This window comes from Bacillus sp. BB081 (assembly GCF_008368895.1).
Classification (GTDB): domain Bacteria; phylum Bacillota; class Bacilli; order Bacillales; family Bacillaceae_G; genus Bacillus_A; species Bacillus_A wiedmannii.
Map to the genome: position 1 here is coordinate 1 of NZ_QOZX01000007.1, position 57,671 is coordinate 57,671.

62 protein-coding genes, 7 pseudogenes and 1 other annotated feature (1 of these 70 running past the window's edge) are annotated in these 57,671 nt (G+C 36.2%); of the genes and pseudogenes, 39 read left to right on the forward strand and 30 right to left on the reverse strand.

The features are described 5' to 3' along the window. The 3 genes and pseudogenes from DN394_RS04760 to murC all read left to right on the forward strand — a co-directional run. Positions 1-2,412: pseudogene (locus tag DN394_RS04760) on the forward strand (DNA translocase FtsK); the annotation flags it as partial. A 61-nt stretch (positions 2,413-2,473) separates the two neighbouring features. Next, entirely contained in the window at positions 2,474-3,592 is a 1,119-nt protein-coding gene (locus DN394_RS04765; protein WP_000658380.1) for a nicotinate phosphoribosyltransferase, read from the forward strand. A 253-nt stretch (positions 3,593-3,845) separates the two neighbouring features. Then, entirely contained in the window at positions 3,846-5,156 is a 1,311-nt protein-coding gene (murC, locus tag DN394_RS04770) for a UDP-N-acetylmuramate--L-alanine ligase (protein WP_046956163.1), read from the forward strand. A 54-nt stretch (positions 5,157-5,210) separates the two neighbouring features. Here the strand turns inward: murC and DN394_RS04775 are convergent, their stop codons facing one another. Beyond that, positions 5,211-5,873 (reverse strand): HAAS signaling domain-containing protein, encoded by a 663-nt coding sequence (locus DN394_RS04775; protein WP_149293654.1) that lies wholly within the window; start codon positions 5,871-5,873, stop codon positions 5,211-5,213. Beyond that, entirely contained in the window at positions 5,870-6,214 is a 345-nt protein-coding gene (locus DN394_RS04780) for a PadR family transcriptional regulator (RefSeq protein WP_046958704.1), read from the reverse strand. Before DN394_RS04780 ends, DN394_RS04775 begins: the two co-directional genes overlap by 4 nt. Positions 6,215-6,355: 141 nt before the next feature. Between DN394_RS04780 and DN394_RS04785 the strand changes: the two genes are divergently transcribed. The 3 genes from DN394_RS04785 (at position 6,356) to DN394_RS04795 (ending at position 7,872) form a co-directional block, all read left to right on the forward strand. Then, positions 6,356-6,904: a GNAT family N-acetyltransferase gene (locus tag DN394_RS04785; protein WP_060486601.1), complete on the forward strand. Its 549-nt coding sequence runs from the start codon at positions 6,356-6,358 to the stop codon at positions 6,902-6,904. After that, a complete protein-coding gene (locus DN394_RS04790) occupies positions 6,901-7,392 on the forward strand; it encodes a GNAT family N-acetyltransferase (RefSeq protein WP_097916472.1) in 492 nt (163 codons plus the stop codon). Before DN394_RS04785 ends, DN394_RS04790 begins: the two co-directional genes overlap by 4 nt. A gap of 75 nt (positions 7,393-7,467) precedes the next feature. Then, complete coding sequence (locus DN394_RS04795; RefSeq protein WP_149293655.1) at positions 7,468-7,872, forward strand: PH domain-containing protein; 405 nt, start codon at positions 7,468-7,470, stop codon at positions 7,870-7,872. 36 nt (positions 7,873-7,908) lie between these two features. Here the strand turns inward: DN394_RS04795 and DN394_RS04800 are convergent, their stop codons facing one another. Then, on the reverse strand, positions 7,909-9,024 hold the full coding sequence (locus DN394_RS04800; protein ID WP_000654737.1) for an aminopeptidase: 1,116 nt from the start codon (positions 9,022-9,024) through the stop codon (positions 7,909-7,911). A gap of 187 nt (positions 9,025-9,211) precedes the next feature. Here DN394_RS04800 and DN394_RS04805 point away from each other — a divergent pair, with 187 nt between their 5' ends. The 5 genes and pseudogenes from DN394_RS04805 (at position 9,212) to ccpA (ending at position 12,801) form a co-directional block, all read left to right on the forward strand. Then, complete coding sequence (locus tag DN394_RS04805; protein WP_075311343.1) at positions 9,212-9,724, forward strand: DUF948 domain-containing protein; 513 nt, start codon at positions 9,212-9,214, stop codon at positions 9,722-9,724. Then, a complete protein-coding gene (ytxJ, locus tag DN394_RS04810) occupies positions 9,724-10,050 on the forward strand; it encodes a bacillithiol system redox-active protein YtxJ (RefSeq protein ID WP_046956174.1) in 327 nt (108 codons plus the stop codon). The genes DN394_RS04805 and ytxJ overlap by 1 nt, the downstream gene beginning before the upstream one ends. A gap of 117 nt (positions 10,051-10,167) precedes the next feature. Further along, positions 10,168-11,184: a CamS family sex pheromone protein gene (locus DN394_RS04815; RefSeq protein WP_046958706.1), complete on the forward strand. Its 1,017-nt coding sequence runs from the start codon at positions 10,168-10,170 to the stop codon at positions 11,182-11,184. Between the two features lie 51 nt (positions 11,185-11,235). Then, positions 11,236-11,343, forward strand: a pseudogene (locus tag DN394_RS04820) (bifunctional 3-deoxy-7-phosphoheptulonate synthase/chorismate mutase); the annotation flags it as partial. 459 nt (positions 11,344-11,802) lie between these two features. Continuing rightward, positions 11,803-12,801 carry a catabolite control protein A gene (gene ccpA, locus DN394_RS04835; RefSeq protein WP_001103309.1) on the forward strand — a complete coding sequence of 333 codons (999 nt, stop codon included), beginning with the start codon at positions 11,803-11,805 and terminating at the stop codon, positions 12,799-12,801. A 34-nt stretch (positions 12,802-12,835) separates the two neighbouring features. Here the strand turns inward: ccpA and DN394_RS04840 are convergent, their stop codons facing one another. The 3 genes from DN394_RS04840 to dhp61 all read right to left on the reverse strand — a co-directional run bounded on the left by DN394_RS04840 (position 12,836) and on the right by dhp61 (position 13,814). After that, on the reverse strand, positions 12,836-13,198 hold the full coding sequence (locus DN394_RS04840; RefSeq protein ID WP_141498642.1) for a DUF4288 domain-containing protein: 363 nt from the start codon (positions 13,196-13,198) through the stop codon (positions 12,836-12,838). A 1-nt stretch (position 13,199) separates the two neighbouring features. Continuing rightward, entirely contained in the window at positions 13,200-13,436 is a 237-nt protein-coding gene (locus DN394_RS04845; protein WP_098092726.1) for a DUF3949 domain-containing protein, read from the reverse strand. An 81-nt stretch (positions 13,437-13,517) separates the two neighbouring features. Further along, a complete protein-coding gene (gene dhp61 / locus DN394_RS04850) occupies positions 13,518-13,814 on the reverse strand; it encodes a protein Dhp61 (protein WP_097916479.1) in 297 nt (98 codons plus the stop codon). A 149-nt stretch (positions 13,815-13,963) separates the two neighbouring features. Between dhp61 and DN394_RS04855 the strand changes: the two genes are divergently transcribed. Continuing rightward, positions 13,964-14,236: a DUF3917 domain-containing protein gene (locus DN394_RS04855; RefSeq protein ID WP_000636592.1), complete on the forward strand. Its 273-nt coding sequence runs from the start codon at positions 13,964-13,966 to the stop codon at positions 14,234-14,236. 48 nt (positions 14,237-14,284) lie between these two features. Here DN394_RS04855 and mscL read toward each other — a convergent pair whose 3' ends face one another. From mscL to DN394_RS04870, 3 genes are all read right to left on the reverse strand, one after another. Beyond that, entirely contained in the window at positions 14,285-14,683 is a 399-nt protein-coding gene (gene mscL, locus DN394_RS04860; RefSeq protein ID WP_000267021.1) for a large conductance mechanosensitive channel protein MscL, read from the reverse strand. Positions 14,684-14,811: 128 nt separating this feature from the next. Continuing rightward, on the reverse strand, positions 14,812-15,738 hold the full coding sequence (locus DN394_RS04865; RefSeq protein ID WP_097916481.1) for a Gfo/Idh/MocA family protein: 927 nt from the start codon (positions 15,736-15,738) through the stop codon (positions 14,812-14,814). 79 nt (positions 15,739-15,817) lie between these two features. Further along, positions 15,818-16,498, reverse strand: a complete 681-nt coding sequence (locus tag DN394_RS04870; protein WP_149293656.1) for an ankyrin repeat domain-containing protein — start codon at positions 16,496-16,498, stop codon at positions 15,818-15,820. A gap of 149 nt (positions 16,499-16,647) precedes the next feature. On the opposite strand from DN394_RS04870, the gene DN394_RS04875 reads away from it, so the two are divergent. From DN394_RS04875 to DN394_RS04885, 3 genes are all read left to right on the forward strand, one after another. Continuing rightward, entirely contained in the window at positions 16,648-18,102 is a 1,455-nt protein-coding gene (locus tag DN394_RS04875; protein WP_098084280.1) for a sensor histidine kinase, read from the forward strand. 1 nt (position 18,103) lies between these two features. Continuing rightward, positions 18,104-18,793 (forward strand): response regulator transcription factor, encoded by a 690-nt coding sequence (locus tag DN394_RS04880; RefSeq protein ID WP_046958837.1) that lies wholly within the window; start codon positions 18,104-18,106, stop codon positions 18,791-18,793. Between the two features lie 113 nt (positions 18,794-18,906). Next, positions 18,907-19,173 (forward strand): hypothetical protein, encoded by a 267-nt coding sequence (locus DN394_RS04885; protein ID WP_149293657.1) that lies wholly within the window; start codon positions 18,907-18,909, stop codon positions 19,171-19,173. Positions 19,174-19,265: 92 nt separating this feature from the next. Here the strand turns inward: DN394_RS04885 and DN394_RS04890 are convergent, their stop codons facing one another. From DN394_RS04890 to acuA, 5 genes are all read right to left on the reverse strand, one after another. Then, positions 19,266-19,679, reverse strand: a complete 414-nt coding sequence (locus DN394_RS04890; protein ID WP_000660174.1) for a VOC family protein — start codon at positions 19,677-19,679, stop codon at positions 19,266-19,268. A 56-nt stretch (positions 19,680-19,735) separates the two neighbouring features. Beyond that, the gene (locus tag DN394_RS04895) at positions 19,736-20,599 is read right to left on the reverse strand and encodes an alpha/beta fold hydrolase (protein ID WP_098092719.1); all 864 of its coding nucleotides are present in this window, start codon (positions 20,597-20,599) and stop codon (positions 19,736-19,738) included. A gap of 122 nt (positions 20,600-20,721) precedes the next feature. Continuing rightward, positions 20,722-21,888, reverse strand: a complete 1,167-nt coding sequence (acuC, locus tag DN394_RS04900) for an acetoin utilization protein AcuC (RefSeq protein ID WP_000092828.1) — start codon at positions 21,886-21,888, stop codon at positions 20,722-20,724. After that, complete coding sequence (locus DN394_RS04905) at positions 21,885-22,529, reverse strand: acetoin utilization AcuB family protein (protein WP_000634566.1); 645 nt, start codon at positions 22,527-22,529, stop codon at positions 21,885-21,887. The genes acuC and DN394_RS04905 overlap by 4 nt, the downstream gene beginning before the upstream one ends. Before the next feature lie 17 nt (positions 22,530-22,546). Continuing rightward, on the reverse strand, positions 22,547-23,179 hold the full coding sequence (gene acuA / locus DN394_RS04910; RefSeq protein WP_149293658.1) for an acetoin utilization protein acetyltransferase AcuA: 633 nt from the start codon (positions 23,177-23,179) through the stop codon (positions 22,547-22,549). 176 nt (positions 23,180-23,355) lie between these two features. Here acuA and acsA point away from each other — a divergent pair, with 176 nt between their 5' ends. The 6 genes from acsA to tyrS all read left to right on the forward strand — a co-directional run bounded on the left by acsA (position 23,356) and on the right by tyrS (position 28,624). Then, on the forward strand, positions 23,356-25,074 hold the full coding sequence (acsA, locus tag DN394_RS04915) for an acetate--CoA ligase (protein WP_016130337.1): 1,719 nt from the start codon (positions 23,356-23,358) through the stop codon (positions 25,072-25,074). An 85-nt stretch (positions 25,075-25,159) separates the two neighbouring features. Continuing rightward, positions 25,160-25,717 (forward strand): maltose acetyltransferase domain-containing protein, encoded by a 558-nt coding sequence (locus DN394_RS04920; protein WP_000845597.1) that lies wholly within the window; start codon positions 25,160-25,162, stop codon positions 25,715-25,717. Between the two features lie 66 nt (positions 25,718-25,783). Further along, positions 25,784-26,239, forward strand: coding sequence for a hypothetical protein (locus DN394_RS04925; RefSeq protein ID WP_098830081.1), 456 nt, complete (start codon positions 25,784-25,786; stop codon positions 26,237-26,239). Next, entirely contained in the window at positions 26,220-26,765 is a 546-nt protein-coding gene (locus DN394_RS04930) for an RNA polymerase sigma factor (RefSeq protein ID WP_000057187.1), read from the forward strand. Before DN394_RS04925 ends, DN394_RS04930 begins: the two co-directional genes overlap by 20 nt. Then, positions 26,746-26,991, forward strand: a complete 246-nt coding sequence (locus DN394_RS04935; RefSeq protein WP_097916493.1) for a hypothetical protein — start codon at positions 26,746-26,748, stop codon at positions 26,989-26,991. Before DN394_RS04930 ends, DN394_RS04935 begins: the two co-directional genes overlap by 20 nt. A gap of 77 nt (positions 26,992-27,068) precedes the next feature. Next, positions 27,069-27,297: a binding site (T-box leader), on the forward strand. Positions 27,298-27,367: 70 nt separating this feature from the next. After that, on the forward strand, positions 27,368-28,624 hold the full coding sequence (tyrS, locus tag DN394_RS04940) for a tyrosine--tRNA ligase (RefSeq protein ID WP_000512075.1): 1,257 nt from the start codon (positions 27,368-27,370) through the stop codon (positions 28,622-28,624). A gap of 77 nt (positions 28,625-28,701) precedes the next feature. Here tyrS and DN394_RS04945 read toward each other — a convergent pair whose 3' ends face one another. Then, positions 28,702-29,004, reverse strand: coding sequence for a YjdJ family protein (locus DN394_RS04945; protein ID WP_098092712.1), 303 nt, complete (start codon positions 29,002-29,004; stop codon positions 28,702-28,704). 150 nt (positions 29,005-29,154) lie between these two features. Here DN394_RS04945 and DN394_RS04950 point away from each other — a divergent pair, with 150 nt between their 5' ends. Then, a complete protein-coding gene (locus DN394_RS04950) occupies positions 29,155-29,283 on the forward strand; it encodes a transporter (protein ID WP_098092708.1) in 129 nt (42 codons plus the stop codon). 66 nt (positions 29,284-29,349) lie between these two features. Here the strand turns inward: DN394_RS04950 and DN394_RS04955 are convergent, their stop codons facing one another. The 9 genes and pseudogenes from DN394_RS04955 to DN394_RS05000 form a co-directional block, all read right to left on the reverse strand. After that, positions 29,350-29,823, reverse strand: coding sequence for a hypothetical protein (locus tag DN394_RS04955; protein ID WP_149293659.1), 474 nt, complete (start codon positions 29,821-29,823; stop codon positions 29,350-29,352). Positions 29,824-29,894: 71 nt separating this feature from the next. Further along, positions 29,895-30,359 (reverse strand): hypothetical protein, encoded by a 465-nt coding sequence (locus tag DN394_RS04960; protein WP_149293660.1) that lies wholly within the window; start codon positions 30,357-30,359, stop codon positions 29,895-29,897. 71 nt (positions 30,360-30,430) lie between these two features. Next, positions 30,431-30,895: a hypothetical protein gene (locus DN394_RS04965; protein ID WP_149293661.1), complete on the reverse strand. Its 465-nt coding sequence runs from the start codon at positions 30,893-30,895 to the stop codon at positions 30,431-30,433. Between the two features lie 72 nt (positions 30,896-30,967). Further along, positions 30,968-31,432, reverse strand: a complete 465-nt coding sequence (locus tag DN394_RS04970) for a hypothetical protein (protein WP_098705124.1) — start codon at positions 31,430-31,432, stop codon at positions 30,968-30,970. Positions 31,433-31,687: 255 nt separating this feature from the next. After that, a complete protein-coding gene (locus DN394_RS04980; protein ID WP_149293662.1) occupies positions 31,688-32,233 on the reverse strand; it encodes a hypothetical protein in 546 nt (181 codons plus the stop codon). Then, positions 32,223-33,614: pseudogene (locus tag DN394_RS04985) on the reverse strand (T7SS effector LXG polymorphic toxin). Before DN394_RS04985 ends, DN394_RS04980 begins: the two are co-directional and overlap by 11 nt. A 286-nt stretch (positions 33,615-33,900) precedes the next feature. After that, positions 33,901-34,155 (reverse strand): annotated as a pseudogene (locus tag DN394_RS04990) (hypothetical protein); the annotation flags it as partial. 249 nt (positions 34,156-34,404) lie between these two features. Further along, on the reverse strand, positions 34,405-34,746 hold the full coding sequence (locus DN394_RS04995; RefSeq protein WP_098705125.1) for a DUF6572 domain-containing protein: 342 nt from the start codon (positions 34,744-34,746) through the stop codon (positions 34,405-34,407). A gap of 215 nt (positions 34,747-34,961) precedes the next feature. After that, positions 34,962-35,286: pseudogene (locus DN394_RS05000) on the reverse strand (T7SS effector LXG polymorphic toxin); the annotation flags it as partial. Positions 35,287-35,422: 136 nt separating this feature from the next. Here DN394_RS05000 and DN394_RS05005 point away from each other — a divergent pair. Continuing rightward, positions 35,423-35,666: pseudogene (locus tag DN394_RS05005) on the forward strand (hypothetical protein). Next, positions 35,663-35,863: pseudogene (locus DN394_RS05010) on the forward strand (hypothetical protein). Before DN394_RS05005 ends, DN394_RS05010 begins: the two co-directional pseudogenes overlap by 4 nt. 295 nt (positions 35,864-36,158) lie before the next feature. Here DN394_RS05010 and DN394_RS05020 read toward each other — a convergent pair. From DN394_RS05020 to rpsD, 3 genes are all read right to left on the reverse strand, one after another. Further along, a complete protein-coding gene (locus tag DN394_RS05020) occupies positions 36,159-36,977 on the reverse strand; it encodes a hypothetical protein (protein ID WP_098705126.1) in 819 nt (272 codons plus the stop codon). A gap of 291 nt (positions 36,978-37,268) precedes the next feature. Further along, positions 37,269-37,697, reverse strand: coding sequence for a GNAT family protein (locus DN394_RS05025; protein ID WP_149293663.1), 429 nt, complete (start codon positions 37,695-37,697; stop codon positions 37,269-37,271). A 221-nt stretch (positions 37,698-37,918) separates the two neighbouring features. Continuing rightward, positions 37,919-38,521 (reverse strand): 30S ribosomal protein S4, encoded by a 603-nt coding sequence (gene rpsD, locus DN394_RS05030; RefSeq protein WP_000135322.1) that lies wholly within the window; start codon positions 38,519-38,521, stop codon positions 37,919-37,921. Between the two features lie 399 nt (positions 38,522-38,920). Between rpsD and megL the strand changes: the two genes are divergently transcribed. Next, positions 38,921-40,099 (forward strand): methionine gamma-lyase, encoded by a 1,179-nt coding sequence (gene megL, locus DN394_RS05035; protein WP_000726592.1) that lies wholly within the window; start codon positions 38,921-38,923, stop codon positions 40,097-40,099. A 62-nt stretch (positions 40,100-40,161) separates the two neighbouring features. On the opposite strand, the gene DN394_RS05040 is transcribed toward megL, so the two are convergent. Further along, positions 40,162-40,641, reverse strand: a complete 480-nt coding sequence (locus tag DN394_RS05040) for a GAF domain-containing protein (protein ID WP_061673030.1) — start codon at positions 40,639-40,641, stop codon at positions 40,162-40,164. A gap of 147 nt (positions 40,642-40,788) precedes the next feature. Here DN394_RS05040 and refZ point away from each other — a divergent pair, with 147 nt between their 5' ends. Beyond that, positions 40,789-41,427 (forward strand): forespore capture DNA-binding protein RefZ, encoded by a 639-nt coding sequence (refZ, locus tag DN394_RS05045; protein ID WP_000814937.1) that lies wholly within the window; start codon positions 40,789-40,791, stop codon positions 41,425-41,427. 11 nt (positions 41,428-41,438) lie between these two features. On the opposite strand, the gene DN394_RS05050 is transcribed toward refZ, so the two are convergent. Then, the gene (locus DN394_RS05050; RefSeq protein WP_000358806.1) at positions 41,439-42,383 is read right to left on the reverse strand and encodes a DMT family transporter; all 945 of its coding nucleotides are present in this window, start codon (positions 42,381-42,383) and stop codon (positions 41,439-41,441) included. Between the two features lie 124 nt (positions 42,384-42,507). Between DN394_RS05050 and DN394_RS05055 the strand changes: the two genes are divergently transcribed. The 8 genes from DN394_RS05055 (at position 42,508) to DN394_RS05090 (ending at position 52,092) form a co-directional block, all read left to right on the forward strand. Beyond that, complete coding sequence (locus DN394_RS05055) at positions 42,508-43,350, forward strand: LysR family transcriptional regulator (RefSeq protein ID WP_098092700.1); 843 nt, start codon at positions 42,508-42,510, stop codon at positions 43,348-43,350. Positions 43,351-43,557: 207 nt separating this feature from the next. Further along, positions 43,558-45,270, forward strand: coding sequence for a septation ring formation regulator EzrA (gene ezrA / locus DN394_RS05060; RefSeq protein ID WP_000377306.1), 1,713 nt, complete (start codon positions 43,558-43,560; stop codon positions 45,268-45,270). 228 nt (positions 45,271-45,498) lie between these two features. After that, positions 45,499-46,641 carry a cysteine desulfurase family protein gene (locus DN394_RS05065; RefSeq protein ID WP_000638957.1) on the forward strand — a complete coding sequence of 381 codons (1,143 nt, stop codon included), beginning with the start codon at positions 45,499-45,501 and terminating at the stop codon, positions 46,639-46,641. 6 nt (positions 46,642-46,647) lie between these two features. Next, positions 46,648-47,862, forward strand: a complete 1,215-nt coding sequence (gene thiI, locus DN394_RS05070) for a tRNA uracil 4-sulfurtransferase ThiI (protein ID WP_000989273.1) — start codon at positions 46,648-46,650, stop codon at positions 47,860-47,862. 80 nt (positions 47,863-47,942) lie between these two features. After that, positions 47,943-48,140 carry an alpha/beta-type small acid-soluble spore protein gene (locus DN394_RS05075; RefSeq protein WP_000091640.1) on the forward strand — a complete coding sequence of 66 codons (198 nt, stop codon included), beginning with the start codon at positions 47,943-47,945 and terminating at the stop codon, positions 48,138-48,140. A 176-nt stretch (positions 48,141-48,316) separates the two neighbouring features. Further along, positions 48,317-49,903, forward strand: coding sequence for an acyl-CoA synthetase MbcS (gene mbcS / locus DN394_RS05080; protein ID WP_098092697.1), 1,587 nt, complete (start codon positions 48,317-48,319; stop codon positions 49,901-49,903). 102 nt (positions 49,904-50,005) lie between these two features. Then, the gene (locus DN394_RS05085) at positions 50,006-50,437 is read left to right on the forward strand and encodes a VOC family protein (RefSeq protein ID WP_088048009.1); all 432 of its coding nucleotides are present in this window, start codon (positions 50,006-50,008) and stop codon (positions 50,435-50,437) included. Between the two features lie 86 nt (positions 50,438-50,523). Beyond that, entirely contained in the window at positions 50,524-52,092 is a 1,569-nt protein-coding gene (locus DN394_RS05090) for an amidohydrolase (RefSeq protein ID WP_098092693.1), read from the forward strand. A 315-nt stretch (positions 52,093-52,407) separates the two neighbouring features. Here the strand turns inward: DN394_RS05090 and DN394_RS05095 are convergent, their stop codons facing one another. Then, complete coding sequence (locus DN394_RS05095) at positions 52,408-53,211, reverse strand: NAD kinase (RefSeq protein WP_000785181.1); 804 nt, start codon at positions 53,209-53,211, stop codon at positions 52,408-52,410. A 204-nt stretch (positions 53,212-53,415) separates the two neighbouring features. Between DN394_RS05095 and DN394_RS05100 the strand changes: the two genes are divergently transcribed. The 5 genes from DN394_RS05100 to ackA all read left to right on the forward strand — a co-directional run. After that, positions 53,416-54,054 (forward strand): DUF2953 domain-containing protein, encoded by a 639-nt coding sequence (locus DN394_RS05100; RefSeq protein ID WP_060486562.1) that lies wholly within the window; start codon positions 53,416-53,418, stop codon positions 54,052-54,054. 12 nt (positions 54,055-54,066) lie between these two features. Next, the gene (ytfJ, locus tag DN394_RS05105) at positions 54,067-54,462 is read left to right on the forward strand and encodes a GerW family sporulation protein (protein WP_000350005.1); all 396 of its coding nucleotides are present in this window, start codon (positions 54,067-54,069) and stop codon (positions 54,460-54,462) included. Between the two features lie 133 nt (positions 54,463-54,595). After that, positions 54,596-55,096, forward strand: a complete 501-nt coding sequence (tpx, locus tag DN394_RS05110) for a thiol peroxidase (RefSeq protein ID WP_000024522.1) — start codon at positions 54,596-54,598, stop codon at positions 55,094-55,096. A 199-nt stretch (positions 55,097-55,295) separates the two neighbouring features. After that, positions 55,296-56,282 carry a class I SAM-dependent methyltransferase gene (locus tag DN394_RS05115; RefSeq protein WP_000084362.1) on the forward strand — a complete coding sequence of 329 codons (987 nt, stop codon included), beginning with the start codon at positions 55,296-55,298 and terminating at the stop codon, positions 56,280-56,282. A gap of 299 nt (positions 56,283-56,581) precedes the next feature. Continuing rightward, positions 56,582-57,671, forward strand: the 5' portion of a protein-coding gene (gene ackA / locus DN394_RS05120; protein WP_000034572.1) for an acetate kinase. Its footprint extends 104 nt past the window's final position; 1,090 of the gene's 1,194 nt are visible here — the first part of the coding sequence; the start codon lies at positions 56,582-56,584; the stop codon falls past the right edge of the window.

Sequence of the window (57,671 nt, forward strand, 5' to 3'; positions counted from 1 at the left end):
AATTGCAGAAACAGAAGAGTCAGAAGAAGTGGAAGTAATTGCAGAAACAGAAGAGCTAGAAGAAGTGGAAGTAATTGCGGAAGCAGAAGAGTTAGAAAAAGTGGAAGTAATTACGGAAACGGAAGCACCAGAAGAAGCAGAACCTGTAGACTTGAGGAAACACAGCAAGAAATGGTTGTAAATGAAGCAATTGAACAAACGAATGAATTCATACATGTTGCAGAGGCTGAAGAACAAGCGAAGAAAGATGTTCAAAGCTTTGCGGATGTTTTAATTGCAGAAGAACAACGAGTTGTAGAAGAAGCACCGATTGCGGAAGAGCAACGAGTTGTAGAGGAAGCACGGATTGCAGAAGAACGACAAGTTGTAGAGGAAACACGGGTCTCAGAAGAGCAACCAATTGTACAAAAAGAAGAACCAAAACGTCAGAAAAAGCGCCATGTCCCATTTAATGTTGTTATGTTGAAACAAGACAGAACGCGATTAATGGAAAGACATGCGGCTAGAGTAAATGCAATGCAACCTTCTATGAGTGAACGAGTAGAGAATAAGCCTGTCCAACAAGCAGAAGAAACACCAGTGCCACAAGTGGAAGAAAAGCCAATGCAGCAAGTAGTAGTGGAACCACAAGTGGAAGAGAAACCAATGCAGCAAGTAGTGGTAGAATCACGAGTGGAAGAGAAACCAATGCAACAAGTGGCAGTAGAACCACAAGTGGAAGAGAAACTAATGCAACAAGTGGCAGTAGAACCACAAGTGGAAGAGAAACCAATACAGCAAGTAGTGGTAGAATCACGAGTGAAAGAGAAACCAATGCAGCAAGTAGTGGTAGAATCACGAGTGGAAGAACAACCAGTGCAACAAGAGGTAGTAGAACCACAAGTGGAAGAGCAAGTACAAAAGCCAACTTCAAATACGGAAGTACAAGAGAAAGCATATGTTGTAAATCAAAGAGAGAACGATATGCGAAATGTATTGCAAACACCACCGACATATGCAATTCCGCCATTAACATTGTTGTCAATTCCGCAGCAGGCAGCGTTAGATAATACGGAATGGTTGGATGAACAGAAAGAATTATTAGATACAACATTTAATAATTTCCACGTTGGTGCACATGTTATTAACGTATCACAAGGTCCAGCGGTAACTCGTTTTGAAGTACAGCCAGACCCAGGTGTGAAAGTAAATAAAATTACAAACTTAAGTGATGATATTAAACTGAGTTTAGCAGCGAAAGATATTCGTATTGAAGCACCGATTCCAGGGAAGAGTGCAATTGGAATCGAAGTTCCAAATAAAGAAAGTAAGCCAGTATTTCTTCGTGAAATTTTAAGAAGTCCTGTGTTTACAAAGAGCGAATCACCGCTTACAGTTGCGCTAGGACTTGATATTTCAGGCGATCCAATTGTAACGGATATTCGAAAAATGCCACATGGACTTATTGCGGGTGCCACGGGTTCTGGTAAAAGTGTGTGCATTAACGCAATTTTAACGAGCATTTTATATAAAGCGAAACCGCATGAAGTGAAGTTAATGTTAATCGATCCGAAGATGGTTGAGCTTGCACCATACAATTCTGTTCCACATCTTGTAGCACCTGTTATTACGGATGTAAAAGCAGCGACAGCTGCATTAAAGTGGGCGGTTGAAGAAATGGAGCGTCGTTATGAATTGTTTGCGCACGCTGGTGCTCGTGATTTAACTCGTTATAATACGATTGTAAGTGGGCGAGAAATTCCAGGAGAGACATTACCTTATATCGTTATTGTCATTGACGAGTTAGCCGATTTAATGATGGTAGCACCTGGTGATGTTGAGGAAGCGATTTGTCGTATTGCGCAAAAAGCACGTGCTTGTGGTATTCATTTATTAGTAGCAACGCAGCGTCCGTCTGTAGATGTTATTACAGGTTTAATTAAGTCAAACATTCCAACGCGTATTGCGTTTACTGTATCATCTCAAGTTGATTCGCGTACGATTATTGATATTGGAGGCGCGGAGAAATTACTTGGCCGTGGTGATATGCTATTTTTAGGAAACGGTACGTCTAAACCAGTTCGTGTACAAGGTGTATATGTATCGGATGATGAGATTGAGAAAACAGTTGATCATGTGAGAAAGCAAATGAAGCCGAATTACTTATTTAAGCAAGAGGATTTATTAGCGAAAACAGAACAAGCTGAGTCGGAAGACGAATTGTTTTTTGATGCATGTCAATTTGTTGTAGAACAAGGGGGAGCGTCCACATCTTCTGTACAGCGAAAATTCCGCATCGGTTATAATCGCGCGGCACGTCTCATTGAAGAGATGGAATCGCAAGGGATTATTTCTGAAGGAAGAGGAACGAAACCGAGAGATGTCCTTATTTCTGAGGATGAATTCGCTGCTATGCAGGAAACAAATGTATAGTAAACGGTTTTGCTGTATACTAATAGAAAATGTTGGATAGTAAAGTAGGGAGTAAAGCGACATGAAAGAAATTGAATTAAAATTAAAAGGTGAAATAAATAGACTAACAAATAGAACATTTAAATTTGACGAACGTGTTGGAGAAGGTTGGTTCTCTGCCGTTTACTTTTTAAAGACTAGAGAAATCATTGAAGAATTTCGCCCGAAAAGTGTTGTGACGATGCAATTTTTCCAAAAGGAAAATGCAGTTCTTTGCGGAACAGATGAAGTGATTGCGTTGCTACAAACATTCGCCAAAAATCCTGAGGAACTTGAGATTAACTCTTTAAAAGATGGCGATAATATTAGTCCGTTTGAAACAGTGTTAACAATTCATGGTCCTTATGAAAATTTCGGATTTTTAGAAGGTGTCATTGATGGGATTTTAGCCCGTCGTACATCAGTTGCGACAAACGTATATAACGTTGTCCAAGCTGCGCGTAGCGTAGATAAAGAAAAACCAGTTATTTTCATGGGAGATCGTGACGATCATTATACGCAACAAGCTGGTGACGGTTATGCAGCATACATCGGAGGTATGAGCGCACAAGCGACGCATGCGATGAATGAATGGTGGGGCAGAAGTGGTATGGGGACAATGCCTCACGCATTAATTCAAATGTTTAATGGTGATGTTGTGGAAGCGGCAAAAGCATATCATAAGAAATTCCCAGAAGATGAATTAGTTGTATTAATTGATTACAACAATGATGTCATTACAGATGCACTTCGCGTAGCGCGTGAATTTGGATCAACATTAAAAGGTGTACGTGTAGATACATCGCGCACGATGATTGATCAATACTTCATTCGCCACCCAGAAGTACTTGGAACATTCGATCCACGTGGTGTAAACCCGTCGCTTGTATTCGCACTTCGTAAAGCACTTGATGAAGAAGGATTCCAGCATGTAGACATCGTTGTAACTGGTGGATTTGATGAGAAGCGTATTCGTGAATTTGAAGCTCAAAACGTACCTGTTGATATATACGGAGTAGGAAGTAGCTTATTAAAAATGAATATTGGCTTTACTGGTGATAACGTAGAATTAAATGGAAAACCAGAAGCGAAAGCTGGTCGTAAATATCGTCCAAACCCACGTCTAGAGCGTGTTCAATTAGAAAAAAGAGAAGATATGTAAAAGAGAGAAAAACTGATAGGTGATTGACCCTATCAGTTTTTCTGTTATCATAGTATAGCGGCTTCTTTTTTGCTATAATGGATTTGTTATGGACATAAAAAAGAAGTACGTACGAGTTTATCCTGATAAGTGAAGGGAAAGAATAACTTCACTACATCAAAAATGTATGATGATTACCAAAATAAGAAAAGATTCATATACTGTCTTATAGATAGGCCGTTGTATTAGTTCGAAATGTTGGAGGTTCTTTAAGATGACAGTTTACCATTTTGTAGGAATTAAAGGAACAGGAATGAGTTCATTAGCTCAAATTCTTCATGACATGAAGCATACTGTTCAAGGGTCTGATTATGAAAAGCGTTTCTTTACACAAACAGCGTTGGAAAAGCGTAATATCTCGATCCTTCCTTTTGATAAAAATAATGTAAAAGAAGGACAAGTGATTATTGCAGGAAATGCATTTCCTGATACGCATGAAGAAATCGTAGTAGCAAAAGAATTAAACATCCCAGTACATCGTTACCATCACTTCTTAGGTGACCTTATGAACCAATACACAAGTGTTGCTGTAACTGGAGCACATGGAAAAACATCAACAACTGGTTTGTTAGCCCATGTAATGCAAGGTGCACATCCTACATCTTACCTCATTGGAGATGGAACAGGGCATGGGGTAGAAAATAGTAAGTATTTTGTATTTGAAGCTTGTGAGTATCGTCGTCATTTCTTGTCTTACAATCCAGACTATGCAATTATGACAAACATTGATTTTGATCATCCAGATTATTTCTCAGATATCAACGATGTATTCAATGCATTCCAAGAGATGGCATTGCAAGTGAAAAAAGGTATTATTGCATGTGGAGATGATGAAGAACTTCAAAAAATTCAAGCGAAAGTACCTGTTATTTTCTATGGATTTGGAGAAGATAATGATTTCCAAGCACGTAACATTCAAAAGAGAACAGATGGTACTATTTTCGATGTATTCGTTCGTAATACGTACTATGACACGTTCAAAATTACAGGATACGGCAACCACAGCGTATTAAATGCATTAGCAGTAATCGCGCTTTGCCATTATGAAAACGTTGATGTAGAAGCAGTGAAGCATCAATTAACAACTTTTGAAGGCGTAAAACGTCGCTTTAATGAAAAGCCAATGGGGGAGCAAGTTATCATCGATGACTACGCACACCATCCGACAGAAATTAATGCAACGATTGAAGCAGCTCGTCAAAAACATCCAGAGCGTGAAGTGGTCGCTGTATTCCAGCCACATACATTCTCACGTACAGAAAAGTTCTTAGATGAGTTCGCTGAAAGCTTAAGCAAAGCTGACCAAGTATACTTATGTGATATTTTCGGATCAGCACGCGAAAACAAAGGTGAATTAACAATCGAAGATCTGCAAAAGCGTATTGACGGTGCAGAACTAATTACAGATACAACAACGGATGTATTAAAGAAACATAAAAACGGCGTTCTAATTTTCATGGGCGCAGGAGACATCCAAAAATTCGAAGCAGCTTACGTAAAAGAAGTTCAAGTTGCAGAGAAGTAATAGAAAAGACGCATAGCCGTGGCTGTGCGTCTTTTTTGTTGTGTTCGATATATTTTAAAAAGCGTTGATATGTTGGTATTGTTTATTCTTTTTGTAGAGTTGTTTTAGTAAAACGATATATAGTGAACTAACAAGTACATATCCAATTAAATAATAGAATGAAAACATATCGAATTGTTTTGTTATTATAATTCGAATCGCGAAAAATGCAAATGGAAGTGCGATTAAAAGCCTTGAGCTAATGGAAATTATTGTTTTAAAGTATTTTAATAAGTCTGTATTCCAATGATTTTCTCTACAGATAAACCAAATGTTGCTTGCAATAAAAGCTAGTACAAATGGTAAATTAGCTGAAATATTGATGAAACCTAATACGATAGGAACTGATAGAGCGCCAAGTGGACCGATAGATAGGCCGGAATAATATTTAATAAATGTATTTGTAGATTGCTGTGTATTTTGAATAACGTCTGTATATTCTACTGTAATTTCCTGTGCTAATTCTTTTGGAGGAAGAAATTCTTCAATCACTTGTGAAGGGATGATTTCTAATGGTATCCCTTCACTTTCTTTACTTAATGCATTTTCGTATAAATCGGATTTGATTTCTAGTACATGTTGTTCTCTTGCTGATGTAGGTAAGTTCGTTAAACCTTTATGAAGATCGTGTAAGAAAGAAGCTATGAGTTCATTTGAAAAGAATTGTTCTTTGTTCATTTTTTATCCTCTCCTTTAGCTAGTAACATTAGAGCATGATACACTGCATCATAATCATGTAAGCGACTATTTAAAATTTCTCTCCCTTCGTCTGTAATTCGATAGTATTTTCTTTTTGGGCCATCACCGGACTCTTCCCAATAGGAAACAGCCAAATTGTTTTTCGTGATTCGATTTAATATAGGGTAAATCGAACCGTTCGGGATATGAAACACAGGGATATCTTGTAAGGCACTTGTAATTTCGTATCCGTACATAGGTTGTTTACTTATTAAAGACAAAATAGCGAGATCAAAGACACCTTTACGTAATTGAATTATAAAATTATCATTTTTTTCCATACTTTAACTATATATGATTCATATCTAGATATCAATCATATATAGTTGTTATTCTTATATAAAACCGAAAAAAGTGCGAATATTTAACATTTTATACCTAGAAATGTTAGAATAATAAGAAAAAAAAGGGGACGAAAAAACATGTTCACACTCCGAGTAGACGACGAAATCGAATTACAGTTATTAGAGAAGCATCATAAAGAGGAACTATATCAATTAATAGACCAAAACCGTAATCATTTACGAAGATGGCTTCCTTGGGTAGATGGGATGAAATCTGCTGGTGCGTATGATGAAATTTGTCCGATGTGGTTAAAGAAGTTTGCAGAGGGAGACGGTTTTGAAAGTGGTATACGTTACAAAGGAAAGCTCGTTGGGATGGTAGGTATTCATCCAGTAAGTTGGGGGAAGAAAGCGGCCAGTCTCGGATATTACCTGGCAGAAGATGCTGGTGGGACAGGTATTATGACGCGTAGCGTGAAAGCTGTACTTCACTATGCATTTGAAAATTTAAAATTAAATAAAATAGAAATTAGATGCGGTGTTGAAAATGTGAAAAGCCGCGCTATTCCAGAGCGTTTAGGTTTTAAGTTAGATGGTATTTTAAGAGATGATGAATGGCTATATGATCATTTTCACGATATCGCTGTATATAGTTTACTAGCTTCAGAGTGGAAGGAGATTCGATGAACGAGAAGATACGCATTATTCCGTATGAAAGTACGTTTCAAGATGAAGTAGTAGATCTTATCGTTCATATTCAGCAAAAAGAGTACAATGTCCCCATTACGAAAGAAGAGCAGCCAGACCTGCTTGAAATAGAAACATTTTATCAAAGGAATCATGGAAACTTTTGGGTAGCAACTTATGATGATAAAGTAGTTGGAACAGTAGCTTTATTAGATATTGAGAATCAGCAAGTAGCGTTAAGAAAAATGTTCGTAAAAAAAGAATTTCGCGGAAAAGAGTGGGGGGCATCATATAAGTTGCTCCAAACAGCAATTTCGTGGGCTGAGAATAAAAAGCTGAAAGATATTTACTTAGGAACGACAGTGAAATTTTTAGCGGCCCATCGCTTTTATGAAAAGAATGGTTTTGAAAGTGTGAGTATAGATGAGTTGCCGAAAAACTTTCCAGTGTTACAGGTAGATAAGAAATTTTATAGGTACATTGTGTAAAAGGTCATTCAGAAATGGCCTTTTTTTATGACTAAAATGGAAAAAGTGGTATAATTTAGGCTAGGGGGTGCGTGTATGAACATTCCGATTCAAAGAAGTAAATCGGTAGTAATTTTCGTTTGTCTCACGTTAGCTTTTATGTTTGTATATCCACTTGTCATGATTGTCACAAATAAAGAGCAGTGGATGTCAGCGTTAATTGGAATGGGTTTATGTTTCCTTGTAAATGTACCACTCGTTTGGGAAGTATTTATTAAAAAACATAAAGTAGAAAATGGTGTATTAAAGTACGGTATTTTAAATGATGATATCGTATTAAAAGATATAAGGATTATTCGTCAAGTTGGGAAATCGCTTGAAATTACGACGAATGCATATAAAGTACATATGGTTGCGATGCCGCAACATATGGAGCAGTTTTTATCGCTTGTAGAAAAAGAGAATCCACATGTGAAAATAGAAATGGTAGGTAATAAATGAAAAACGCTCGGAGAAAATTCCGAGCGTTTTTATTTATTATTTTAAGTTCTCTGGATTTAAAGCTTCTAGTTCAGATACAACGAAGCGTCCGTCTTTACGGATTAGTACGTCGTCGAAGTAAATTTCGCCGCCGCCGTATTCAGGGCGTTGGATGCATACTAGATCCCAGTGAATGTTCGAGTTGTTACCGTTCCATGCATCGTCGTAAGCTTGTCCAGGAGTGAAGTGGAAGCTGCCATCGATTTTTTCATCGAATAGAATGTCTCCCATTGGATGTAAGATGTATGGGTTTACGCCGATTGCGAACTCACCAACGAAGCGTGCGCCTTCGTCTGTATCGAAGATTTTGTTAATGCGCTCCGTATCGTTTGCAGTTGCTTCAACGATTTGGCCGTTCTCAAATTTAAGTTGTACATTTTCAAATGTATAACCGTTGTAAGGAGATGGTGTGTTGTAAGAAACTGTACCGTTAACAGAATCGCGAACTGGTGCAGAGTATACTTCACCGTCTGGAATGTTTAAATGACCTGAGCATTTAATAGCTGGAATGTCTTTAATAGAGAATGTTAAATCAGTTCCAGGACCAGTTAGGCGAACTTTATCTGTTTTATTCATTAATGTAACAAGGCTATCCATCGCCTTATCCATTTTACCGTAGTCTAAGTTACAAACTTCGAAGTAGAAGTCTTCGAAAGCTTCTGTGCTCATTTTAGCAAGCTGCGCCATAGAAGCATTTGGGTAGCGAAGAACAACCCAGCGCGTTTTCGGAACGCGGATGTCTCTATGAACTTTCTTACCAACTGTTTGACCGTGAATTTGCATTCTTTCACTTGGCACGTCAGCTTGTTCGTTAATGTTATCGCCAGAGCGAAGACCGATATAAGCGTCCATATCTTTCATTACGCTTGCTTCATATGCAGCGATTTGTTCAAAATGTTCTTCAGTAGCACCCATTAATAAAGAGCGATCTACTTGATGATCTTTTAAAGAAACGAATGGGAAACCACCAGCTGCATATGCTTCTTTTACAAGTGCAGTTACAAGTTCTTTTTGTAAGCCAAAGTTTTCAATTAATACTTTTTCGCCTTTTTGTAAGCGGATAGAGTAGTTAATTAAATTGTATGCTAACTTTTCAATGCGTGGATCTTTCATATGTAAAGCCTCCCTACTAATTATGTATCCTCTCCTATTGTAACCTACTTAGTGGAATTTGTTGAATCATTTATGTTAAAGTTAACGAATAAGTATGAAAATTCTAATGAAAAAATAGGGATTAGAACGAAACGGAAAATGATTGTATAATAGGGGAAAGTATGAAAAAGATAAAGGAAGTGATGAAATGCAAGTTCTTTTATATGTAAGTGCGGCTATTATCGCGGTTGCTTTCGCTGTATTAGTAGTATATGTATGCAGAACGTTGTTATCGGTTCAAAAGACGTTAGAAAACGTTGCAAGCACGTTAGAAGGTTTAGAAAAGCAAATGCAAGGGATTAGCGTAGAGACGGAGCAATTATTACATAAAACAAATGCGTTAGCTGATGACATTCAACAGAAGTCACAATCATTAAATAAAGTAGTATCGGGTGTAGATGGAATTGGAACGACAATCCATTCTTTAAATACGAAACTTCGTAATGTATCAGAGTCTGTTACGGACGAAATTGAAAACAATGCAGATAAAGTAGCGCAAGTTGTACAGTGGAGTAGCGCGGCAATTGAAGTATACAATCATTATCGTACGACAAGACAAGAGAAAAAGGTTGAAAAAGAAGAGCGTAAATTAGAAAGACTTGAGAAAAAAGCTGAAAAGAAAGAAAAGCGCTCTAGACTTCGCATGAGAGGTGAATCGTGATGAATATGACAAAAATTGAAGCAATTGAAGAGCTTGAAGTATTAGTAGAAAAAAACGAGCCTTATGTTCTTTTTAAACATAGTACGACATGCCCGATCAGTCATGGTGCATATACAGAATTTCAAGCGTATTGTAGTGAAGAAAGAGCAGTACCAGCGTATTACTTATACGTACAAGATGCGAGAGATGTTTCGAATCGTGTTGCAGAACAGTACAGCATTAAACATGAATCTCCGCAAGTGTTATACATAAAAGATGGGATGGTAGTATGGAATACGTCTCATTGGAACATTAAAAAAGACGCTTTAGAAGAGAATATTAAGTAAAAAGAAGCAAGCTAAAGGTGCTTGCTTCTTTTTTTTGTTTTTGTTGAAATATATTTAATGGTACACTGTTAATAGTTCAAATTAAATAACTAGATTGTTGAAAGTAGGTTTTAAGTAATGAAGAAAATGGCATTATCCTTCGCGGTCGTAAGTTTATTACTGGGAGCTTGTAGTAATAATACGATTAGTAAGAAGGATGAAGTTATACAGAAGGATACGAAAGAAAAAAGCATGATTCCGAGAACTGCTGTTTCGAAAGATTATTATAGAACTGTAATTCCTTTAAAAGAACAAAAGGTTATAAATACAGCTAATATAAAAACAAATTCTAAATTAGATTTAGCAGAGTATGAAAATGGTTTAATGAATATTGCAGCGCAGCAATTTGATACAGAAAATCATGTACTACAATTAAATCAGTATATTCCGGAGAAGTTAGTTGATGAACTAGTCGCAAAAGTAGAAGCACCAGTTCTGACAAATATTATAGAACAAGACTATTTCGGGAAACAGAATTCAAACGAACTAAGTTTATCTGGTGTTATGATCGGTTTAGCTATGTCTTCAAGTGTATCGAATGAAGAAGCTATGTCTAAGGGTACTGAAATTGCCAAGCAACTTATTGAAGCGATTAATAAAAATGACAAGTATAATAAGTCTCCAATTACGTTTGCTATCTTTAAGCAAGAGAGTACAAGTTCTTTAAAAAATGGTACGTATATTGCTAGTGCTACTGTTCAAAAGAATGATACGAACCTTGGAAATTGGAGTACGATTGATGAACAAGCGTTTTCATACCCTTCTGATGAATTTAAACAAGCACATGGAGAAGATAATACACAAATAACTGAATTTGCTAAGGCAATGAAAGATTTTTCTCCGGCAGATTTTATCCCAGTCAATGCTAAAATTTCTTATAAGAAAAACCAGATGGATACATTAAATATGAATATCGTTATTAAATATAATGGTAAAACAGAATTAATGGCACTTACCCAAATGGCTGCTCAAAGTATGTTAGACAAATTACCTAAAGATGCAAAAGTACAATTGCAGATAAAGTCCGAGAGTAAAATCGAGGCAATTATTATAAAAGAGAAAAATAGCGAAAAACCGTTTGTTTCCTTCTTATAAAAAAAGACAGTGTTTAAACTGTCTTTTTTTATTGTAAGTGAAAAGGTACGATGGGAAGGAGCGCCGCGTAATACGCTTCCTATATCCGCTGCGCCGATTTTAAAGAAAGCAACACATTTACCTGTCGTTGCCGATGTAACGCATTCTACAGGGCGCCGCACACCTCCAGATCCAGCGCATCAAATGACTACCATTGTCGTTTTCTGTCGGTAAGTCGATATATTTAAAAAATCGCTGATATAATTGGAGTTGTGGTCGATATATTTGGAAAATCGCTCATATATTTCGAGTTGTGATCGATATATTCGAAAAATCGCCGATATAAATTTCATTTACTATCGTACTGCTTAAAATAGGGTCTTTACTTATGAAATATCTATTTTTTTACAAAAAATGCCCTTTTTTTCATAAAAAATACGAAAATACGAGAAAAGAAGCGAATTTTTTCGAAACTTTTGCGGGAAAATATTGTATGAGCCTGCGTTTTTATCGTATCATTAGTAAAAGGAAGAACTCGGGACGATTGGTGGCATCTGCAAATAGAGTTGATGTCTTTTTTTCATTCAAGTAACCGATACATAAAAATAGATAACAAAAATAGAAGGAGTGTGCGATGAGATGAACGTAACAATTTATGATGTAGCGCGTGAAGCAAACGTTTCAATGGCTACCGTATCACGCGTTGTGAACGGTAATCCAAATGTAAAGCCTACAACAAGAAAGAAAGTATTAGAAGCAATTGATCGTTTAGGGTACCGCCCAAATGCGGTAGCACGTGGACTAGCAAGTAAGAAGACAACTACAGTAGGTGTTATTATTCCTGATATCTCAAATACGTTTTATGCAGAACTTGCTCGTGGAATTGAAGATATCGCAACAATGTACAAATATAACATCATTTTAAGTAACTCTGACCAAAACAAAGAGAAAGAGTTCCATTTATTAAATACGATGCTTGGAAAACAAGTGGACGGAATTGTTTTCATGGGTGAAGATATTACAGACATTCACATTGAAGAATTCAAAAAGTCGCCAGTACCAATCGTATTAGCAGCGTCATTTGATGAGCAAAATGAAACGCCATCAGTAAATATTGATTATACACAAGCAGCTTACGACGCAATGAAGCACTTTATTGAGCAAGGACATACGCGTATCGGCTTCGTCTCTGGTCCTTTCATTAATAAAGCGGGAAGCGCGAAGAAGTTACAAGGTTATAAAAAAGCTTTAGAAGAAGCAGGTATTTCATATGATGAAAATCTTATAATCGATGGAGATTACACATATGATTCAGGTATCGAAGCATTCGAAAAGCTTTGGAGCAGTGATGAAAAGCCAACAGCAATCTTCGTATCTTCTGACGAAATGGCACTAGGTGTAATCCATGCAGCACAAGACGCTGGATTAAACGTACCAACTGATGTAGAAGTACTTGGTTTCGATAATACACGCCTTGCATTAATGGTTCGTCCGCAACTTTCAACAGTTGTACAACCGATGTATGATATCGGTGCAGTAGCAATGCGTCTATTAACAAAGTATATGAACAAAGAAAAAGTGGAAGATCACACTGTTATCTTACCTCACCGCATCCAATTTAGAGATTCAACGAAGTAAGTATAAAAAAGCTCACAGCGATTGCTGTGAGCTTTTATTCGTATTCAGGATAGTATGTTTTAACTACTGTATCTACCGTTTCATTTTTTTTAACGTGTAAAAACCTTGCGTATAGTTCTTTTCCAGTTTCAAATGGTGTATCGTCTAATTCAAACACATGCAACACTTTTCGAAAAGTCCATGTCACTTGCTCATCGTACATATTATTGTATGTATCTTTAGATTGTATAGCGATTTTTTCACCTAATTCGTGAGCTCCCTCTATACTGTTTGCCTTAACAAGAATAATACTTTCTTCAAAAAGTGTATCGTGATTCTCTTCATAATGCTCATCAATTTTCGTAGGATCAGGCTCACCAGAATGAACAGATTCAAACAATAATTTTACAGCGTACATATTATGCTGCATGTTTCACCTTATAAATAATACTTGCGACAAGCGAAGCAGGTATTGTAAATACGTTACTTTGATAATGATAGTGTATTTGGGATTCTTCATAAGACATGTTGTCGTATAGTTCGGTTTGTAACCTGTTCATTTTTTTTTGTTTTGTCTTGAGCATCTTAATATAGTTATACTGTATTGGGACGAGAATGATGAAATAGGCTAATACGATTAGTGAAATCCAAATCATTATGAACACTCCCTTATAAAGAATATTTGTATATGATAATTATATCAATTAACGGAAAAAATAACCATTTTTTAGAAGGGATTAATTCTCTTTCCAAAATGAAAAAAGTTCTTCAGGACTTCGTAAAGTATGTTCCAGGCATGTTTGTGCAGTGTGTTTAAAGCTTTGTATGAAATGCCCTAACCTAGAAGAATCATAGTGCTTTGCTTTTCCATCTACAATCGTTTCATCTTTTTCTAAGTTAAGTGATATTTTTAGCAAAGTTATATTTGTTTCTAGTTGTACAACTTCCATGTAAAAAAACTTTTTGTCTAAGTCAATTGTAATATAATCATATCGCTCTACTTGTTTAAAGTATCCTACAATATCATCTTCCAATTGAAATCCTCCCTAGTATATAGCTTATCTGGAAGACTTCTCTATAGATTGTATGATTCCTTGTTATATGTCACATAAGTGCAAATTCAACTATTATAGGGCAATGTGATGTATAATAGAAAGAAAAGGCTTGTGAGGGGGGAGAAGAGATGATCGTTCTTTGGATAATTACGCTTTGTATGACTGCTATTTTTGCATATATGACGTTAAAACAAAATGGCTTAAAGCGATTTGTTCCAGGAAGTATTCTTGCAGGAATTGCCCTTATCACGTATGTAATTTCTATTTTTATTGAAAGTGTATCAGTGGACATGAGCACAAGTTTAATGTTCATGGGTATTACACTATTTGCAGGTAGTATTATGGTACTTATGGTTGCAGGTATTATTTTATTTATTCATATGAATTCGGAAACGTTATAGCATATAGAAAAGGCATGTCCCGAGGGGCATGCCTTTTTATCCGTTCAATTATGCTCTATCTTTAGAAGAATTTTGTTGTTTTAATAAGTCGCGAATTTCGCTAAGAAGAACTTCTTCTTTTGTTGGTTCTGGAATTTCTTCTGTCTTTTCAGCTTCTCTTTTTAAAGTCATTTTGTTAAAGACTTTAACGAAAATGAAGATTGCAAATGCAACGATTAGGAAGTCGAAAATGGTTTGGATAAAGTTACCATATTTAACAGAGGCCTCGCCGACTGTAAATTTTAATCCTGTGAAGTTAATTCCTCCCATTAATAAACCAATTAATGGTGTAATGATATCTTTTACTAAAGAACTAACGATTTTACCGAATGCAGCACCGATTACAACCCCGACAGCTAGATCAATTACGTTTCCCTTTAAAGCGAACTTTTTAAACTCGTTCCACATGTGTTAATCCCATCCTTTCCACGATTCAATATGAAATTTATAATTCCTATCAACATATTCTATAGAAATTTGCGAGAGAAATAAAGAGGAAATGGGAATGAAAGTAAATTCTGAAAAATGTATCCGTTTTAATTTTTGTTTACATTCTCCAGTAGAGATTGCAGCAGTTGCTGCGTTTTTAATCCTTCTAATCCATCTACAACAGGCTTTGTATCTCCGTGTACACATTCGATAAAATGATGAACAGCGTCTTCAAAACCGCGCTGTTTTAACGTCGTATCCCATGATGGAGAACCGCTTTGTGAAACAGAGTTTTCCTGCTCAACTTCAAATGTGTTCATATTTTTTACACGAATGATTTTCCCTGTCGTTACAAGTTCAATTTGTTCTAAATTTGTACCGGCATGGCGATGCATTGCGGTAGAAAGTAACAGTCCACTTGGCGTTGTATATGTGTGATGTCCGTAAAGAAGTTCATTCTTTTCATTTATTTGCATCATATTATGAACGACGTTAAGATCATCATTAGCTAACCAGCGAGCAGTATCTACAATATGTAAGTAATCATCTAACATAGTGAAGTCGTACGTATATGGCCCCACTTTATTTGTGCGGTGCTTTTCAATTCGAATCCATGAAATATTATGAGCTTGCTCTTTTGCAGCAACATACATAGGAACGAATCGGCGATTAAATCCGACCATTAACTTTCGGTTATACTTTTCGCTCAACTCGACTAGTTTCTCAGCTTGTTCCACTGTAGCTGCTAGCGGCTTATCAACATAAACGTCGATTCCTTTTTTCAGAAGTTCAGAAACGATTTCATAATGTGTAGCAGTTGAACTATGGACGAAGATTGCATCGCATTCCGAAGCTAACGTTTCAATAGAATGAAAGTCTTGAATGCGGTATTGCTGGCAAACTTGTTTTCTTTTCTCCGCGTTAGGTGTAAACGCCCCTACAAAATTCCAATCTGTTTCTTTTGTAAGTGTTGGAAGATAGGCTTTTTGTGCGATACTTCCAAGTCCAATCATCCCAATTTTAGGTTTGCTCATGTTTATTCCCACCCTATTAATATTGATGTAACGGGTTAAATGTAGCATAGGGTGGGAGAGGAAGGCAAAAAATAGCTTTTTACTTACGTCCCTCTAACAAAATCTTCTCTATCTCTTCAAAGTTATGAGCGCGAGCATGCTCTAACGGGGTAACACCATCGTTGTCTGGAATATTTACATCTGCACCGTGTTCAATAAGAACCTGAATGACTTGTTGTTGTGTTTCGTTTCCATTACTTAGTACGATGGCTTCCATTAAAGCGGTCCACCCGAGATTATTTACATGGTTAACATCAATAGTTGTTCGCGTAAGGAGTTCTTTAATAACATCAATATAGCCATGTTCTGAGGCGGGGATAAGAGCTGTTCCGCCGTAACGATTTGTAAGCGAGGGATCTGCGCCGGCATCAATTGTTAGTTTTAAAATATCCAAGTAACCTTCTGCACCGGCGTATAGAAAGGGATTGTTTTTCATATCATCTTGTATATTTACGTCAGCACCTGCTTCAATAAGCGCTTTGGCGGTTTTTACATCATTTTTGTATGTAGCAATCATAAGAGGGGTACGTCCTTTATTGTCTGTTATATTTATGTCAGCCCCTTTTTTGAGTAACGATATAACAGTATTCGTCTCTTGTTTCTCAGTAGCTGTTAGTAGCGCTGTCTCCATGTTTGTCATCTCCTTTTTAACTTCTTGTTCTTGCGAGCATCCTTGCAAAAAAATTACGCAACATATCATGCTTACTGTTTTTTTGAACATGGAATTTCAACCTCCTCATTTCAACTGTAAAAGAAGAACATTAAATTTTTATAAACTTACGCTAAAATTACTATAAAATCGCTTGAGTATTTGAACATATATTTTTATGCTTATGAATAACATGGTTTGTTAAAGTGAGGATGTAACATATGTCTATTAAAACAAGATTTTTATTCTCTTATATTGCTGTTATTCTCGTTTCCATTACGCTCATATTAGTCGCGGGATTTTTAATTGTTTTTTCCATAACAGGAGACTTGGAATCAGTGAAAAATTTCTATAAAAGTTCCTATATTCAAAAGCCGCTTACGCCAGAAGAAGAGAATACGTATATTGAATTGAAATTAGCGGCAAAGAAACATCAATCTCAACTATTAGATGAATCGTTCGTTTCATCACTTGAAAAAGAAGGGGTGAAAATAGTTGTAAGAAAGGGAGAAAACATTTCATATGCTTCAAACGTATTTGAAAGTGTATCTTTAAAAGAAGCTCTTCCAAAATTTGAATCAGCAAATATTAATAGTCGTGGTACAACGGAATTAGGCGATACATTTTATCGATATGTAAAGTTTGATTTTTATTTTCCTCAGGAAGAAGAGGGGAGTATATTTGTATTAAAGAAGCAAAGTTCATTTGTAGATCTCACACAAAAGTTATTTCCGATTTTGTTTGTATCGCTTTTACTATTAGCTATTTTACTTATTGGATTATTAAGTTACCTCGTCTCAAGAAGTGTGATAAAACCAATCTTCGTATTGAAAGATGCGACTGAGAAAATTAAAGAAGGAAATTTAGATTTTCAAATACCAGTTACATCGCACGATGAAATAGGGCAATTGAATCAAGGGTTTGAGGAAATGAGAAAGAAATTAAAAGAATCGATAGAGATGCAAACGCAGTATGAAGAAAATCGAAAAGAGCTCATTTCAAACATCTCTCACGATTTAAAAACACCGATTACATCTATTATCGGATATGTAGAAGGAATAAAAGACGGAGTAGCAAATACGCCAGAAAAAATGGATAAGTACTTAACGACTATTCATACGAAAGCAAGACATATGGATACACTCATTGATGAATTATTTTTATTCTCAAAGCTCGATTTGAATCGAGTTCCCTTTCAGTTTGAAACGGCTGAATTAAATATGTTTATGCAAGAATTAATAGAAGAGATGCAGATGGATTTAAGTAAAGAAGGTATAGAAGTTAACTTACAATTACACCCATCACCACTATATGTAACGGCTGATTGCGAAAAGATAAATAGAGTGATATCAAATTTAATTCATAATAGTGTGAAATACATGGATAAAGAAGAGAAGAAAATTACTGTAACAGTATCGATTGATGACAATAAGGTGATTGTGAAAGTAATGGACAACGGATCAGGTATCGAATCGGATACACTTCCCTACATTTTTGAACGTTTTTATCGTGCAGAGCAATCGCGAAATTCTAGCACAGGTGGAAGTGGACTTGGCTTAGCGATAGTAAAACAAATTGTTGAAGGACATGGCGGGGATATTTGGGCGGAAAGCGAGCTTGGGAAAGGCACAAGCATTTTCTTCTCATTGGAAAAAGTAGAGAAATGTGGTGAGTAAATTGAAAAGAATTTTACTAATAGAAGATGAAGTAAGCATTGCAGAATTACAGCGAGATTATTTAGAAATTAATGATTTTCAAGTTGATGTGGAACATTCAGGAGAAACAGGTTTACAAATGGCCCTGCAAGAAGACTACAATTTAATTATTTTAGATATTATGCTTCCGAAAATGAATGGTTTTGAAATTTGTAAACAAATACGTGCTATAAAAGACATTCCAATTTTACTTGTTTCAGCAAAGAAGGAAGATATAGATAAAATTCGCGGACTCGGTTTAGGAGCAGATGATTATATAACGAAACCGTTTAGCCCGAGTGAATTAGTCGCAAGGGTAAAAGCTCATATTTCTCGTTATGAAAGATTATCAGGAAATGTGAGTAAGCAACGTGATACGTTATACATTCACGGAATTTCTATTGATCAACGAGCGAGAAAAGTTTTTATAAACAATGAAGAAATCGCGTTTACAACGAAAGAATTTGATTTATTAACATTCTTTGTAACGCATCCAAACCAAGTATTAAATAAAGAACAGTTATTTGAACGTATTTGGGGATTAGACTCAGCTGGCGATTTAGCGACTGTCGTTGTTCACATTAGAAAGCTACGTGAAAAAATTGAAAGAGATCCTGCTCACCCGCAATATATTGAAACCGTGTGGGGAGCTGGTTATCGCTTTAACGTGTAATGTACCTGCCAAGTAATTGGTAGGTTTTTTATGTTATTAGAACGAAAAGGGAATAATAGGTAATTCATGTTAAAATATAAAGAGAGATAAAACATAGGAGAGCATGAGAGGGCGTGCTACATAACAAGGCTTTAAAGATTGGAACCAATATCATACTTATCTTATTAATTATCGGTGCAATAAAAATGTTTTATGATGAAGATTCTACGAATGATCATTTCGGTGGGTTATTTATGATGGTCTTTTTTGGAATTAAAATAATTTCTAGTTTTATGATAAGTTTAAAAGAAGGAGATAAAAATTCAATATTCATTTATTTAGGTTTAGTGATTTTTTCTGTTCTTCTTTTAGTTGTTTCTAGTGTGAAATATTTCTTTTGAAGGTTAATATATTCATTAACGAGGCTTTAATGGAATAAGCCTCGTATCTTTCTATGTTATTTAATACTTACGTCTGATTGTAAAAAATCACTCTATATTAGGTATTTTTCTTTGAAAATAGGACTTAATTCACTCCAAACATCAAATTTATTCCCATCTAAATCATAAAAAACAAAATTTTTCCCAGCATGCCCTCTGTTTTCAATCTCTCCAACTAGAATTTCCTTTTCAATAAATTCACTATGAATTGATTCTAGTACATGTAATCCGTTAACTTCGAATGTTATAGAAAAGCGTTCTTCACCGTGAAAATCAAAAAAATTTAAGGTTTGATTATCTTGGGATTTAACTAGAAAAAAGCTTTGATTTGCAAAGTTAATAATAGCTTTGTCTTCGTCTTTAAAGTTCAACTCTGCTCCCAATTTGTTTACATACCAGTTTAAAGAAAGCTCTACGTTGGTAACTGGAATATAAGTCGTTCCAACTCTTAATAATTTTTCTTTCACCCTATTTTCCTCCTTTAGCAAAACAGCACTAATAAACTTGTTCTCTCTTCCTAGACTTATTGCCTTTGTGAGTCCTTAATTTTCTTTTTAATCCCAAAAAATTTTTGGGTAATAGAAGTAAACCGACTGGCTTCTTCTAAAAAAGGATAATGGTTACTCTCCTCAAATATCACAAAGATAGAATTACGAATGCCCTCATGCATCTCAATAGAATATTGGATCGGGCACTGTACATCGTGTCTTCCGCAAATAATTAGCGTTTTTATGTTGATAGAAGGTAAGTACTTTCTTAAATCAAATGAAGGATATTCGTGAGAGAAAGCGTTCATACGGCTAGCAGACATTGTTTTTTGGATTGGTTTACTAAAATAAGAGTTATGGTTTTCGGGTTTATACAATGATAATTTTGTTCTCTTAGTAGATAGTTCTTTTCTTTCTTCACTTGTAAGGTGAGGGGTTTTTAAGTTTTCGATGAGCTGTTGCATATAATGAAACTGAGGATGTGCTGGGTGATAAATGCAAAATGGTGTTTCGGTATAATTACTTGCTGCAGCTCCGGCCACGACTAATGATTGTAAGGAATTTGGATATGTAATTGCATATAAAAGTCCAAGCATACCACCTGTTGAATGACCGGCGAAATGCCATGTTGGGAGTTGTAAAGCTTCTCGTATTGCTTCTAAGTCGTGAACTGTTTCAATCATACTTAATTCGTTTTCTACCTTGGCTTTTGCAGAGTTACCAGCATCTCGTAAATTAATGAGGAATACACGATGCGTAGCAGTGAAAACATTCGCAAAGTAATCACCAGTTTCATTAAATTGTGAATAGTGATGTGTAATGCAAAGCGGTTCGCCATTTCCTTTTGTAAAAAGTTCAAATGTGCCACGTTTCGTGTTGATTATTTGTTGTGTCCACATAATATCACGACCTTTTCTTATACGAGTTGGGCCAGTCCATTAGTAACTGAAATATATCGACTTACCAACAAAAACCGACAATAAATAAAAGGAGGCAATTAAAAAACGAGCCTCCTTTTCGTTTAGTATAAAGATTTTGTCATATTATTCCGAATAATTTCAAGGGATTTCGTTACAGTTAATGCGTTCTTTTCTTCAATTTCTGGTTTACGGGGGATCGGTTTATACATGTTGTCTGGATCTTCCCATGTGAGGGGAAGTTCTGTTTCAGCTTGTCCTTTCCAAGCGTCAATCCATTCTGGAGGGAGATAACCTGAGATGTTTTGGATGTTGTTCATTTCGAGCCAAATGAGTGCCCAAGCTCTTGGGACAACGCGCCAATGGTCATAGCCACCGCCGCCGACAGCAATCCAGCGACCTTCGCAATATTCATTAGCGATTTCGCGAGCGAGCTTCGGTATTTCACGATAAATATTCATCGTTGCGCAAAGGTGTGTAAGTGGATCGTAATAATGTGCGTCAGCGCCGTTTTGCGTTAAAATAATATCCGGTTTAAAGTATGCGGCAACTTCTTTTACGACAGTGCGATATGAATTTAAAAACGATTCGTCTTCTGTAAAGGCATCGAGTGGAACGTTAAAAGAATAACTATATCCATTACCTTGTCCGCGCTCATTTACAGCGCCAGTTCCAGGGAATAAATAACGCCCAGTTTCATGTAGTGAAATGGTGCATACGTTAGGATCGTCGTAAAAAGACCACTGTACACCATCACCGTGATGAGCATCTGTATCAATATATAAAACACGTAAACCGTATTTTTTCTGTATATATTTCATTGCGATGGAACTATCGTTATAAATACAAAAGCCAGATGCCTTGCCGCGGAAGCCGTGATGTAAGCCACCGCCTAAATTAAGTGCATGTTTTACTTTTCCGGAAAGAACAGCATCGACAGCAGTTAACGTACCGCCAACGAGTAATGCGCTTGCTTCGTGCATATTTGGAAACATCGGTGTATCTTCTGTTCCGAGTCCATATGTCATCGCAATTGATTTTTCTAACTTACCTTCTCCAGCACGTTTTACCGCATTTATGTACTCCTCTGTATGAACGTAGGCGATCTCTTCATCTGTAGCCATCCGTGGTGAGATGATTTGGGAGGGAGAGATAAAACCGCCCTTTTGTAATAAATCATACGTAAGTGTGACGCGCAGTTGGTTAAAAGGATGATCAGGGCTAAACGAATAGCCCCGAAAGTCATCCGAATAAATAAATGCGCTACTCATGCTTGCATCCCCATAATGTTCGGCCATAATACGCGGTAGCCTTCTGCTTCAAGTGCATCAATCACTTTTAGCGGATTCATCGTTTGAATGCGGAAAACGAGTACTTTATCATTCTCATCTTTTGCTGGGTAGACGAGAACGCTCACGATATTTATTTGTAAATCACTAAAAATAGCAACGACTTTTCCAAGAATACCAGGTTCGTTTTTTACTTGAATTTCAATTTGTGAACTTGGTTGATGTGCTCCTGTTAATTTCACTAACGTGTGCAGTACAGTAGATTCAGAAATGATTCCAACTAGCTTGCCAGCCTTTGTAACAGGGAGACAGCCAATTTTATTTTCAAAAAATAAAGTAGCAATTTCTTCAACGAAATCGAGAGGATGGCAAGTCATTACAGGATGTTTCATAATAAGTTCAAGTGGTTGCTTCAGCATATCGAGTGAAACTTGTTCATCTAAAATAGACGGACTTGCATCTCTTACATCCCGATCAGAAATAATGCCTACGACATGATTATTTTGATCGACAATTGGAATGTGCCGAATGCCTTTCGTGCGTATCGTTCGGATTGCTGTTTCGATTGTATCGTTTGGATGTAGTGTCACTACATCTTGATTCATAATTTCTTCTACAATCATTCCAGTTGCCCCCTTTATTAATACATAAAACGATTGTGAAAACGTAGACGATCAAATGTTTGAATAGAATCCGTATCAACACGTTTCCCGATGCGGACCATTAAACAGTTGGCAGGATGCGAACAAATTTCAGGGTCATCTGTAGCCATCCATTGTAACCCGCCAGCATTCATCATCTTTTCCATTACTTTTCGGTACTCCCAAACATTTAAGCCTGTTTGTTTTAAATCCCAGTGCCAATAATATTCAGTCGTCAATATAATGTAATCTTCCATATAATCGTCCATCATTGAAACTTCTAATAAGTTCTTTCCGACAGCGCAACCGCGGAAGGCGGGGACAACTTCAATTGCCCCGAGTTCAATTAAGTTTTCAATTTTTCCTTCTGACCATCGTTCGAGCGGATCAGGATATAAGTATGTAACATATCCAACAATCGTTTGGTCATGTCTTGCAATAATGAGACGAGCTTCTGGTAATTTAGAAATTTCGACAATTGCTTTATATTGCTGCTCGGCAGGACGAAACGCAACTAAATCTGGATGGAATTCATACATTTCTAAGTTATGTGTAGAGACAGGACCTTCAATAATTAAAGTGCCTTTCGCTGTTTTTAAGTTTCTAGCATTATATATCTTTTTATGAATCAATGTATTGCTCACCACCTTGAGGGTTTGTGAATCTATTCATATCGTACTTTATAATATATGCGATGTGAATCGAAATTTGTCATTAAAAATTTGTCTAAAAATCAACAAATATACTGAAAATTTTAAATAATATCATTATAATAGATAATAGAATACATAGGAGGGGGATGTAAAGTATGAAAGTAGAAACGCTTCCTGTCATTAAAGGAGAAAATAATTTGCCGAATTATGATGAGGCATACGCGAATTTTAACTGGGAAGAGGTTAATAAAAACTTTACTTGGAATGAAACAGGCCGAGTAAATATGGCGTATGAGGCAATTGATAAGCATGCGAAATCCGATCGTAAAAATAAAGTAGCCCTTTATTATCAAGATGGATCGCGAAAAGAGAAATATACATTTAAGGAAATGAAGGATTTTTCTAATAAAGCAGGAAACGTCCTGAAAAATTATGGCGATGTAGAAAAAGGCGATCGCGTTTTTATTTTTATGCCGCGTTCTCCAGAATTATATTTTGCCCTTCTTGGTGCAGTGAAATTAGGGGCAATCGTTGGTCCGCTATTTGAAGCATTTATGGAAGGCGCAGTTCGCGATCGTTTAGAAGATAGTGAAGCGAAGGTGTTAATTACAACGCCTGAATTGTTAGAGCGCGTACCATTAAATGATTTACCTGCTTTAAAAACAGTCTTCCTTGTTGGAGATAATGTAGAAGAAGGCGGTAAAACGGTAGCGTTCAATCCTTTATTTGAACAAGCTTCAAAAGAATTACATATCGAATGGTTAGGCCGTGAAGACGGTTTAATTCTACATTACACGTCTGGTTCTACCGGTAAGCCAAAAGGTGTGCTTCATGCGCAAAATGCAATGGTGCAGCACCATCAAACGGCGAAATGGGTATTAGATTTAAAAGAAGACGATGTATATTGGTGTACAGCTGACCCGGGCTGGGTAACTGGAACAGCTTACGGTATTTTCGCACCGTGGTTAGTTGGGGCATCAAATGTTGTTTTAGGTGGCCGCTTTAGTCCAGAAGCGTGGTATGAAGCACTGCAAGATTACGGTGTAACAGTTTGGTACAGTGCACCAACAGCGTTCCGTATGTTAATGGGAGCTGGACAAGACGCAATTAAAAAATATGATTTATCACAAGTTCGTCACGTATTAAGCGTTGGTGAACCGTTAAATCCAGAAGTAATTCGCTGGGGTATGAACGCATTTGGACTTCGTATTCATGATACGTGGTGGATGACAGAAACAGGTGGACAAGTTATTTGTAACTACCCTTGTATGGAAATCCGTCCAGGTTCAATGGGTAAACCAATTCCAGGTGTGAAAGCAGCGATTGTTGATAATGAAGGAAATGAAGTTCCTCCATACACAATGGGTAACTTAGCAATTGGTAAAGGTTGGCCAGCGATGATGCGTGGAATCTGGAATAACCAGCAAAAGTATGAATCTTACTTTATGCCGGGAGATTGGTACGTATCAGGTGACTCTGCTTATATGGATGAAGATGGATACTTCTGGTTCCAAGGGCGTATTGATGATGTAATTATGACGTCAGGTGAGCGAGTTGGTCCGTTTGAAGTAGAAAGCAAATTAATCGAGCATGCTGCTGTTGCAGAGGCTGGTGTAATTGGTATTCCTGATCCAGTGCGCGGAGAAATCATTAAAGCATTTATCGCGCTTCGAGCAGGATACGAACCATCTGATGAATTAAAAGAAGAGATTCGTCAATTTGTAAAGAAAGGCCTAGCAGCTCATGCAGCGCCAAGACAAATTGAATTTAGAGATAAATTACCGAAAACGAGAAGTGGTAAAATTATGCGCCGTGTATTAAAAGCGTGGGAGTTAAACTTACCGACAGGTGACTTATCAACGATGGAAGATTAAGAGAGGAAGGTCTGAACGAAATAACGTTCAGACCTTTTTTTATGTTATTGTTAACTTATATATATAAGTTAAAGGGGAGAAGGAAATGAAAACAGAAAAAGAAAAGATGATACTAGGGCAAATGTACATACCAGCTGATCCAGTTTTAGTACAAGAGAGGGAGCAAGCTCGTATATTAACGAGAAAATTAAATGATACGCCAGAAGTACAATTAAAAGAGCGTAGCGAAATCGTAAAAGAATTATTCGGAACGACTGGAGATAACATTCATCTTGAATCTTCTTTCAGATGTGATTATGGCTATAACATTCACGTTGGCGAAAATTTTTACGCGAACTTTGATTGTACAATTTTAGATGTATGTCCAGTAACAATCGGAGTGAACTGTATGTTAGCTCCAGGTGTTCACATTTATACAGCAACACACCCGCTTGACCCAGTAGAGCGCATAAGCGGATCAGAATACGGAAAACCAGTTACAATTGGCGATAACGTATGGATTGGTGGAAGAGCGATTATTAATCCAGGTGTAACGATTGGAGATAATGCGGTGATCGCATCTGGTGCTGTTGTAACGAAAGATGTACCGGACAATGTAGTAGTTGGCGGAAATCCTGCGAAGATTATTAAAAAAATAAAATAATATTTGAACGAAGTGCCTTCCTCGTCTGTATACATTTATGAAAGAATAGATGAGGGAGGCTTTTTTATGTCTAATAAATTACTTCTTACTTTTGCTTTAATTGGAATTATAGTCGTATTTTCTTGTGGGTTGCTATTACCGATGCCAATCGGATTTAAAGTATCAATGATTACAGCTGGGGTCATGATGATTGTTATGTTTTCAATCATTATTCCATTTGATAGAAAACATATAGTACGGAAAAATGGATATAAAATTGATTTTACAAAAACAAAAGTGTATTTTCGCTGGAATGTATTTGATACGATTTCGGCTTGTCTGGCAGTGTATGCATGCATATGTGTGCAAGTATTAAATATTTTAGTTTCAATCGGACAGACAATTCAAAACCCGTACGTTCAATTTTTTACGAATCAATCGCAAGTATGGATTATTGTTGCTAGTTGCTATTTAATTTCCCGCATTTCATTAACGTTAAAAGGAATAAAGGAGATCAAAAATCATGGCGCAGATTGGGATTGAGGAGGAACTCATGCTGGCGTATCAAAGTGGAGATAAGCAGGCTGGAGAAAAACTATATGTTTTAATCAAACCAGCGCTATACACATTTTTGTATCGATTTAACAGAGATGAACAATTAAGTATCGACCTTGTACAGGATACGTTTTTGACGCTAGAACGAAAGAAACATATGTATGAACTTGAAAAAGGAAAAATAAAAACATATTTATTTCAAATTGGTTATCGTCTTATGATTAATAAGTTAAATAGAAGAAAAAAGTGGCGTACGCTTTTGCCGTTTTTAGTGCCGATTCAGGAAAAAGAATTTTCTCACGAAGATCGGCTCACAGTAAGAGAAGCCATTTTGAAAGTTCCTGAAGAGCAGCGGGCTGTTCTTATTCTTTCTTATTATCATGATATGCAGCAAAAAGAGATTGCGGAGATATTAAACATTCCGATTGGAACAGTGAAGTCGAGACTCCATAACGGGATAAAGAAATTGAAACAATTGCTGGAGGTGGATGAAATTGAGCGAAAATCCCTTTAAGAGTGAATATAAATTAAAACATCATTTAGATAGTGATCATGTAGAAATACCAGATTTTCCAAAAACGGTAAGTCGCTTCGATCGATTAATCGGATTTCTTGGTTCTCCAGCGAAAGATCCTGTGGAGGCGACGATTGGAAATGATTTATCAGTTGTGTTTCATGTATCGTTATTAGTTGGTGTTCCAATTCTTTCTCTTGTTACGATACTCTTTGCGACGTTGTAAAGGATTGGCAAGGAGAGAAATCCGACCCTTATTTGACACGCCTATATAAATGATGGTATAAAGAAAAGTATATGAATAATTGAGCGTGGAAAGGGAGAAGTAGTGATCATTTCCCTGTTTTAGAGAGCTGATGGCCGGTGAAAATCAGCACATAGATGATCGCGAATTACAACCCTAGAGCATCTTTTTTCGATTGAATTGTATTCAAAAGGGAAAAGACGGTGCTAAGCCGTTATGTAAATAAGGTGGTAGGCTTTTTTGGCCTGCAACTAGGGTGGTAACGCGATAATCAAAATCGTCCCTTATTTGAAGGGGCGATTTTTTTATGTTTTCAACCTTCACGCCAGTAATGAACTTAAAGGAGAGTATGTAGGATATGGGTATTTTACAAGATCTTGAATTTCGCGGTCTAATTAATCAGCAAACAGACGCTGAGGGACTTGAGCAATTATTAGAAAAAGAAAGCGTTAAATTATACTGTGGTTTCGACCCGACAGCGGATAGCTTACACATCGGTCATATGTTACCAGTATTAATGTTACGTCGTTTCCAATTAGCTGGTCACCAACCAATCGCACTTGTTGGCGGTGGTACTGGTATGATCGGTGACCCAAGTGGTAAAAAAGCAGAGCGTACATTAAATACGAAAGATACAGTTGCTTACTATACAGAAAGCATTAAAAACCAACTTTCAAACTTCTTAGAGTTTGAAAACGTGGACAACCCAGCAACAATGGCTAACAACTATGACTGGCTTGGTAACTTAGATGTCATTTCATTCTTACGCGATATCGGTAAAAACTTCGGTTTAAATTATATGTTAGCAAAAGATACAGTAGCATCTCGTTTAGATACTGGTATTTCATTCACTGAGTTTAGTTATATGATTTTACAATCATACGACTTCTTAAACTTATACCAAAACCATAATTGCCGCTTGCAAATCGGTGGTAGTGACCAATGGGGTAACATTACAGCTGGTCTTGAATTAATCCGTAAATCAGAAGAAGATGCGAAAGCATTCGGTTTAACAATTCCACTAGTTACAAAATCTGACGGTACGAAGTTTGGTAAAACAGAAGGCGGCGCAATTTGGTTAGACCCAGAGAAAACAACTCCTTACGAGTTCTACCAATTCTGGATTAACACAGATGACCGCGACGTTGTTAAATACTTAAAATACTTCACATTCTTATCTCATGAAGAAATTCTTGAGCTTGAAAAGCAAGTAGCTGAAGCACCAGAAAAACGTGCAGCACAAAAAGCATTAGGTTCTGAAATGACAAAACTTGTTCACGGCGAAGAAGCATTAGAGCAAGCGATTAAAATTTCAGCTGCATTATTCAGCGGCTCTGTAGCAGAACTAACTGCAAGCGAAATCGAGCAAGGATTCAAAGACGTACCATCTGTAGAACGTACTGCAGAAGATACAGTATTAATCGACTTACTTGTAGAAAGCAAAATCTCTCCATCAAAACGTCAAGCACGTGAAGATGTAACGAACGGCGCAATCTACGTAAACGGTGAACGTACACAAGCATTAGACTACGTTGTAACAGAAAACGACCGCATCGAAGGTAAATTCACAATCATTCGCCGCGGTAAAAAGAAATATTTCTTAATTCGTTACTAATCAGAAACGAATATAAAACAAATAGTACCCCGAATTGTAGGCTGAAAGTCTATGATTCGGGGTTTTTATGTGTGAATTTAGATTACCTCACGAGTTCTTGTAAATAGAATATGAAGAATTAATACAATCATATAAAGTAAGCTAATGAGCATAACAATAAATGCCGTGGGATAAAATTTTGCCGCATATATAAAGAAATCGAGTTGATAAATATCTTGGTAATCTGAAACGGTGCCTTTAAAGTAATTCGTAAACTTAGCGCTATATTTCCATTCATCAGGATCATCTATTAAATTACTCCCCTGATACCAATTAATAAGCGCGGAAGTAATAAAGAACATACATGCACTACCCAATTGAACCATTTGATTTATTGTCAAAATGAAACAACCTCCTATTTAATGGCTATTATAGCGTGCATTCATATTCCTGTAACCTTTTTGTTGTAATCTCCTTTTCGAGTTCATACGGAAATCACATGTAAGCGGTATGATAAATGTATAACAACTAGAAAGGAGTGGTAAAACAAAATGTCACTAGAAGCGCTCATTATTTTTTCTTTGCTAAACGCGGGTCAGCTTGCAGAGAATTCGAAGATTGATGTACATAAAGAGCAGAAAGATGCTTATGTATATGTTCAGAAAGAGGAAAATAAATAACTTTAATATATATAAATAAAAGCTACTCGAAGTAACTGTTTTAGTTGTCTTCGGTAGCTTTTTACATTATGAATAAATAGGAATTAATTCTCGTTTAAAATCTTCATACATACCTAAAGCAATTTTTAAAATTTTTTCTAAGCTGTCATAATCGCTAAATAGTACGGGCTTAATTCTAGTATCTGGAGAAATTAAAAACCTTGAATAAAGACTCCATGGACTACCTAATCGTAGTTCATCATTATGATAAACTACCCAAGTAAAATCCAGAACGTTTACTTTAATACCAATATTAAAATAAAATAAATTTTCTTTTTTATCACCTAGTTCTCCAACTTTTAAAAACTTTTCTTTTTTATCGTAAGCTGATTTATAACCTAGCTTTTCAAGTATTTTTTGAATTTCTTCAATATTGGGATTAGGAATGATTTCTTCGGCATCATAATTTTCTCTCGAAAAAGAAGAAAGTTCTGTGTATCTATTAACAAAGTCAATTTTTTTTAGTGCTATTTCTATTTCAGGTTTTAATTTTAAGTTCATAATTAATTCTCCTAAAACCTTAAGTCTGTCCTTGTTTTTTAGTCATTACTTCATGTATTTTTAAGGTGAAATCATGAATAAATAGGAATTAATTCTTGCTTAAAATCTTCGTACATTTCAAAGGCAATTTTCATGATTTCTTTGAGTTCATCGTAACTGTGGAAGCATACTGCTGGTAATCTTTCAGAACCATTTGATAATACTTTTACAAATATATCCCATGAATTTCCAACCCTTACTTCACCATTATGCCTTGCAGACCAAATGAACTCAACAAGCCCATATTTTAAGCTGATATTGAATCTGAAAGTATAGATATCCTTGTTCTTTACTTCACCCACAATAAAAAAGTTTTCTTTTTTCATAAAACGAGCTTTATAACCAAGGGATTCAAATATTTCAATCGCTTTTTCGTTTTCATAGTTTTCAAATGTATTTTCTCTATCTGGAAATTGTTTTGATAATGCTTTATATCTCTGAATAAAATCAATTTTTGCAAGACTGGATTGTATTTCAGGTTGTAATGAATAAGGCAAAAGCTATTCCTCCTAAAATATTAAGTCTATCCTTGTTTTTTGTTATTACTTCATATATCTTTAAGGTGAAATCATGAATAAATAGGAATTAATTCTTGCTTAAAATCTTCGTACATTTCAAAGGCAATTTTCATGATTTCTTTGAGTTCTTCATAACTGTGGAAACCTGGACGGAGCACTTTTTCAGTATCATTGGATAATACGTCTACAAACATAGCCCAAGATGTTCCAGTTCTAACTTCACCAGTGTGCCATGCTTCCCAAATAAATTCAACGAGTCCATATTTCAAGCTAATATTGAACCTGAAAGTATAGATATCTTTGTTTTTTACTTCTCCTACTCTAAAAAAGTTTTCTTTTTTCATAAAACGAGCTTTATAGCCAAGAGACTCAAATACTGCAATTACTTTTTCGTGTTCATAGTTTTCAAATGTATTTTCTCTATCAGAAAATTTTTCTGATAATGCTTTATATCTCTTAATAAAATCAATTTTTGTAAGACTGGATTGTATTTCAGGTTGTAATGAATAAGGCAAAAGTTATTCCCCCTAAAATATTAAGTCTATCCTTGTTTTTGGGTCATTACTTCATATATCTTTAAGGTGAAATCATGAATAAATAGGAATTAATTCTTGTTTAAAATCTTCGTACATTTCAAAGGCGATTTTCATGATTTCTTTGAGTTCATCGTAACTGTGGAAATATAGCACGGGTACTTTTTCCGTGTCATTTGATAACAATCTTATAAATATGTCCCAAGGGTCTCCAGCTCTAACTTCACCATTATGCCATGCTTCCCAAATCAATTCAGCAACACCATATTTTAAGCTAATATTGAATCGGAAGGTATAGATATCTTTGTTTTTTACTTCTCCTACTCTAAAAAAGTTTTCTTTTTTCATAAAACGGGCTTTATAGCCAAGAGACTCAAATACTTCAATTGCTTTTTCATTTTCATAGTTTTCAAATGTATTTGTTCTATCGGGAAATTTTTCTGATAAGGATTTATATCTTTCTACAAAATCAATTTTCTCAAGTACCTCTTTTATTTCAAGTTCTAAATCATATGCCATCAATTATTCCTCCCTAAACCTAATCTCAATAGCATATTTACCTTTCATTTCTTTCAAATACGTCTCAAAATTTTTCCTGAATTTGTTCTTTTTTCGTACGTGAAATTGAAGTCTTTGCAAATGTATAATTCGCTTGATACAGTTCATTTTGAAGTATCTTAGTTATGATATTTTCACCAGTAAAAGCAAATATGCCTTTTCTATGATATTTGATTTGAAACAAAGGAAAAGCTAACGTAAACGTTAGTTTAAATATCAATCAGGTGTTACATCGAGTACATCCCTAAATAGAATGTCATCAACAGTTACATCGGGACCAAATAGTGCGACATCGTCTGCAAATTTTATTCCTTCTATTTTTCGGCTACTCTCTGTGTAACCAATTCTTTCATATCCGCTTGCTTTTAGAGTTGTTTCAATAACTGATATTAATTGAGATTGCAATCTAGTATATTCTTGCTCTGAATCTCCAATTAAAGTAGGCATCATGCCATTGACATCTTTATTTACAATTTCAAAGGAATTAAGGATAGAATATACATTAGCTAGTTTAGAAATGATAAGATATGTAGTATATTCAACTTCAAACTCGCCTTTTACATAACTTGGTAAAGTAATATACCAATCATTTGAAGGAAATACTATGTCGCTATCTCCTTTAATTTTAATATTATTTTTATTACAAAAATCAATTATTTGTTTAGGGAGAGTTAGTTTGATAGAAGACTTTTGTAAATATTCTTCTATATTTTTTTCAACGTAGTATTTTCTTTTTACTTCTTCAATTTTTTTATTTAACATTTATGTCATGCCTTCCTGACTTATCTGGTCCTTTAGTTCCTTTCAAATCAAAATCAATTTCACCTAAATGTTTACCTCTTTTATTGAGTTCTTCAAATCTTCCATGTTGAGTATCTACTGAGTAATGTTTTTTAGTTTTAGGGTCAGTATAAATGGTTCGTCCTTTATTCTTTTTTTCTAATGATTTATTTCTTTCCCATCCATTGTTTTTTGCGATTTCTTCCGCTTTCTTATTTACTTTTGGAATACGTTCTTCCTTAGGTAACTTGCTAATTTCTTTTTCAAAATCAGCTGTAATTCTACTAGAAGATTGGAATTTTTGAAGAGTATCAATACTATTTTGAATCGTATTATACCATACAAATGTACCATGTGTAGCAACACCTGCTCCAGCGGTTGTAAGAGCTAAATCAGCTGGGATAACAATTGGTGATGCTGCCCCGAAAGTTACTCCTTCTAACAATACGGTTCCAACATTTGATCCTGTTACAATAGCTATACCGCCCAAAATTTCAAAAATAGATCCTACCCCTGATACAAAATTCCCCACAAGATTTCCAGCTTGAAAGGTCGTTTTTTTTTCTAATTCATTGCCCATTGGTAATTCCACACCTGTAAAGTTTTCCGCGGCTGAATTACAAATTCCTTGGAAGAATTCCCAAGCGCCAATAGCTGTTTTTTGGTACCACGGTCTATTAGCTTCTTGTTCCTGCAAAGCCATTTTTTCTTCAATTTCTTTTTTTATTTCGGCTTCTTGAACTCTTTCCTCTGCAATTTTTTGAATAGAGGCTATCCATTCCATATTCAACCTTTGTGTACTAAATGTACCACTTACAGGACTAAAACCTTTCCCGCTTTGGACTTCCGCTAAACCCATAGCAATACTAGCTACTAGTTGAAGGGCCGTGCTGTAGTTATTACTGGATGTATAATCGAATTCATGTAGCCGCTCTAGTTTTTCATCAAGCTTTTTTCTCATCGCAATTAAAACAGCCACAATTGAGTCTACGCCAGGCATTGGTGTAAGTACCTCTATTGCTTCTATACTTGCAATGGTTTGATTGATTTCTTGGATTTGTTCTCTTATTTCTTGTTCGATAACATCTGTAGAAGCTACCTGTGATTGAAAGTCTCTTGGAAAAGCATCATGTTGACGGATTAATTCTTAGCATAAGTAAATGATTCCTTGTGCTAACGGACGAAAGGTTTGTAAGAAATATGCTTTTGCACTGCTATATGTTTGTCCTTGTAGAACAGTATCTAATGCAAAAGCGTCAATCGAATGAATGATTTGTTCCATTCCTTGAATAGTAGCGTTACAGAAAGCGTTCATACTTTCTGTTTGAGCTTGTACTTCACCGAGATACATATTTAAAGACATGAACTTTCCCTCCCCTTACAAGAAAATAATACCAATTTAAGGAAGTGTCTGTAAATGGAATATTCTAATAATTCCATGACCAAAGAGGTACTTGTTTATTAAGTTTTTTACTTATTCAGTTGCTTCTGGTTATGAGGAGGTTTTTAAGGTTGAATGTAAATAGAAAAAGGGAAGGTATAGATAAATACTTTGTAAGAATAATGTTAACAAAAGGAGAGTACAGCAAAGAAAAATGAGTTATGGGATAGAATGTAGTGTTTTTAAGTGTTAGAAGAAGGGGGGGATTAATGTGGATTGCTGGAATGTCGATTCCTAAATATTTCCCTTCGTTCTCATCGAAAACGGACCAATTTTCATCGTCTAGAAATTCAGGATCAGTACTTTCAAAGTCAAAAGTACTGTCTTCATCTACCATTTTACGGAAATATTCCTGAAATGGTTTACTATTATCATTTAAATGTATTGTTTCATACATCCAGGGTGTTTCTACAAAAACGTCTCTGATTTCACCTATTTCAGTATCTTTAAAGTATAATTTCATATTTGCGCCTTCGTATTCATGGATTTTGAAATAGTCTTTTGGTATCTCACCTTTTATCAAATACTCATTATCTCTTTTTATTCAGCTTCGAAGCGTAAGTGATTAAAACTCCTAATGTAAGTTCAGCAATTACAACTTATGTGCAAGCAATGTAAATATTACATTTTTGATGTCTAATTACATAGACCGATAAAAAAAGAAGAACGTTTACCCTCACTACAAGGCGTTCTTCTTGTTTCTTTTATTCTGCTACATTTCCCCTTCTTTGTGGGGGTTATGTATATATTGGAAACCATATCCAGCTTTCATAACTATTTCCTCAGTTTTTTCAAAAAACTCTTCACCATACTCAGTGCAACGATATTTTCCGTGTATACTAATAACAAATTGTCGTCCCTTAGCATCAGGATATATTTCATAAATCGTCCCACTTTCAATAAATCCCAAGTAAGCATAAATCTTTTCTATCAATAACGAGACGTGTTCTTCTTCGTCTGACCAATCCTCTTCGTCAGCAATAATAAGATGGACATATCCTGTTTCTTTTTCGATAGCTAATAAGTCTATTTGTTCTAATTCTTTTAAAGACATATGGTAGCCTCCTTTTTATTGTTTACGTATGACTTCTACTTTAGTAGGCGGTATTTCCGTACCACCATCAAACGGTGGTTTTCCTTTACCTTTTACGATAGCTCCAAACTCTTCAATTTCAGGAAAAGCCAACTTCTGATTTTTTGTTAAAGGTGCGCTTAAAGAAGCTTTTGCTTCGTATAGATTAATTTTACTGTTTTCTTTACCGAGTGCGACTAAATCAATTTCTCGAATTTGTTCTAATATTTCTTGTTCGATTACATCTGTCGAAGCAACCTGTGATTGAAATTGATTTGGAAAGGCATCATTCTGACGAATTAGTTCTTCACACAAATAAATAATTCCTTGTGCTAAAGGACGAAAAGTTTCTGCAAAGAATGCCTTTGCACTGTCATATGTTTGTCCTTGTAGAATAGTATCACTGGTGAAAGCATCAATCGACTGAATAGCTTGTTCCATACCTTGAATAGTAGTGGTACAGAAAGCATTCATACTTTGTGTTTGAGCCTGTACTTCCCCTAAATACATATTTAAACTCAAAAATCTCCCTCCTTTAATAAGTAAATTATACCGATTTAAGGAGATAACTGTAAATGTTACATTGCAATGAGTTTATTAGAGATATTAATATACCTAAAAGCGAATTTATCCATATTCCAACTGAAAGGATGATTCGATGATAATTAGAGAAGGTATTGAGGTAACAAAGGTAAGTATAGATGGTTATGATTTTCCAATCCCGGAAGGGCTTTCTGAGTTCTTACTTAGAACTGGATATTGGAGGTATGGTGAAGAAGAATCGTCAAATGATGTCGAAATCCTAGTGAATTATGATAGAAAAACTTTTTTTGAAAGATGGAGTTTTGTTTAAAACATTCACTTACAAGGAAAATAAAAAGAAAAGATGTAAAAAATCATGAATGAAAGGGAGGATCTTATAGAAAGAAAAGAACGAACTATATTAGATAATCCACCAAGTGAGTAAACTGCATTGAAAATGGCAGAGTTTTTTATGAAAATATCAGTACCTCGTATATTGGCTGCTCGTAAAGCTGAAGAGGAAGTTAAAAAGAAAATAGGTGAATTGGATGGAGAAATGATTTACATCCAAGTATGAGCATTATGTTTAGAGGTAAAGAGTATGGCATAACTCGAATTTATGACTTTGAAGGTGATAAACAAGATTTAGTTATCTATGCTTATGTAATTAAATAGGAGGGAGGACTGTCCAAAGTTGGACTTACCTTTTTCAGTGGGGGTATGCTCAAAGTTGAGCTGTCCCCGTTTTTGGCTAAGTGGGTTTGAACCACCGGGTTATTAGTAATAGAACAAGAACAGTAATAAGAAAAAAAGGGCTATCTTCCTGGTGGGAAGTCGCCCTTTATTTAAAACACAACAATTGGCGTATTTTATCAAGAATCTACAGTTGTTTTTAATATTTCGAATTTCCCTTGTTCATCCACGGTAAACATGACATTATTATTACGACGATCATCCATTTCTTCCTCTGTTTCATTAGGGCTGGAATAGATGGTCTTAACTGCTATGTTATAAATACCCTCTGTTAACACGTGGCTCTTTTCGAAATCACCCATAATATTTTGAGCATTTGGAATAGTTTCGCTATTTTTGTAGGTATTGTAATAGTAACTAAAATTGATGACTCCTATATAATTGGCATGATCTCTAGGTGTACTATCTTTTAACGTTTTCATTATGTTGTCAGTGTTTATTTTTTGATCACGTTTGAAATTTTCAACTAATTCCTTTTCTTGTTGTTTATCTATATTTATATGTAAATAGTAATAGAAATTTTGTTTCCCTTTGCCATATTCGGTAGGAGATTCACTTAATAAGTTATACTTTTTTATCATCTTATCGGATTGTTTCAAAACATCAGGATGCTGTTCAACATAAGCCCCTTTGAATATTTCTAGAAAAACATCATCGCTTTCATTTTTAACTACTTCATAATGGGAGTCACTGTTTACAATAAAATAAGCAACAGTGTGGTATGGTTTTTTTATTTCCACGTAAGTGTTATGATCAGAAACTCCAAGCGCACTATCAGCAGAAAGAATTTTAAATTCCCCATTCTTTATCCCGTAGTTTTCGGACAAATAATCTCCTATTGGTTTTTCAAATAGTTTTGTGTCTGTAAAGCAACCATTTAATAGGAATAGTGGTATGCTCAGTAATAAGATAAAAACAGTTATTTTTAGTTTCCTCATTCTTCCCCCTCCTAAAACTACATTTTACCATTTTTTAAAACAATAGGTTGCACTAACATAAAGAAACAAGGAGCTCTCTATCTATTATGAGAGGTTTCTACTTATTTAAATCACAACAATTGTTGTGTTAACATCAAATGGATGCGGGTATGTGTTTGACAGCGATTTTAATATTTAAAAGTATAGGGGGAATTGCTCTTATGGAAAGAAAAGAATAAGCTGAGGTGGATAATTCATCAAGTAAAAAAGTGAACGCATAAGGAAAATATTCGTTCACTTTTATTTTACTCTTTATAAATGTAGCTCATAATTTCCGTCAGTACTATCGGGCTTTCTAAAAATTTCCTCGAATGGACCAACCTTTTTTGAGAAACCATTTTTTAATGCAAAGTTATAACCTTCTTCGGTTATAACTTCTTGTAATATTAATCGTTCGAATCCTTTTTCTTTAGCGAATGTTTTAAACCATTCAAGAACAATACTTCCCTTACCTTGATTACGTGGGGTAATGCTTATGGCAGTAATTACCAGGTGTGGATCTAGGAAAAACTCACTTCTAAGGTTAATGGTGACCTTATGTTCTTTAGAAGAAATATTTAAAGAATACTTAGAAAGACCTTCAATGAATATTACTTCATCTTGTACTAATTCTTCTAATAGCATTTTAAATTTTTGAAAGTCTTGTACATGAAGAGGGATCTCGTTGAATTTTTCTTTCAAAACAATTAACTCCTTTTATAATTTGTTTTTTGCACTTATCCATTTCTATACACACGCCAGCCTTTTTTATTTTTTGGTCCCAAACTAGCCCCACTTAGCCCCAAGTGCATTCGTTTTTATGCCTTATTTTGCCATTATCAATAACAAATAAAAAAAGCCCCGGCCCCTTGATAAACAAGGTTCCTAAGGCTTTTAATACGACTCTTTGCAGAGTACCGAGATTAACGAGAGTAGAACTCTACGATTAATGCTTCGTTGATTTCAGCTGCTAACTCAGAACGCTCAGCGTGACGAGTGTAAGTAGCTTCTAATTTATCAGCATCGAAAGTTAAGTATTCTGGTACGAAGTTGTTAACTTCGATCGCTTCTTTAACAACAACAAGGCTGTTAGATTTTTCGCGAACGCTGATTGTTTGACCAGGTTTTACACGGTAAGATGGGATATCTACGCGAGATCCATCAACTGTGATGTGGCCGTGGTTTACTAATTGGCGAGCTGCACGACGAGTGCGAGCTAAGCCCATACGGTAAACTAGGTTGTCAAGACGAGCTTCAAGAAGGATCATGAAGTTTTCGCCGTGCTTACCAGGCATTTTACCTGCTTGGTCAAATGTGCGACGGAATTGACGCTCAGTCATGCCGTACATGTGACGAAGTTTTTGTTTCTCTTGTAATTGTAAACCGTATTCTGAAAGTTTCTTACGTTGGTTAGGACCGTGAGGACCTGGTGCGTAAGGGCGTTTTTCTAATTCTTTTCCTGTGCCGCTTAGAGAGATTCCAAGACGACGAGACAGTTTCCAAGCTGGACCTGTATAACGAGCCATAGTTGACTCCTCCTTTAAAAATGTTTTTATTTACGTAAAATAAAAACAGACGTAATCGATATTTACGGGCATTTTGTTTTCATGTACCTTCGCTCCAGCAGCAGGGAGTTACGAGATACACCTCCGTAGAGGAACAAAATACAAACGATAAACTCACATTACAAGGCTGCCTTTTTATTTTACACAAACGCTATTATATCTTTTACCCAGAGTTTCGTCAAGCGAGTACGTTTTTGTTTTATGCATATAAATTTTGGAAATTAATATAAGAAGGAATTTAAAACAATATAAAAGAAGAGATAGAAACACAAATAAAACGCTTACATAAAATGTAGTAAAAACGTTCATCAATTTTTACTGGTGAATATGCGGCAATAAAAACATAAAGGGGATGTTTTTATGAAAAAGAAACATATGGAGACAGCGTTAATTCATCACGGGTATACATCTGAGGAACATAAAGGAAGTTTAACACCACCGTTATTTCAAACGTCTACATTTACATTTGAGACTGCGCAGCAAGGAGAGGCGAGTTTTGCGGGAGTAGATCCGTCTTATATTTACTCAAGACTTGGAAATCCAACTGTAAAATTATTTGAAGAACGTATGGCGGTGTTAGAAGGAGGAGAAGAAGCACTTGCTTTCGGATCCGGTATGGCAGCTATTTCAGCAACTTTAATTGGTTTTCTAAAGGCTGGAGATCATATTATTTGTTCAAATGGATTATACGGATGCACGTACGGTTTTTTAGAAGTGTTAGAAGAAAAATTTATGATTACGCATTCGTTTTGTGATATGGAGACAGAGGATGATATTGAAAATAAAATCCGCCCAAATACAAAGCTTATTTTCGTTGAAACACCGATTAATCCGACAATGAAATTAATTGATTTAAAACAAGTGATTCGGGTTGCGAAGCGAAATGGCTTACTTGTTATTGTTGATAATACGTTTTGTTCACCTTATTTACAAAGACCACTTGAGCTGGGCTGTGACGCGGTTGTTCATAGTGCGACAAAATATATCGGTGGTCACGGTGATGTTGTGGCAGGTGTAACGATTTGTAAAACGAAAGCGTTAGCAGAACAAATTCGCCCGATGCGAAAAGATATCGGCGGTATTATGGCGCCGTTTGATGCATGGTTATTGTTACGCGGATTAAAGACGTTAGCGGTAAGAATGGACCGCCATTGTGATAATGCAGAAAAAATTGTATCGTTCCTCAAAAATCATGATGCGGTAGAAGGTGTTTGGTATCCAGAAGGGGAGTTAGCATCTCGCCAAATGAAACGGGGCGGCGGTGTGATTTCTTTTTCAGTAAAAGGCGGAAAAGAAGAGACGCAAGCGTTTATCAATGACCTTCACTTTATTACAATTGCCGTAAGTTTAGGGGATACAGAAACGTTAATTCAGCATCCGGCAACGATGACGCACGCTGCGATTCCAGCTGAGCTAAGACAAGAAATGGGTATTTACGATAATTTAATACGTTTATCTGTCGGTTTAGAATCATGGGAGGATATCGTTTTTGATTTAGAACAGGCACTAAAGAAAATATCTACTGTTAGTAATCAATAAAAAAGAGTGAGCTATCGGTTTCGTACGTGATGTACGCAATCGATAACTCGCTCTTTTCTTTTTTAAATATGTTTTAGGAGTGTTTCCACAAACTTTTCTAAATAGCGCTGATCTACTTCATCAAAACGATTTTTTTCAGGGCTATCAATATCAAGTACTCCAACGACAGTTCCTTCTTTCACGATCGGTACAACGATTTCTGAATTCGAAGCACTGTCGCAAGCGATATGTCCTGGGAATTGGTGAACGTCTGCTACAAGCTGCGTTGTTTTTGTTTCAGCTGCAACGCCGCAAACGCCTCGTCCAAATGGAATGCGCACGCAAGCAGGCATTCCTTGGAAAGGTCCAAGAACAAGCTGATTTCCTTCTGTTACATAAAAGCCAACCCAATTCACACGATCTAAAAATTGATTTAATAATGCGGACGCATTTGATAAGTTTGCGACTACGTTCGGTTCGCCAGTTAATAATGCATCCAGTTGTTTAATTACTGTCTCGTATTGTTCTTCACGAGAACCTGCATAACTTTCTTTTGTAAACATGGAAACAACTCCCTTTTTATCGAGATGTGTAAAACATTAGCAAAATACGATGTATTTCACATGACTTTGTCGATAGAAAATTAAAGGAATTTGTCTTAAAAGTCAAGAAATTTAAACTATAGCTGTTCAGTGAGAGGAAGTGAGCGCATGAAACAGACGAAACAAAAAGTAATTGATGCGGCAATATCGTTGTTTAACACGAAAGGTTATGATGGAACGTCGGTGCGAGAAATTGCAAAGCGAGCGGATGTGAATGTAGCGAATATTTCATATTATTTTGCTGGAAAGCAAGGTTTATTAGAACAGCTTATTACTGACTTTTTAGAAGGATATATTCATGTGATTGAAATGTCGTTCGAACAGAGGGAATATTTGTCGGCTAAAGATGTGATGGTACAAATGGTGCGCGGAATTTTACGATATCAATTTGAAAATAGGGAGCTGACACGTTTCTTCTACCGAGAGCTTTCACTTGATACGACATTAATTCGCGAAGTGATGACCATTTACTTTTCTAAAGAAAGATATTATATAGAGCAAATGATTAGACAGGGACAAATAAAGCAGGAATTTAAAAAGGTATCTTTTACAATGTTTATGACGCAATTAAAAGGCATGATGAATATGCCGTTTTTATATCCGCAATATATATCAGAAGTGCTGCATTCTTTTCCGTCTGAGACATTTTTCATAGAAATGTACACGAAAGAAATTGAGCAATGGATGGAGCAAACATTATGTATAACGAATATGTACTATGAATTGCCAAGAGCTGTTCATATGTGAAAAATCCCCACCTAACGAAATGAGGTGGGGATTTTTGTGCTTTCTTTCCTTTGCCATACATTGTTGCATAAGAGCGCGATAATTGTTAGTGAGGCTCCGGCAATTTCAATTTTGTCGACTGTATAACCTCGAAAGATGGAACCGATAAGTGCAAGTACAGGAACTAAATTCATAAATAATATGCCGTTAATAGATGAAATATAGCGATTTCCTGTGTTCCAGCAAAATACAGCGATAACACCTGCAACAATCGACATATACAAGAGTTCAAAACGAACGCTCATAATGGTACGAAGTGACGGCATAGTAACGATGTTTGTGTAAGTGAAGAAAGTGACGATAACGATGAGTGAAACTGAGCCGAATAAACAAGTTAACGTCGTATACCTGAGTGGTGACCAAGATTGAAAACGAGCACCACCGTTCGTATAAATGACCCAGCAAGTAACGCCGCATAGCATAAGTATATTTGTTGAGAGGTGACTGGCAGCTCCAAATAATAAGTGAATATTTCCTTTTGAAATGACAAGCATAACACCGAGCAATGCAACGAACATACAAAGGAATGTGTAGTTTTGTGGGCGTTTGTTTTTTGTTATCCACTGCAATAATAAAGCGATGAGCGGCATAAGAGATTGAATCATCGCAGCATGGATGGCCCCAGAAGGCCCGGCAAGTTGTTGGCCGTAAAAAATGAGAAAACCATATCCAGCGAAACCGACTGTTCCGTAAAAGAATAACGAAAGTGTTCTTTTTTCTAAGTGGAGTGAAGTTTTTCCTTCAGTAATGAATAGCAAAATAAGAAAAATAATAGCTGCTGATCCGTATCGGATAGTTGTGAAGAAGAACGGATCGATAAACTGCAGAGCATTTGCCATGACAGGAAACATAAATCCCCAAGCCGTTACGGCAAGTAAGCATAGGAGGGATCCGAGTAGCATTTGTTTTTTGTCCAAGAGTATCTTTCCCCTTTTCATTTCGTTATAGTAAGTTGATGAAATAAGTATAAAGAGTAATTGTTTATAGAAGGAAATATCGATTTTTTATGACAGTTATAACTTTTTGTTAGAGGTGTGTACGATGGATTTGGAAGCAGTACGATCGTTTATTGAAGTGAAGAATACGCGAAGTTTATCAAAGGCGAGTAAGCTTTTACATATTTCTCAACCGGCGCTTAGTAAACAAATTCAAAGGTTAGAAGCGGATTTAGAGGTTACTTTACTGAAGCGTTCCGCGCAAGGAGTGGAATTAACAGAAGCTGGAGAGTTATTTATAACAAGGATGTTACCGATTTTGGAACACATACATGAAGTGAAATCTGAAATGAAGAATTTTCAAGAGAAGCGGAAAATTTCTATAGGCATATTGCCAAGTTTAGCAGCGCATTATATATCAAAATGTAAAGATGTATTAGGTGATGGATTCGAAGTAGAATGGAAAATTGAGCATACGAAAGTACTGATGGGACTCTTTAAAGAACGAAAGATTGAAGCTATGTTCGTCGATTCAGTAGTAGAAGACGCTACGTGTATAAAAGAAATGCGAGAAGAAAAAATTGTTTGTGTAGTTTCAAGTAATCATCTTTATAAAGAGAAAACAGTGATCCGAATGGAAGATTTGCAAAATGAAAAGTTAATCGTATATCCAGAAATTTGTGATGTAAGGAAAATGATTACGAATATGTTTCAAGGGATAGGTGCGAAACCAATCATTGCATTTGAAACTTCTTATGCAGAACCGATGCTTGCAATGGTCGGAGCTGGACTTGGTATTACGTTACTTCCAGAAATGGCAGTAGAGCAAGCGGTAAAGCAAGGAAATGTGCATGCGATTTCTATTGAACCACCACTTGTGCGCAAAATTTATTTCGTATCTCATATGAAAGAGAACCTATTATTACAATCATTTGATGATGGGAGATAATCCAAACAGAAGATTGAGAAAGATTACAATTGCATTGAAAGAAACATGAAATTTTAAAAAAAACTAGGTCAAAAACACACCATTACATGGTATGATTAGTACATTGTTAGTTGTTAAATATAGGGGAATTCCCTTTTTATACATAATGCCTTCCATTTCATAAACGGAACGGACAAAAAAAGAGATATAACTAGGAGGCTTTTTTGCATGGATTCTATCCTGACGATCGTTATCATTGTAGTAAGCTCTATTCTAGTGCTGCTCATGATAGAGCTTGTGATAAGAAATCGTTCATATAAAGATATTGAAGCACTGGAGCAGTGGAAACAAGAGATAAAAGATAAGCCTGTGGCAGATGAACTAAAACGGGTGAAAGACTTAAATATGACAGGTCAAACAGAAGAACTGTTTGGTAAATGGCGTGAAGAATGGGATGAGATTGTATCAACAACCCTTCCGAAAGCAGACAAAGATTTAGCGCAAGCGCGAAAATTCGCCTCGCAATTCTCCTTCCGAAAAGCAAAGCATGCGATGAATGAATCCATAAGTGGTTTAGATGACGCTGATAATCGTATTACAGACATTTTAAATGAATTACAGCAATTGTTAGAAAGCCATGAAAAAAATAGCTCAGAAATTGAAGGGTTACGTGATACATATCGTAGTATGAAGAAGAGTGTTCTTGCTCATAGGCATATGTATGGAGCAGCAGAGCAGAAAATCGAAGAGATGCTAGACGCTGAATCTAATAAGTTTAAAAGCTTTGAAGAGGCAACAGATAATGGCGACTACTTAAAAGCGAGAGAAATTGTTATTAGTTTAGAAGAAGGTTTAGCAAACTTAGAAATCATTATTCACCAAATTCCAGATTTACTGGTAGAGTGTCAAGCGACGTTACCAGTTCAGTTGGAAGATTTATTACACGGACATAATGATATGGTAAGACAAGGTTATGTATTAGAGTATTTGGAAATCCCTAAAGAAGTTCGCGATATGACGACACAACTACACACATGTTTAATGAATATACAGGAGCTTCATATAACGGAAGCGGCTGAAAAAGTAGAAGACTTAAAAACGCGTTTAGATGGCTTCTATGATCAACTGGAACAAGAAGTGCATGCGAGACATTATGTGGAGCAAAAAACACTTTCTGTTTATGAAGACTTAGAAGAAATTCGCACTGAAACGCTTGAAACAAAAGCAGAAACACAACTTGTGAAACAAAGTTATCAGTTACAAGATAAGGACATTGAGTCTCAAAAAGTAATTGAAAAGCAAATGCACATTTTAACGAAACGTTTTGAAATGCTACAATTACGCGTTGCGGAACAAGATATTGCCTTCTCTATTATTCGTGAGGAACTAGAAGAGGTTTATGAGCAATGTGAAACGTTAAAAGTACTTCATGCAGAGTATAAAGAAATGCTGCAAACGATGCGTAAAGAGGAATTTGAAGCGCGTGAGAAGTTACAAGAAATGCGAAATATCATTTTTGAAACGAAACGTTTTATGCAAAAGTCGAATTTGCCAGGTCTTCCAGAAAGCATTATGGAAGATTTACAAAGAGGACAAATGGCAATGCAAGCTGTATATGAACAGTTAGAAGTGAAACCGTTAAATATGAACGCTGTAAATAGCAGTTTAGAAGAAGCGTACACAACTGTTAATGGTGTAGCTGAAATGACAGAAGAGTTAATTGGACAAGCGTATTTAGTTGAAAAATTAATTCAATACGGTAATCGTTACCGCAGTCATGATGAGAACCTTGCAGAGAGCTTAAATTATGCGGAGAAATTATTCCGTGAATATCAATACGATGCAGCTTTAGAACAAGCGGCTTCTGTACTAGAGCAACTTGAACCTGGCGTTGTTCAAAAAATAGCTGAATATGTAGACAATGAACAAACCCTTTCATAAGGGTTTGTTTTTTTGTGTAATTTTGGGGACGATGTTGCTATAATGAATAGCGGAATACAGTAAGGTTATTCGTTTTAAAATATAGTGAAACTGTAGTCAGTAGGGTCATCCTAGCTAATTATCGGCCTTCACAATCGGGATAAAATGGAACCTTTGAGTAGTCTTAGCGTAATTACACGTATTTGTGATATGATTATATGATGTGATAGCGCTGAAAGGGGAAGAACGATGATCTATTTTGATAATAGTGCGACGACGAAGCCATATCCAGAAGCCCTTCAATCGTACGTAACGGTTGCTGGAAAATATTTTGGAAACCCTTCTTCTATTCATTCGCTTGGGGGAGAGGCAGAGCGTCTATTAACACAATCAAGAACGATTGCAGCGCAGCTTCTTCACGTTAAACCTTCTGAGATTATTTTCACATCAGGTGGAACGGAAGGGAATAACCTTGCGATTAAAGGAATAGCGATGAGGAATCGTTCGCGCGGTAAACATATCATTACAACAAATATTGAACACGCGTCTGTGTTTGAAGCATATAAACAATTAGAAGATCTCGGTTTTGATGTAACATATTTACCGGTTAATGAGCATGGTGTTGTATCGGTAGAGGATGTAAAACGAGCACTTCGTGAAGATACGATTCTTGTGTCAATTATTCACGTGAACAACGAGACTGGAGCAATTCAGCCTGTTGCTGAAATTGGAACGTTATTATCGAACTATCCGAAAATAAGATTCCATGTGGACCATGTGCAAGGGATAGGAAAAGTACCGCTTGATTTATATGCTTCTCATATTGATCTTTGCTCAATATCTGGACATAAATTCCACAGTGTAAAAGGAACGGGTCTACTTTATGTGCGTGATGGCGTAAGGTTAGATCCAATTTTATCAGGTGGTCAACAAGAGCTTAAGTATCGCTCTGGTACAGAAAACTTACCTGGCATTGTAGCGATGGTGAAAGCACTTCGCATGACGATGGAACAAGTGAAAGAAAAGATAGCTCATTTGCACAATTTACAAACAGAGCTTGTCCGTTTCTTGAAAGAGATGGAAGATGTAACGATTAATACGTCGCTTGCATATGCAGCACCGCACATTTTAAATGTGTCATTTGTTGGTTTAAAACCGGAAGTGGTCGTTCATGCTTTAGAAGAGCACGGTGTATATGTATCGACGAAGTCTGCTTGTTCTTCAAAAGCAAATGAAGTGAGCAGAGTGTTAGTGGCAATGGGAGTACCCCATGCCGCTGCTGCAAGTGCTATTCGCATTAGTTTGGCACCAGAAAACACGATGGAAGAAGTAAAACAATTTGAAGGTATTGTGAAAGAGACGATGCCAAAATTATATGAAGTGATGAGGTAAAGGAATATGATGACATATGAATATATTTTAGTTCGTTATGGAGAGATGACGACTAAAGGTAAAAACCGCTCTAAATTTGTAAGCACATTGAAAGATAACGTAAAGTTCAAACTGAAAAAGTTCCCAAATATTAAAATCGATGCAACGCATGACCGTATGTACATTCAATTAAATGGCGAAGACCATGAAGCAATTTCTGAAAGATTGAAAGATGTATTCGGTATTCATAAGTTTAACTTAGCGATGAAAGTACCATCAGAATTAGAAGATATTAAAAAGGGTGCATTAGCAGCTTTCTTACAAGTAAAAGATGATGTGAAAACATTTAAAATTACAGTGCACCGTTCTGATAAGCGTTTCCCAATGAAGACGATGGAGTTACTTCCAGAAATCGGTGGACACATTTTAGAGAATACAGAGGATATCACAGTAGATGTTCATAATCCAGATGTGAATGTACGTATAGAAATTCGCAGTGGTTACAGCTATATTATGTGTGGTGAGCATATGGGAGCTGGTGGTTTACCAGTTGGCGTTGGCGGAAAAGTAATGGTACTTCTTTCTGGTGGTATCGATAGCCCAGTAGCAACGTACTTAACGATGAAACGCGGCGTGTCTGTGGAAGCAGTTCATTTCCATAGTCCACCTTTCACAAGCGAGCGTGCAAAACAAAAAGTAATCGATTTAGCACAAGAGTTAACGAAGTACTGTAAACGTGTAACGCTTCACCTTGTTCCATTTACAGAAGTGCAAAAAACGATTAATAAAGAAATTCCATCTAGTTATTCAATGACAGTTATGCGCCGTATGATGATGCGTATTACAGAGCGTATCGCAGAGGAGCGTAATGCACTTGCAATCACGACTGGTGAAAGTCTTGGACAAGTAGCAAGCCAAACATTAGATAGTATGCATACGATTAACGAAGTAACAAACTATCCGGTTATTCGTCCACTTATTACGATGGATAAATTAGAAATTATTAAAATCGCTGAAGAAATTGGCACATATGATATTTCAATTCGTCCGTACGAAGATTGCTGTACAGTATTCACACCAGCAAGCCCAGCGACGAAGCCGAAGCGTGAAAAAGCGAATCGTTTTGAAGCGAAATACGATTTCACACCATTAATCGATGAAGCTGTAGCGAACAAAGAAACAATGGTATTACAAACAGTTGAAGTAGTGGCGGAAGAAGAAAAGTTCGAAGAACTTTTCTAAAACCATAAATTACCATATCTAAAACATGTATGAAGTCATGTTATTTATCACACTCTATACTCACAAGGAGGTGATATAACATGTCACGTAGCACAAATAAATTAGCGGTTCCTGGTGCTGAATCAGCATTAGACCAAATGAAATACGAAATCGCTCAAGAGTTTGGTGTTCAACTTGGAGCTGATGCAACAGCTCGCGCTAACGGTTCTGTTGGTGGTGAAATCACTAAACGTCTAGTTTCACTAGCTGAGCAACAATTAGGCGGTTACCAAAAATAATCCCATATAAGATGGCTTAGAAAGAGCGGGTTTTCCCGCTCTTTCTTTTTGTTGTTTGCACCGTTATACATTCATTTCGACATAGATATAAAAAATTTGTCAAAAGAAGAGGGTTCAAAATTAACTGAAAATTCTTTATTATATAAGGGAGGCATAGAAATGGAGGAGGATATTGTATGAAGAGAGAAGAATTGTTGGCGCCGCCGTCTTATAATTTAGTTTCTGAAATAGAGAAATATACAAGTGATAAAGAGAAGCTTGCTTTAATTTGGCAAGATGATAAAGGGAATAGACGAGAAGTTACATACGCTGAGTTAATGAAAGGTGCGAATAAAATTGGAAACGCTTTTATAAAGAGTGGTCTGCAAAAAGGGGACAAGCTCCTCATTATGATGCCACGTTTAATTGAAGCGTACATGACGTATATCGCTGCGATTAAAGCAGGATTTGTCGTAATTCCGAGTTCGGAAATGTTGCGCAAAAAGGATATAGAATATCGCATTGGGCACGGGGAAGTAAAAGCAATCGTAAGTTATGAGCCGTACATTGGGCAGTTTGATGATATAGAAGCGATGGAATCTCTTCAAAAATTCGTTCTGAGCGAGCAGTCAGTAGATGGATGGATTAATTTAAAAACAGCGTTAGAAACAGAAAGTGACCTGTTAGAAATGGCGAAGACAGATAAAGAAGATATGGTCTTTTTATCTTACACGTCAGGGACGACAGGAAATCCAAAAGGTGTTGTTCATACGCATGCATGGGCATATGCTCATTTACGTACGAGCGCTCCAAACTGGCTCGGAATTGAAGAGAATGATGTTGTGTGGGCGACAGCTAGTCCAGGTTGGCAAAAGTGGATTTGGAGCCCGTTTGTAGCAACTCTCGGTTCAGGTGCAACAGGATTTGTATACCACGGTAAGTTTGAACCAAAAACGTATTTAAACTTATTAGGTGATAATAAGGTGAATGTGCTTTGTTGTACGCCGACTGAGTATAGATTAATGGCAAAAGTAGAAGACTTAAGTGAGTACAATTTAGAAGCGTTACATAGCGCTGTATCCGCAGGTGAGCCGTTAAATAGAGAAGTCATTGAAACGTTCCAAAAGCACTTTAATATTACAGTAAGAGACGGCTATGGGCAAACGGAAAACACATTACTTGTCGGTGTAATGAAAGGAATGGATATTAGACCAGGATCAATGGGAAAACCAACGCCAGGCAACCACGTTAATATTGTAGATGAGGAAGGTATGCCGGTAAAGGTAGGAGAAGTGGGGGATATTGCAGTTCACATTGAAACACCAGCCCTCTTTAAACAATATTATAAAGACGATGAGCGCACAGCGATGCAATTCCGCGGTGATTATTATATTACCGGTGATAAAGCGAAGAAAGATGAAGACGGCTATTTCTGGTTTGAAGGGCGCGGTGATGATATTATTATTAGTTCTGGTTATACAATCGGACCGTTTGAAGTAGAAGATGCGCTCGTAAAACATCCTTACGTAAGAGAGTGTGCGGTTGTCGCAAGCCCTGATGAAATTCGCGGAAGTGTCGTGAAGGCATTTATCGTATTAAGAGAGAATATAGACAAGAACGAAGAAACATTAATTCCAGTACTCCAACAACACGTCAAAGAACTCACTGCACCATATAAATACCCTCGCAAAATTGAATTTGTAGATGAACTACCAAAAACAATTTCTGGAAAAATTCGCCGTATTGAACTTAGAAAACAAGAGATGGAGATTCCGTCAAAATAATTTTGAAAACAGTGAAGGAAATAGTTGAATGAAATGGAAAACAATGATAATATAAAAACGAACATAAGTTCGATTTTATAAATTTAAAAAAGAGGTGTCCGTATGATTTTAGGTATTAATCCGTACTTAGTTTTAGATGGTAGTGGGCAAGAGGCTGTACAGTTTTATAAAGAGGCGTTAGACGCAAAAGTAGAAGTCATGCAAACTTTTGGTGACATGCCTGAAAATCCAGAATACCCGATTCCAGCTGAGGCAAAAGAGCGCGTTTTACATGCTACTTTAAAAGTTGGTAATACGGACCTTATGATTTCTGATACATTCCCAGGTCAAGGGCATGCAATCGGATCTCAAGTAACAATTGCAATTCAAATTAGTAATGCAGAAAAAGCGAAAGAAGTATTCGAAAAGTTACAAGAAGGTGGAGAAGTTATTATGCCACTTCAAGAAACGTTTTGGAGCCCAGCATACGGACAACTAAAAGATAAATTTAGCATTGAATGGCAAATTACAACGAATCCTACTGAACAAAAATAATTTTTGGAAAAGCACCATTTTTAATCGGAATGGTGCTTTTTTATACGGATTAATTTCGTAGACTTAAGGAAAAAGGGGATGAGTATATGGGAGAAATTTGGTATGGCGGCACCATTTACACGATGCGAGAAGAGAATGAAAAAGTAGAAGCTATGTATGTTGAAAAGGGCATAATCGTTGATGCCGGGAGTAAGGAAGAACTAGAAAGCAAATATTCAGACGTGAAGTTGTGCGACTTAAAAGGGAAAACGATGATTCCAGGTCTCGTTGATAGTCATATGCATCTTATTGGTCATGGAGAGAGATTACTCCGTTTAGATTTATCAAACTGTACATCTTATAGCGAAGTGCTGACTCTTGTGCGGGAGCGAGTGGAAGAAGCTCCAAAGGGCTCTTGGATTATTGGAGAAGGCTGGAATGAAAATAACTTTACAGATACAAAACAAGTTCATGTACGTGATTTAGATGAAATTTCTACAGAACATCCAATTTTATTAAAGCGGGTTTGTCGCCACGTTACATGGGTGAATTCATACATATTGCAAGAAGCGAACATAACAGAAAGGACGCAAGACCCGAAAGGAGGAAAATTCGGCCGGGACGCATTGAATAATTTAACAGGGCTTTTATATGAACAAGGACAAGAACTAATAAAACATGTTCAGCCTGAAATTGATGAAGCCTACTTACAAAGAGCTCTGCAAACAGCGATAAAAGACTGTTGGCAATATGGACTCGTTGGTGGGCATACGGAAGATTTAAATTATTATGGTGGTTTTAGAAAAACGCATAATGCGTTTTCTCATGTTATAAAAGAAATGCCATTTAAAGCGCATTTGCTCGTTCACCATGAAGTGGCACATGAGCGAAAAGAATATGAAAATGAACATTATATTGAATTTGGAGCGATGAAAATTTTTTCTGATGGCTCTTTTGGCGGAAGAACAGCTTTATTAAGTGAACCGTATGAAGATATGCAGGAAACAAATGGAGTTGCAATCTTCTCACGTGAAGAGCTTGCGGAGTTAGTGAAAAAAGCACGGGATTTACATATGCCAGTTGCGATTCATACAATAGGTGATTTATCGCTTGAATATGTCATTGATGCACTTGAATTATATCCACCAGCAGAAGGTTTTCGCGATCGTATTATTCATTGTCAGTTAGCTCGTGAAGAGTTGATTGAGAGAATGCAACACTTGCCGGCTATTATCGATATTCAGCCCGTCTTTGTGTCATCGGACTTCCCATCAGTCATTGAAAAACTAGGCGAGCATCGTCTTCGATATGCATATGCTTGGAAGACGTTACTAGAAGCGGGATTACACTGCAACGGTGGGTCTGACGCACCAATTGAACAAGTGAATCCGTTTTTAGGCATATATAGCGCTGTTACACGTAGAAGTTTTATTGACGGTTTATGCTATATGCCAGAGGAAAGATTAACGGTATATGAGGCTGTCTCTTTATTTACGACAGGAAGTGCCTATGCAATTGGAAAAGAAGCGAAGAGAGGACAAATTACAAAAGGATATGAAGCGGACTTTACGATATTAGCCCGCAATATTTTTGAAATAGAAGCAGAAGAAATAAAAGAATTACAAGCAGAAATGACTGTAATTGATGGGGAGATTGTTTATAGAAAAGATGTCTAAAAGTTTGAGGAAACGGCCTGGAAATACATTTTGGTGTTGCTTCCTCTTTTTAGATAGGTTGATGATATTGTTAATTTTTGTCGGTAAATTGATATTTTGGTTAAAATCGTTGATATATTTTGACTTGTGATAGATATATTCGAAAAATCGTTGATATATTTTGAGTTACGATAGATATATTTGAAAAATCGTTGATATAATTTCATATACTGTTGTCCTGTTCCAAAATATTTTGTGAAACAGCGTTAAGTTGCATGTGATAAATAAATAACCCTCGAATTATGGAAATCCCATAATTCGAGGGTTATTTGATTACTATAAAAACGTTCTCTGCACTTTTTCCCAGAAGGAATTGTTTTTCAATTTAACTGTTTTAATTTGTTTATCGCTTAAGCGTACAACAGCTTTTTCTACTTGCTTAATGCTAAGCGCTTCATTATCCAGACCGATAACAGGATAATCGTTACCGTCTGGTTTTAGTTTTAAAGTTAATGTACGTTCGTGATTTAAAATGAATGGTGAACCGAGCGTACGGTATGTGTTGTTATTTAATGATGCTAGTTCGCTTACTTGGAAGCACGGAATAAGTGGGTCAACAACCGCGCCATGTAATGATTTATTGTAAGCTGTACTTCCTGTTGGGGTAGAAACAACTAAACCGTCCCCTCTAAATGTTTCGAAATATAGATCATCAACGTGAACATCTACAACGAATGTTTTAATGATACTAGAACGTAATGAGAACTCATTTAAACAATAGAAAGATGTACTGTGATCTACATCTACCTGAATTGTTGGATATTTACGCACTTCAATTTCATTTTTTGTAATTTCTTGAAGGGCTGTATCAACGTGATCAATATGGAAATCGCAGTAGAAAGAAATCTCATCTTTCGTAGAAATCCCTGCGTATAAGCAATCTTCTCTAAAACCAGTTTTACGAACGGCTTGTAAGAAAGTTGCATCATCTCCAACACTGACGATAGCGTTTGCATTTTTTGGATGATCTAATATGGTAAATCCATTCTCTTCTAAAATACGATAGATTGGTTTCATTTTTTCAACGAGCGTTGCTTTGTCATCACCATAAAAGAAAAATAAATTGCGACGATCTGCCATTATGTATCCCTCCACTGCAGTTAAATTTTCTGTTCTTTGTGCTACATATCACCCAAATACATTTTTGAAGATATGTTCAAATAATATATTTCGATATAAAATGTCAAAATACCTTTTTATTTTTAGAAAAATTTTTATTTTCAATCTTATGAAACGCTGTTTAACGATGAATAAACTTGTCGATAATGGGTACGGAGTGAAAGGATGATACGTATGAAGTGGCTTGTAATTGGAATAATAATTCTTCTCCTTGTTATTTTGCTTATACTATTGTCGAAAATAAAGCTTAAAGTGACATTTTTATATTCAGAAATGGAAAAGCAATGTTTGTTTCAAGTGAAAATATGGATGATTCGATATACGTTTGATGTATTGGAAAGAATTGAAAAACAGCAGAAGAAAACAGGACAAAAAATTGAAAAAGCTGAAGAGGACGGCGGACTAGACAATAAAATTATGGCACAACTTGATAGCATTGGTGAACTGATAAAAAAGCTTCAAGAAGTTCATACTATCGTTAAAGATTTTCTCAAACGAGTGAAAATCAATGGTTGGAAATGGCATACGCAAATTGGAGCAGGCGACGCAGCTAGTACTGGAATTGTCACTGGATATGCATGGGGGACAAAAGGAATGGCTGCTGGAGTTGTGGGACAATATATGCATATTGTCGACGTACCAGAATTTGAAATCACCCCTGTTTTTCAAGGGAAAGGATTTGCATCAAGATGTGAGTTAACAGCATCTTTTCGTATATTTCGTGCTATAAAAACGGGTATCAAATTACTCACGTTTATGAGAAGACAAAGATCTGGTACGAATGAAAAATCAGTTCAAGCATAGGGGGGATATAAAGTGGACCATCCAATTCAAGGTTTAATGACAACCGCAATGCAGCATTTAAAACAAATGACTGATGTAAATACAATTGTTGGTGACCCAATTAAAGCGGCAGATGGAAGTGTAATTCTTACTGTTTCGAAAGTTAGTTTCGGGTTTGCTGCTGGTGGAAGTGAATTTGGTAAAGTAGAACATTCAGGCCGTCATCCATTTGGCGGGGGAAGTGGTGGAGGAGTTTCTATTAATCCTGTAGCGTTTCTTGTTATAAATGGAGAAGGTGTAAAAGTGTTGCATTTAGATAAGCAAACACACGTCATCGATAAAATAATTGAATTAGCGCCACAAGCTGTTGATAAAGTGAAGGAAATGATGGATAAACGAAAAGAAGACGATCCTGAATTTCAAATTTAACAAATAAGAAGCTAATCAATGGATTAGCTTCTTTAATTTTTTTGTAAATAAAGCGATTTTATTTGCATTATCGATAGGGACAAACTATCATTTACATTGTACATATTTTGTTTAAATAAGGGAGGATTTTCAAGTGGCAAACGTAACTTTTAAAGGTAACCCAATGACTTTAGTTGGAACAGAAGTTAAAGTTGGCGATCAAGCGCCAAAATTCCAAGTATTAGCAAATGACTTATCTCCAGTAAGTTTAGAAACATACAAAGGCGAAGTAAAATTAATTAGTGTTGTACCTTCAATCGATACAGGTGTGTGTGATGCACAAACACGTCGTTTTAACCAAGATGCAGCAGGTATTGAAAACGCGAAAGTATTAACAATTAGCGCTGACTTACCATTCGCTCAAAAACGCTGGTGTGCAGCAAACGGTTTAGAAAATGTTGTAACACTTTCTGACCACCGTGACCTTTCATTCGGTGAAGCTTACGGCTTAGTAATGAAAGAGCTTCGTTTACTTGCTCGTGCAGTATTCGTAGTAGATAGCAACGACAAAGTAGTTTACGCAGAATACGTAAGCGAAGGTACAAGCCATCCAAACTATGAAGCAGCATTAGAAGCAGCTAAAGCGGCAAAATAATGTGAAAGAAATGACCTCTTATAAAGAGGTCGTTTTTTCTCATGTATTGCTGCGTAATGGTACCAATATATGAGAAAAAACGTTATATCATATATAACTTAAAGGGGAGCTCTTTGCAGGAGGTCGCTTTTTCTTTTTGGAAAAAAACACTTTGTGGTATGATATAAGTTATGTGTAAAAGAGAGAAGGAGGAATGTACGTGAGTCAGACAGTAGAAACATTATTTTCTATTTTTGATTCTTCTGCGGTAGTTTTACGTAAAGAATTAGATGTAACATATTTAGAGGCGCTTGTAGAAACAGGTGATAACTTGTTTGAAGGAGCAATTTTACAAGAGGAATTATCCGAATCAGCAATTGAAAGGCTGAATCGTGAATATAGTACGTTTAATGAAGAAACATATAAAGGTGAAGAAATTCGTAAAGCATTTCAGTTAGCCATTTTAAAAGGAATGAAAGAAGGCGTACAAGCGAATCACGAAATGACGCCTGATGCAGTTGGAATGTTCATGAGCTACTTATTCCATAAATTTATGCAAGGGCAAAACGAAATTACTGTTTTAGATCCTGCAATTGGAACAGGTAACTTAATGACTACAGTATTTAATAGCGCCAAAGAAGGACTAGCAATGAGTGGATTTGGTGTAGAAGTGGATGAAGTGCTAATTAAACTTGCTTTAGTAAATGCAAATTTACAAAAGCATGCAATCGAATTCTTCCATCAAGATGGACTAGCGCCACTTTATATCGATCCGGTTGATGCAGTCGTTTCAGACTTACCGATTGGTTACTATCCAAATGAAATCGGTGCAAGTGAATATAAGTTAAAAGCAGATGAAGGAATGTCGTATGCCCATCACCTATTTATTGAACAAAGTGTGAAACATACGAAAGAAGGCGGGTACTTATTCTTCCTAGTACCAAACTTCATTTTTGAAAGTGATCAAGCACCAAAATTACATGCATTTATTAAAGAAACATGTTTTATTCAAGGGCTATTACAGCTACCTGTTTCCATGTTTAAAAACGAGAAAAATGCAAAAAGTATATTTGTTCTCCAAAAGAAAGGTCCTAGTGTAACAATGCCAAAACAGGCGTTATTAGTGGAGTTACCTAAATTCTCCAACATGAAGGCGATGGAGAACATTATGGATCAATTAAATACTTGGTTTGCAACCCACAAATAAGGCAAGGTATATGTAACAGGATTAGTAATTCATGTAGTACAGTTTTATAGGATATGTCATATTTTTAAATATATACTAGATTAAACTGAATTTTTTTGAAATCTGTAATATATATTTTTTCTTGGTGTTACAATTTTTTCACTTGAAATATATGTCGGACGATGTTTAAATTAAAATCGTGAGTATAAAATTCACTAATGATGAAACGTTTTCATATTTAGTGAATTTGATCAGATAAAATCGAGCGGTTTGTGGACATATCCACACAACTACCAAGAGAAAAAGGGGCGAAAGACTAGATGTCAAAAATCATCGCGATTAACGCAGGAAGCTCTTCCTTAAAATTCCAATTATTTGAAATGCCAAGTGAAACAGTATTAACAAAAGGTTTAGTGGAACGTATCGGTTTAGAAGATAGTATCTTCACTATTACTGTAGATGGCGAAAAACAAAAAGAAATTACAAATATTCCAGATCATGCAGTAGCAGTAAATATGCTTCTTAAAAAATTAACTGAAAACGGAATCGTTAAGTCTCTAGATGAGATTGGCGGTATCGGTCACCGTGTTGTTCACGGCGGCGAAAAATTTGCTGACTCTGTTTTAATTACTGATGAAGTATTAGCTGATATCGAAGAGTTAAGCGATTTAGCACCACTTCATAACCCAGCAAACCTTGTTGGTATTAAAGCGTTCCAAGAAGTATTACCAAACGTACCAGCAGTAGCAGTATTCGATACAGCATTCCACCAAACAATGCCGGAATCTGCATTCTTATACAGCCTACCATATGAGTACTATGAAAAATTCGGTATCCGTAAATACGGTTTCCACGGAACTTCTCATAAATACGTAACTGAGCGTGCGGCTGAATTATTAGGTCGTCCACTTGAAAGCTTAAGCTTACTTTCTTGTCACTTAGGTAACGGTGCAAGTATCGCAGCAGTAGAAGGCGGTAAATCTATCGATACTTCTATGGGCTTCACTCCACTTGCTGGTGTAACAATGGGTACACGTTCTGGTAACCTTGACCCTGCGTTAATTCCATACATCATGGAAAAAACAGGCCAAACAGTAGAAGAAGTAGTTAACGTATTAAACAAGAAGAGTGGTATGTTAGGTCTTACTGGTTACTCTAGTGACCTACGTGACATCATTGCGAAAGAAGAAGAAGGTGACCACCGTGCGAAAGTAGCACTTGATGTATTCGTAAGCCGTATCCACAAATACATCGGTTCTTACACTGCTCGTATGAAAGGTGTAGACGCAATCATCTTCACAGCTGGTGTAGGTGAAAACAGTGCAATTATTCGTGAGCGCGTATTAGAAGGCCTTGAGTACATGGGCGTATACTTTGACGTAAAACGTAATAACGTATTTGGTGAAGAAG

Coding starts and splice junctions, on each gene's coding strand:
- mbcS (WP_098092697.1), top strand. CDS start 48,317: ATGAAGAGAGAAGAATTGTTGGCGCCGCCGTCTTATAATTTAGTTTCT.
- DN394_RS04780 (WP_046958704.1), bottom strand. CDS start 6,214: ATGGAAAAAAATGATAATTTTATAATTCAATTACGTAAAGGTGTCTTT.
- acsA (WP_016130337.1), top strand. CDS start 23,356: ATGAAAGTAGAAACGCTTCCTGTCATTAAAGGAGAAAATAATTTGCCG.
- DN394_RS04815 (WP_046958706.1), top strand. CDS start 10,168: ATGAAGAAAATGGCATTATCCTTCGCGGTCGTAAGTTTATTACTGGGA.
- DN394_RS04930 (WP_000057187.1), top strand. CDS start 26,220: ATGGCGCAGATTGGGATTGAGGAGGAACTCATGCTGGCGTATCAAAGT.
- ezrA (WP_000377306.1), top strand. CDS start 43,558: ATGGATTCTATCCTGACGATCGTTATCATTGTAGTAAGCTCTATTCTA.
- DN394_RS04805 (WP_075311343.1), top strand. CDS start 9,212: ATGCAAGTTCTTTTATATGTAAGTGCGGCTATTATCGCGGTTGCTTTC.
- ccpA (WP_001103309.1), top strand. CDS start 11,803: ATGAACGTAACAATTTATGATGTAGCGCGTGAAGCAAACGTTTCAATG.
- DN394_RS05095 (WP_000785181.1), bottom strand. CDS start 53,211: ATGGCAGATCGTCGCAATTTATTTTTCTTTTATGGTGATGACAAAGCA.
- tyrS (WP_000512075.1), top strand. CDS start 27,368: ATGGGTATTTTACAAGATCTTGAATTTCGCGGTCTAATTAATCAGCAA.
- thiI (WP_000989273.1), top strand. CDS start 46,648: ATGATGACATATGAATATATTTTAGTTCGTTATGGAGAGATGACGACT.
- DN394_RS04840 (WP_141498642.1), bottom strand. CDS start 13,198: ATGTACGCTGTAAAATTATTGTTTGAATCTGTTCATTCTGGTGAGCCT.
- DN394_RS05085 (WP_088048009.1), top strand. CDS start 50,006: ATGATTTTAGGTATTAATCCGTACTTAGTTTTAGATGGTAGTGGGCAA.
- DN394_RS04970 (WP_098705124.1), bottom strand. CDS start 31,432: ATGGCATATGATTTAGAACTTGAAATAAAAGAGGTACTTGAGAAAATT.
- DN394_RS05065 (WP_000638957.1), top strand. CDS start 45,499: ATGATCTATTTTGATAATAGTGCGACGACGAAGCCATATCCAGAAGCC.
- DN394_RS05020 (WP_098705126.1), bottom strand. CDS start 36,977: ATGAGGAAACTAAAAATAACTGTTTTTATCTTATTACTGAGCATACCA.
- murC (WP_046956163.1), top strand. CDS start 3,846: ATGACAGTTTACCATTTTGTAGGAATTAAAGGAACAGGAATGAGTTCA.
- DN394_RS04950 (WP_098092708.1), top strand. CDS start 29,155: ATGTCACTAGAAGCGCTCATTATTTTTTCTTTGCTAAACGCGGGTCAG.
- DN394_RS05055 (WP_098092700.1), top strand. CDS start 42,508: ATGGATTTGGAAGCAGTACGATCGTTTATTGAAGTGAAGAATACGCGA.
- DN394_RS04995 (WP_098705125.1), bottom strand. CDS start 34,746: ATGTCTTTAAAAGAATTAGAACAAATAGACTTATTAGCTATCGAAAAA.
- DN394_RS04870 (WP_149293656.1), bottom strand. CDS start 16,498: ATGTTCAAAAAAACAGTAAGCATGATATGTTGCGTAATTTTTTTGCAA.
- DN394_RS04855 (WP_000636592.1), top strand. CDS start 13,964: ATGATCGTTCTTTGGATAATTACGCTTTGTATGACTGCTATTTTTGCA.
- DN394_RS04775 (WP_149293654.1), bottom strand. CDS start 5,873: ATGAACAAAGAACAATTCTTTTCAAATGAACTCATAGCTTCTTTCTTA.
- DN394_RS04920 (WP_000845597.1), top strand. CDS start 25,160: ATGAAAACAGAAAAAGAAAAGATGATACTAGGGCAAATGTACATACCA.
- DN394_RS04905 (WP_000634566.1), bottom strand. CDS start 22,529: ATGATTGTAGAAGAAATTATGAATCAAGATGTAGTGACACTACATCCA.
- ytxJ (WP_046956174.1), top strand. CDS start 9,724: ATGAATATGACAAAAATTGAAGCAATTGAAGAGCTTGAAGTATTAGTA.
- rpsD (WP_000135322.1), bottom strand. CDS start 38,521: ATGGCTCGTTATACAGGTCCAGCTTGGAAACTGTCTCGTCGTCTTGGA.
- DN394_RS04980 (WP_149293662.1), bottom strand. CDS start 32,233: ATGTTAAATAAAAAAATTGAAGAAGTAAAAAGAAAATACTACGTTGAA.
- DN394_RS05040 (WP_061673030.1), bottom strand. CDS start 40,641: ATGTTTACAAAAGAAAGTTATGCAGGTTCTCGTGAAGAACAATACGAG.
- DN394_RS04925 (WP_098830081.1), top strand. CDS start 25,784: ATGTCTAATAAATTACTTCTTACTTTTGCTTTAATTGGAATTATAGTC.
- DN394_RS04845 (WP_098092726.1), bottom strand. CDS start 13,436: ATGATTTGGATTTCACTAATCGTATTAGCCTATTTCATCATTCTCGTC.
- DN394_RS04955 (WP_149293659.1), bottom strand. CDS start 29,823: ATGAACTTAAAATTAAAACCTGAAATAGAAATAGCACTAAAAAAAATT.
- acuC (WP_000092828.1), bottom strand. CDS start 21,888: ATGAGTAGCGCATTTATTTATTCGGATGACTTTCGGGGCTATTCGTTT.
- DN394_RS04765 (WP_000658380.1), top strand. CDS start 2,474: ATGAAAGAAATTGAATTAAAATTAAAAGGTGAAATAAATAGACTAACA.
- DN394_RS05090 (WP_098092693.1), top strand. CDS start 50,524: ATGGGAGAAATTTGGTATGGCGGCACCATTTACACGATGCGAGAAGAG.
- DN394_RS04785 (WP_060486601.1), top strand. CDS start 6,356: ATGTTCACACTCCGAGTAGACGACGAAATCGAATTACAGTTATTAGAG.
- refZ (WP_000814937.1), top strand. CDS start 40,789: ATGAAACAGACGAAACAAAAAGTAATTGATGCGGCAATATCGTTGTTT.
- mscL (WP_000267021.1), bottom strand. CDS start 14,683: ATGTGGAACGAGTTTAAAAAGTTCGCTTTAAAGGGAAACGTAATTGAT.
- DN394_RS04895 (WP_098092719.1), bottom strand. CDS start 20,599: ATGTGGACACAACAAATAATCAACACGAAACGTGGCACATTTGAACTT.
- DN394_RS04795 (WP_149293655.1), top strand. CDS start 7,468: ATGAACATTCCGATTCAAAGAAGTAAATCGGTAGTAATTTTCGTTTGT.
- DN394_RS04875 (WP_098084280.1), top strand. CDS start 16,648: ATGTCTATTAAAACAAGATTTTTATTCTCTTATATTGCTGTTATTCTC.
- DN394_RS04865 (WP_097916481.1), bottom strand. CDS start 15,738: ATGAGCAAACCTAAAATTGGGATGATTGGACTTGGAAGTATCGCACAA.
- DN394_RS05075 (WP_000091640.1), top strand. CDS start 47,943: ATGTCACGTAGCACAAATAAATTAGCGGTTCCTGGTGCTGAATCAGCA.
- DN394_RS04800 (WP_000654737.1), bottom strand. CDS start 9,024: ATGAAAGATCCACGCATTGAAAAGTTAGCATACAATTTAATTAACTAC.
- megL (WP_000726592.1), top strand. CDS start 38,921: ATGAAAAAGAAACATATGGAGACAGCGTTAATTCATCACGGGTATACA.
- DN394_RS04790 (WP_097916472.1), top strand. CDS start 6,901: ATGAACGAGAAGATACGCATTATTCCGTATGAAAGTACGTTTCAAGAT.
- DN394_RS05100 (WP_060486562.1), top strand. CDS start 53,416: ATGATACGTATGAAGTGGCTTGTAATTGGAATAATAATTCTTCTCCTT.